The organism is Dyella sp. PARNA 12/25 (assembly GCF_055702865.1).
Window position 1 is genome coordinate 1 of record NZ_JBVQCI010000009.1, and the last position, 55,990, is coordinate 55,990.

The following is a 55,990-nucleotide window of genomic DNA, read 5'->3' on the forward strand; positions in this document are numbered from 1 at the left end:
TTTTGGTTACTTTTCTTTGGGCAAGCAAAGAAAAGTGACCCGGCCTCCGGCAGGAGGTCGGAAGCCCGCGGCAGGCGAGCCAGAGTGCGGAAACCTCGCGCCACAGCGAAAGAGCAAAGGCACTGTACCCCGGCCATGGCCGGGATGACGGTGAGGGGAACACGCGTTCCCGCGAGCACCCACCTCTCACCCCAACCCTCTCCCCAAAGGGGAGAGGGAGCAAAACCGCTTACTGCCTTACCGGCTTCACATACGTATTGAACAACTCATCAATACGACGGTACTCGTCATGCCACGAGTCCGGATGCGTGAACCCATGACGCTCCATCGGATACAACGAGATCCAGAAGTTGTTCTTATGCAACTCGATGAAGCGCTGATACATGCGCACCGTGTCGCTGGCCAACACGTTGTCGTCGATCAAACCGTGCTGCATCACCAGCGGATCCTGCAGCTTGTCGGCGTAGTTGATCGGCGAGCTGATCGCATACGACTCGGGATCGAGCTGAGGGTCGTTGAGAATGTTGGAGGTGTATTCGTGGTTGTAGGTGACCCAGTCCGTCACCGGACGCAGGGCGGAACCCGCGGCGAATTCACCCGGTGCGCGCAGCAGTGACATCAGCGTCATGAAGCCGCCATAGCTGCCGCCGTACATGCCGACACGCTTGGGATCCACGCCGCGGTTCTTCACCAGCCAGGCCTTGCCGTCGAGCAGGTCCTCCAGTTCCGGATGGCCCATCTGACGGTAGATCGCCGTGCGCCAGTCGCGGCCGTAACCTTCCGAGGCGCGGTAGTCCACATCGAGCACCACGTAACCCTGCTGCACGAGCAGGTTGTGGAACATCTGTTCGCGGAAGTAGTTGGAGTAGGACAGGGTGACGTTCTGCAGGTAGCCCGCACCGTGAACGAAGATCACCGCGGGGCGCGATGCTGCTTCCGTTGCGTCGGCCGGGCCGTAGTACTTGGCCCAGATGGTGCCCGCGCCATGCGAGGAGGGCATGCCGACGATCTGCGGCTGCAGCCACGCATGCGCGGTGAATGCCGGCTTCATGGTGTTGGTAAGTTCACGCGGCGAACCGCCGGCAGCATCCTGCACGGCAAGCTGCGGCAGCACGTAAGGCGACGAGTGCAGCACGGCAAGCTGGCGGCCATCCGGCGACAGCACGAAGTCGTTCATGCCCTGGTACTGGGTGAGGCGGCTCAGTTCGCCGCCGCCAGCAGGCACGCGATAGACGTCGTAGCTGTACGGCGCGACCTGGTTGGTGCGCAGGTAGAACCACTGGCCGTCATCGCTGAGCACCGGGTGGCTCACTTCGAATTTGCCGCTGGTGAGTGCCCTCGCCCTGCCGTTGAGGCTCTTGCTGAAGAGCTGCGAGTAGCCGGTTTCTTCGCTCAGGTACCACAGTGTGCTGTTGTCCTTGAGCCAGCCGAAATCGTTGAAGCCCCAGTTGATCCACGCCTTGTCGGTCAGACGATGCTGGTTGACCAGCGCGTGCTTGTCGAAATCGACGCTGGCGATCCAGCGATCCTTGTTGTCGATGGCGCGCAGCTGCACTGCCGCGTTCTGGCCGTCGTCGCTCCAAATGATGCCGCCGCCACCGCCATCATCGGCGATGGAAACGATGCGCACGGCGCGCACGTCCGGTGCCTTCAGGGCTTTGGCCTGATCGCTCTTGCCGTCCTTCTCGAGGGCGGCGATGGCCTTGGTGCGCAGATCCTTCAGCGGATCGTCCTTGATGCCCGGCAGGGCATCGGTCTTGAGCGGGTAGAACTTGGCGGCCTTCAGGTCCACCAGCACCAGCGACTGCGGTGCTGGGTCGTAGCGGCCGACATAGGTGCGCGTTTCCTGGCGTTCGGCGTAGCCGGAGTCGGTGACGAAGTGGGTGACTTCGGGCTTGCGACCTTCCTTGGCGTCCTTGGCCTTGGTCACCACCAGCATCCAGCGGCCGTCCGGCGACAATTCGGTATCCATCAGCTCGGCGCCTTCGCCGAGGTAAATGGGCTTGGGCGCGCGGCCGACATCGGCGGCGGCAAGCGCGTCGTCGTTGGCGCGCTGGGCGTCTTTGTCGGACTTGTTCTCGCGCAGCGAACGGAACAGTTCCAGCTGCTGCGCGCCGAGCGCATCGGGCTGCTTGGCCTGCGGGTCTTCGGCGAAACGCAGCACGGCGGCCGGTGCGCTGACACCGGCGACGATGTCGTAAACAAACCAGTTGTTGCCCTGACGGTATTGCAAGTTGCGACCGTCGGCGGAGAAGCGCGGCGCGGATTCTGGCTCAGTGCTGCGAGTGACCTGCACGCGGCGGCCGCTGCCGAGATCCACCATGAAGATGTCGCCATGACGCACGAAGGCGGCGCGCCGGTGCGCGCGGTCGTACACGGCCGGGCCTTCGGCCTGTGCCACGGCGGCCGGGTCGAGCTGGGTGCTCTGGCCGCTGGTCAGATCCACGCGATAGAGATCGCGCACCTTGCTGCCGTCGCGCTTGAGTTCGTAGTAGACGCTACGTCCGTCCACGCTCCAGTAGGGCGATTCCACCGCGGCGCCAATCCAGTCCGGATTGGCCATGATGGTTTCCAGATCCAGCTGCGCACCGTTGGCGGAAGGCGACAGGGCCGCAGCGGGTAACGCGGCGAGGGCGGCTAGGCCGGCGAACAGCATTCGGCGCATGGAGGGCTCCACAGTCAAAACCTTGGAGCATAGCCAAGGCATTCAGGCATTCAAGCGCCGTTGGTCCCGGTTCAATCTAGGAGCCTAGGCAGCTAGTCTTGGGTGTTACCCGGCCGTCTGTGTCGGCCTGCAGGCCGTTGGTGCGTTCGGTGAGATTCTGCGGCGTGCCTTTTGGGCATGCCTCCCGACATTCCCTGCCCCCTGCGAACGCCCATGCACTTGCCTACCGTTGAGACCGAAACCGCCACCCAACCCACCCACAGCGTGCTCTGGTTGCACGGGCTGGGGGCGGATGGCAACGACTTCGCCCCCATCGTGCCGGAGTTGGTGTCGCCGGAGTGGCCGGCGCTGCGCTTTGTGTTTCCCCATGCGCCGGTGCGCCCTGTAACGGTCAACGGCGGCATGCCGATGCGCGCGTGGTACGACATCGTGGGCGTGGATCTGGTGTCACGTCAGGACGAAAGCGGCATGCGCGCCTCGATCGCCAACGTGGAGGCCTTGATCGCCCGCGAGAACGAGCGCGGCGTGCCCACCGCCAACATCCTGCTGGCCGGTTTTTCACAGGGCGGCGCCATTGCGCTCTCGGCTGGCCTGCGCCATGCCGATAAGCTGGGCGGCATCATTGCGCTGTCCACCTATCTGCCGTTGCAGGAGGCTTTTGCCGCCGAACGCAGCGCCGCCAACGCCCAAACGCCGGTATTCTGGGGCCACGGCACCGGTGACCCGATCGTGCCACTGACGCGCGGCGTGGCTTCACGTGACCTGCTGCAGTCGCTGGGCTATCCGGTGTCCTGGCACACCTACCCGATGCCACATTCGGTGTGCGCCGAGGAAGTGGACGATCTGCGTTCGTGGATGACGGCGCGTTTGGCGGGCTGAGCACGCCGCACTTCATCGCCCCCTAGCCCGTCATTCCGGCGCAGGGGGCGGAATGACGAAAGGCTTCGCAGCCCCCATTCCACGCTTCCGGCATACTCCCCCGCATGAGGGGATCCACCACCGAACCGCCTGCGCCTCACCGCGCCGAACATCACGCGCTGCCTGATTTCTGCAGCGGCCCAGTGATTTTTGCGCTGCTGGTGATGGCCGGCATCATGGTCACGGTGATGTCGCTGGCGCCCAACAACAGTCACGGCTGGCGCGGCTACAGCGTGGGCATGCTGTTCGCGGTCTGGCTGGCGCTGGTGATCGGCCTGGCGCTGTGCAAGCTGCGCCCGTGGTTGCAGCGCCTGCCCGGCAACGCTTCGTACGCCAGCGTGTGGTTGGTGATGGTGCTGATCGTGGCCGGTGGCAGTGCCGTGGTGCACTGGGTGGATCAGGCCATTCAGATGGATTTGCTCTACGACACCACCGGCGATTTCGTGATCAACAACATCGCCATCGCTGCCCTGCTCGGCGCCGCCATGTTGCGGTATTTCTATCTGCTGGCGCAGTGGCAGACGCGACTGGCGGCCGTGAGCAAGGCCCAGGTAGCGGCGCTGCAGGCTCGTATTCGTCCGCATTTCCTGTTCAACAGCATGAACACGGTGGCGGCGCTGATTCGCGTCGATCCGGCCGCGGCGGAGCGTACGGTGGAAGATCTCTCCGAGCTTTTCCGCGCCGCGCTGGGTGAACACAGCACGCAGGACGGCACCCTGGGCGACGAGCTGACCCTGGTGGATCGCTATCTGGCCATCGAGCAGCTGCGGCTTGGCCCTCGCTTGCACGTGCAGCGCGAGTGGGATGAGCTGCCTCTCGCTTTCCCGTTGCCGCGACTGTTGCTGCAACCGCTGGTGGAGAACGCCGTGCGCCATGGCATCCAGCCGCTGCGTGAAGGCGGCGAGGTAATTCTGCGCGGCTGGCGGGAGCGCGACGGCATCATCATCGAAATCGACAACCCGCGCGGTGGCGTACCCTCGCAGGGCGGCCACGGCCATGGCCTGGAGAACGTGCGCCAGCGCGTGGCTTATCGTTATGGCCCGCGCGCCCAGGTGCTGGCGGGTCCGATGGGCGACCGCTTTGTGGTGCGCCTGCAACTTCCGGAACACTCAGGCTCTACCGATGCGCGTACTGATCGTTGACGACGAGCCACTGGCTCGCACCCGACTCACCGCCCTGCTCGGCGAAAGCAGCGATGTCGAGGTAGTCGGCAGCGTGGCGGATGGCGAAGCTGCGCTGGAAGCGATCGGCGAGCTTCAGCCCGATCTGCTGCTGCTGGACATCAACATGCCTGGCCTCAGCGGCACCGCGGTGGCGCAACGGCTGGCCGGACGCAAGCGGCCCCAGGTGGTGTTCTGCACGGCCTACGAAAGCCACGCCTTGCACGCATTCGAGCTCGGTGCGGTGGACTATCTGCTGAAACCGGTACGGCTGGAGCGGCTCAACGAGGCTCTGCAGCGTGCGCGCCAGCGTCTGCTGCAAACACCGCGCGAAACCACCAGCTATCTGCATGGCCGCTTGCGCGGCGAGCAGGTGCGCGTGGCGCTGAACGATGTGATCTGCCTGCAAGCCGAGGAGAAATACGTGGTGGTTCAGCACCGCGGCGGCCAACTGCTGCTGGAAGAATCGCTGCGGCAACTGGAAGAAACCTATCCTGAGGCGCTGATTCGCCTGCATCGCAATTGCCTGGTGCCGTCGCAACGGCTGGTCGGCCTGAAAACGCTCACCGACGGCCGCGTACTGGCGCGGCTCAGCGGCACTGAACTCACGCCGGAAGTCAGCCGGCGCAACCTGCCGACGCTGCGCAAGCTGCTGCGCATGGGTTAAGGCAACGCTGATGAAGTATCGCCGTCGTCACCAGCCCTGTCTGTTCGCAGGTCACAGGGCCATTGGCGCACGCGGAGAGCAGCCATGGATGGCTGCGGCCTTGAGGAGCGAGGAAAGCAGACTGGCCGTCTGTCGAGCCAAGGGACCGAAGGCCTGCGGACAGACAGGGCTGGCCCCAACGTATTGAATTTAGAGTGGCGGGGTGATGTCTGGAAGGCCCGCAGGCTGCGCCGCGCGGCTTGGCAAGACGGCCAGTCTTCCCGGCACCACGCGACACAGCCTGCCGGCCTTCCAGACATCATGACGGCGGCGATACTTCATCAGCGTTGCCTTAGCCGCCATGCGACGACGTGCAACGGGAAAAACCACTGCGCGGACGGTCTGGATTACGCGACAATGGCATTCCCCGACGACGCGACGCGCGACGCCTCCACCGAGATCACCATGACGCCATCCATCCTGCGTATTGCTACCCGCAAGAGCGCTCTCGCCCTGTGGCAGGCCGAACACGTTGCCGCCGAGCTGCGTGCCACGCATCCCGGTTTGGCGGTGGATTTGGTGCCGATGTCCACGCGGGGCGATGAGATTATCGACAAGCCGTTGGCCGACATTGGCGGCAAGGGCCTGTTTCTGAAAGAACTCGAAGTGGCCATGCTGGAAGGCCGCGCCGACCTCGCCGTGCATTCGCTGAAGGACGTGCCGGCGGAGCTGGAGCCGGGCTTCGCGCTGCCCGCCATCCTGCCGCGCGCCGATGCGGCAGACGCCTTCATCAGCAACGATTACGCCGACCTCGCGGCGCTGCCTCTCGGCGCGCGCGTGGGTACGTCGTCGCTGCGTCGCCAGGCGCAGCTCCGCGCGGTTCGGCCTGACCTCACCCTGCTGGATCTCCGCGGCAATGTCGGTACGCGACTGTCCAAGCTCGATGCCGGTCATTACGACGCCATCCTGCTGGCCTGTTCAGGGCTGGAACGGTTGGGGTTGTCCTCGCGGATTCGCGGTCGCCTTAGCGCACCGGACTGGCTGCCGGCGGCGGGGCAGGCGGCCATTGCCATTGAGGCGCGCGCTGACCAACCCGCCGTGCTGGATCTGCTGGCCGCACTGGACGATGCGCAAACCCGTCTCGCTGTCACCGCCGAGCGCGCGATGAACCACGCCTTGGGCGGCAGCTGCACGGTGCCGGTGGGTGCGTGGTGCACGGTGACCGAACACGGCCTGCACTTGCGCGGCATGGTGGGGGACGTGCGTAGCGGTCGCCTGATTCTGGCCGAAGCACAGGCGGACGGTGATCAGGCGGAGGCGCTGGGCAAGCGCGTGGCCGAGGCCTTGTTTGAACAAGGCGCCGGCCCATTGCTGCACCGCTAAGCATGTCCCTGTAGGAGCGCACTTGTGCGCGACCAACCTGCGATTCGGCATCGACGAAGCGCTGCCGTCGCGCACAAGTGCGCTCCTACAAGGGTGCTTTGAGGCGTCTTAGAAGTTGTAGACCAGGTTGGTGGTCACCAGCGTATCGGTGTTGTCCGTGCCCGGCTGCACGTCGCTGTTGTAGCGCACCTGATAACCGAGCTTGAGCGCCATTTTGCGGGTCATGCTGACCGACAGGCCGATGTCGTTCTGGTAGTACTTGTTCTTCGAGCCTGCTTCCACCAGCAGCGTGTCTTCCAGCGCGGTGTTGTCGGTGAGGCGCTGCTTGTAGTTCACCAGGCCACGGCCGACGGCTTCGCTCTGCGTGTCCTGTCGAACATTGCTGGTCACGCCGTTCACCTGCTCGGTGACATCCGCCGGGCGATAGCGCTTGTAACCGGGGCCGACTTCGAACGACAGCTCGGTGCTGTTGGTCTTCAGCGCGATGTAGCCATAGCCCACCGAGATAATGCCCTGCCACAGGTTGGCGCCGAAATCGTCGTGCTCATAACGGGCCGCGGTGACGATGTAGCTGCGCGGGTCAAGCTTGTAGCCCACGGAAGCGCCGGTGTCGTAGCGATTGGCGGTGGTTTCCAGGCGATCCACCTGGTTGCCGGACTGGTCAATCACCTTCACTTCGCCCTTGGAGCGCAGGCCGTTGAGGAAGAAGTTGTTCTTCCACATGTCGTTTTCCTGGGCCAGGCCGAGCTTGGCGTTGATGTTCTCCGAGCGGGAGTTGCCGTAGGAGGACGCGAAGCCGAACTCACCGGATCCGGACCAGCCACCGTTGTCGGAAGGGTTGGAAGCGGCTGTGGCGGCCGGTGCATCGTCGGCCTGCGCGCCAAAACTCACCAGCGCCGCGAGCAGAGCGCCCGCCATCAGGGTCTTCTTCATCGAGAATTGTTCCTTTTTCGTTAAACAAAAGCAGGCCGCCACCATAGCGAGGCGGATTGAACTCCCTCTGAACAGGGCGCTCTTCGTGGGGGAAAAATGGCGTCAGATGGCCATTCAGCGGCTATCGGGGAGTGCCGCCAGGGCTCCATCATACAAACTCAGCTCGGTGGCCATACCGACACTGCCACTGACGGCCGCCACGGCGGCGATGACCAGATGCCCGCCAATGAAGCTCACCAGCATCAGCGCGATGCAAGGCACCGCATAGGCGAGGAACGCTGCCAGATAACGGCGCGGCTGCAGTTCCAGCCGTGAGCGTGAGCCCATCACCCGCTGCAGCGCCGCTTGCCAGCGCAAGTTTTCTACCAGCCCACGCAGCAAGGCCAGCATCAACAGAGTGACGATCCATGCCAACGATTGTCCCGGGCGATCACTGCCTTCCTGCCCGGTCGCGCACATCCACAGCCACAGGCCGCCTCCGTACGTCGCCGAAACGACGCGGCTGAGCGGCAACTGCGTCGCCAGATGGATATCGATGCCCGGTGCCTGACGCCTCGCATCACCTTGGGCGGTCATGATCAAACTGCACAGACTGCACAGGGTCAGCGCCGAGCCGGCCAGGCGAGTTGCCCAGAAGGCGTTGTCGCCTCGGGCCAACCCAGCCACAGCCAAGGCAGGCAACACGGTGGCGAGCGTAATCAACGCCTGCCGCGTGGGTCGTGTGCCCTTGCCTATGTGCCACCCGTTCCAGACCGGCATCCAACGCGTATGCAAGCAAGCTGCAAGTAGCCCAAGCCCTACCAGCACGGCGCCCAGCGCCAGCGGCACCAGCGCGTCGCCACGACCATCCGGGTACACGCCCACCGCCAGCAATAGCCCGAGCAGCATCCAGATGCCCAAACCGCTGTAGGCGAATACGTGCAATAGCGTGGCACCCAGCGTCCGCGGCGGGGGAGGTGCAGTGGCCTGCTGGCTGTCGAGAGCCTTGCTCCAGTGGGCTTCTTGGCGCGACTTCATGAGCGTGGTGTCTTCTCTGCGTGAACGGTGGATCACATGCGTGGGACCGTTGCGTGGTCCAATGTGATTCCACCCCTTGATGGACTTGCAGCTGTAGCCAACCGTGCGCATGCTACGCGGAGGCTGCCGTCGAAAATCATTTCATGGATCGTTACGAGCGCATTCTGACCCTGCACCGATTGCTCAAGTCGGCGCATTACCCCGTGCCTCTGCCTCGCCTGATGGACGAGCTGGAGTGCTCGCGAGCCACGCTTTACCGCGACGTCGCGTTTCTTCGCGATGCGCTTGGCGCGCCTATCGAAAGTGCGGGCGGCGAACACGCCGCATTCCGCTACGCGGTAGGCGAGGGCGAGCGTTTCGAGTTGCCGGGATTGTGGCTGACCTCTGATGAACTCGCGGCGCTGCTTGCGCTCAACGAGCTGATCGGGCGCAGCGGACCGGGCGTACTTGCCGGAGCACTTGCTCCGTTCAAGGCACGCATCGAGCACTTGTTGTCCGATCAAGGCAGCGGCAAGGCGTTGCCGATTGAACGCATCCGCGTGATTGCATGGGGTGAGCGCAAGCTCGACCAGCAAGTGTTCCGCGTGGTGGCCGGCGCCGTGCTTGAACGCAAGCAGCTGCGCTTCCGCTATCGCGCACGCACCACCAATTCCGACAGTCATCGCAAGGTGTCGCCACAGCGGCTGACGCATTACCGCGACAACTGGTACCTGGATGTGTGGGATCACGACCGCGAGGCGCTGCGCAGCTTCGCCGTCGATCGCATTGCCGAACCGCAGGCGCTGGACGAACCTGCACGCGACGTCACCGAGCAGGAGCTCAACGACGCACTCGCCTCCAGCTACGGCATCTTCGCCGGCAAACCCAAGGCCTGGGCCACTCTGCGCTTCTCGCAGCACGCCGCGCGCTGGGTCGCCGATGAGCATTGGCATTCGCAGCAGAAGGGCGAGTGGCTGCCGGACGGCCGCTACGAGTTGCAGGTGCCCTATTCCAATTCCAAGGAACTGCTGATGGACGTGCTCAAGTACGGCCCGGATGCCGAAGTGGTTGCGCCGCTCTCGCTGCGCGAAGAGCTGAAGATCCAACTGCAGCTGGCGCTGGGTAGCTATAAGTGACAGAAGTGAGTAAACAGGAGTGAGAAGTGAGACGTAGGCGGAACGCCCTCTCTCACTCCTCACTTCTCTCCATTCACTTCTCATCTTGTCACGCATGAGCTCTACCGACATCGCCGATCCCTCTCCTTCGCCTTCCGCTGCGACCTCTACCCGCAAACCGACCGTTGCACTCGCACTTGGTTCCGGCGGCGCGAAAGGTTTGGCGCATATCGGTGCCATCGAGGAGATTCAGGCACAGGGCTACGAGATCGTCGCCATCGCCGGCACCTCGATGGGTGCGGTGATCGGCGGTATCTATGCTGCGGGCAAGCTGAGCGTGTATCGCGACTGGGTGTGCTCGCTGGCCAAGATGGATGTGCTGAAGCTGGTCGACTGGACACTGTCGGGTGGCGGGCTGATCAAGGGCGAACGCATCATCGGCACGTTGCGCGACTTGATCGGCGATGTCGTTATCGAAGAATTGCCGATCGCCTTCACTGCCGTGGCCACCGACCTCGATCGCGAACGTGAGGTGTGGCTGACGCGTGGCCCGCTGTTCGATGCGATACGTGCATCGATCGCCATACCTACGGTGTTCCGTCCGCAGACACTGTCGGATCGGCGGCTGGTCGACGGCGGGTTGCTCAATCCCGTGCCAGTCACGCCGCTGATCCGCGAATCGGCGGACTACCTCTTTGCAGTGAGCATGGATGGTCCGGTCGACAGCACGGTACCGGTCCAAATGCCGGCCGCTTCCATGGAACCATCCAGCAACCAGCGGACTCGCATCAGCGAGTTCATCGGCAAGCTGATGCCCAATGGCAACGACAAGCCGCGCGAACCCGGCGTGCTGGAGTTGCTTACGCAGTCGATGGATCTGATGCAGGCCAATCTTTCACGCCTGCGCCTGGCGGCCTATGAACCGGACTTGCTGATACGCATGCCGCGCAACGTGGCTACCGTGTACGAGTTCTATCGCGCTCGCGAACTAATTGAACTGGGTCGCGCGCAGGCGCGACGCATGCTGACCGGCTGGCAGCCGACGCACCGTGGGCATTACGCACCCATGCCTTGATGGAATCAGTGCGGCCCGTGTGCCTTGAGCCAGGCGTCGAGGTAGCACTTCAACGCGACCGCGTTGTTGTGTTCGTCATCGCGTGCGCCGTAGAGCAGGGTGATGCGTCGGCGCGAGGCTTTGGTAGCCAGTGGCTGCCAGTATTCGGAGGTGCCATCGAGTTCCGTCGCGTAGCGGTGGCGAAAAGCCTCCCAGCGTGCGGGATCATGGCCAAACCATTTGCGTAGCGCTGACGAGGGCGCCAGCTCCTTGGACCACGCATCGAGTGCGGCGTCTTCCTTCTTCAAGCCTCGCGGCCAGAGCCGATCGACCAGGACACGATAACCGTCGCTCGTGGCGGCAGGCTCATACACGCGCTTGATGACGATGGTCATGAACGGGCGGCCTCCCAAAAGGGGAATCATCAGCATACGCCGATGAACGACCTGTCACGAGCCGCCCGCGTCCTCGAGGGACTTAGATCTCTTCGACCTGGGTCACCTTGCCACGGCGCATCAGCCAGGCCACGCCACGCAGGTCGGCGATGCCCACCCACAGGCGATCGAGCATGCCGTACTTGGAGGTGCCGGCGGTGCGAGGACGGTGACCGACCGGCACGCTGGTGCTCTGGAAACCCGCGCGCTTCACCAGCGCCGGCAGGTAGCGGTGCATGTGGTCGAAGTAGGGCAAGCGCATGAACACGTCGCGATCGAACAGCTTGAGGCCACAGCCGGTATCCGGCGTGCTGTCTTTGAGCATGCGCGAACGCACGGCATTGGCGATCTTGGACGAGATGCGCTTGTTGAAGCTGTCACGGCGCGTGGTGCGCCAGCCGGCGAACAGGCGCACGTTGGGCTGTGCCTGGTCGCGTTCGGCGAGCAGCTTGGGGATGTCGGCCGGATCGTTCTGGCCGTCGCCGTCGAGCGTGGCGATCCACGGCGAGCGCGCGGCACGAACGCCATTCCACACGGCGGTGCTCTGACCGCTGCGGGTCAGGTGGCGCACGACGCGCAGCTCCGGGTATTTGGTTTTTTCTGCGGCAAGCACGGCCACGCTGTCGTCGCTGGAGTCGTCGTCCACGTACACAATCTCGAAGTCGGCCTTGCCACGCAGGGCGGCGGCGATTTCGGCGAGCAGCGGCGGGATGTTGTCGCGCTCGTTGAATACAGGCACGACGACGGACAATTGGGGCATGGGGTGAGCCTTATCTTGAAGCAGGGGGCGCTTGGCGCCAGGGCGCTATTCTAGTGGGTGGGAGGCGTGGCGTCAGGATCGGGGGTGTTCCATGCGCAGGATGGCGATGACATTCAGCGATTTTGACCGCGTTTTCGCGCATGAACGCCACTTCTCCCTCTCCCCTTTGGGGCACGCGGAGAGTGGCCATGGATGGCCGCGGCTTTGAGGAGCGAGGAGAGGGCTGGGGTGAGGGGCCACTCTTGCCCCACCTTTTCATAAGCACCGTCACCCCGGCGCAGGCCGGGGTCCAGTGACTTTGCACTTGGTTTTAGCGTCTCCGCCAGCTTGCCGCCTACGACGCAAAGCTAGTCCCCGTGGGACGCGGCGGGCGTTTCGATCGCCCGACACGCGATGCGGCTACACGCGCAACGCGCCATCGCGAAGAGGACTTAAAGCAGCGCGGCGCGGCCCTGAGCTTTTCCCTCTCAGCTCCCTCTCCCCTTGCGGCGACCCGAAGGTAGTCCCTGTGGTAGAGAGGGCCGGGGAGAGGGGTCAATCTTGCCCCAGTCACCCACACCATCAACTCAACGGATCTTGCCCAGAATCCCGTCCAGCTCATCATTGCTGTGATAGTGGATCACCAGCTTGCCGCGACCACCGCGGCCATGCGCCACTTCCACACGGGTGGCGAAGCGATCAGCCAGTTCGCGTTCCAGCGCATCGATATTCGGATCGCGTGCCGGTGCATGCTTGGCTTTGCCCTTCGGCGCGGTCTGCGCACGACGGGCGGCTTCTTCCAGCTCGCGCACGCTCCAGCCTTTGCGGGCGGCTTCCAGCGCCAGGCCTTCGGCCATGCTTTCCGGCAAGGTGATCAGGCAACGGGCATGGCCCATTTCCAGTTTGCTTTCATCGAGCAGGCGCTTGATCGATACCGGCAGCTCGGTGAGGCGCAGCAGATTCGAAACGGCGGCACGCGAGCGACCCACGGCATCGGCAGCCTGCTGGTGCGTCAGATCGAAATCATCGATGAGGCGCTTGAGGGCGTCGGCTTCTTCCAGCGGGGTGAGGTCCTGGCGCTGGATGTTTTCGATCAGCGCCATGGCCGGCACGGCCACTTCCGGCACGTCCTTCACCAGCACCGGCAGTTCGTGGAGCTGCGCGCGCTGGGCTGCGCGCCAGCGGCGTTCGCCGGCGATCAGCTCGTAGCTGTTTTTGCCGATGGCGCGAACCACCACCGGCTGAATCAGACCCTGGGCACGAATGGAGGCAGCCAGGTCTTCTAGCGCTTCTTCGTTCCAGTGGCGGCGCGGCTGGTATTTGCCGGGCTGGATCTGCTGAATCGGCAGCGTGCGCAGCTCGCCTTCCTGTTCCAGCACCGACGGCTTGCCGGGTTCGTCAACGCTACCCAGCAGGGCATCGAGCCCACGTCCCAGGCCCCGTTTTTTCGCAGCAGACATGCTTACTCCTGATGGATGTCGACGATGTCGTCGAGCGTCTCGTCTGAGTCTTCGTGCAGCATCGGCGTCACCACCTCGTGTGCCTGATCCTGCTGGGCATTGAGCCCTCGCTCGCGACGAATCATTTCGCCGGCCAGCCCGATATAGGCAATGGCGCCGCGCGAGCTGCGGTCGTACAGGTGGATCGGCTGACCGTGGCTGGGCGCTTCGGCCAGGCGGACGTTGCGCGGAATGATGGAGCGCAGCACCTTGTCGCCGAAGTGCGAGGTGAGTTGTGCGGACACTTCGTTGCCGAGGTTGTTGCGCACGTCGTACATGGTGCGCAGCAGGCCTTCGATTTCCAGCGTGGGATTGAGGCGCTGACGCACGGCCTTCACCGTGTCGAGCAGGCTGGAAAGACCTTCCAGCGCAAAGTATTCGCACTGCACCGGAACCAGCAAACCATGGGCTGCCGTCAACGCGTTGAGCGTGAGCAGGTGCAGCGTCGGCGGGCAGTCGATGAGGATGGTGTCATAGCGATCGGCCACCTTGGCCAGCTGTTCCTTGAGCCGGCTTTCGCGGGCAATCGCGTCCATCAGCTTCAATTCGGCGGCGGTGAGGTCGCCGTTGCCGGGCAACAGGTCGTAGTTCGCCTCGGTTCTGACGATGGCCTTCTCGATCGGCGCTTCGTCCAGCAGCACTTCGCAGCCGTTCGGCTTGGCCTCGTGCTTGTCCACGCCCGACGCCATGGTGGCGTTGCCCTGTGGATCGAGATCGATCAGCAGCACGCGGCGCTTGGCGGCAGCCAGCGCGGCGGCGAGATTGACGGCGGTGGTGGTTTTGCCCACACCACCTTTTTGGTTGGCGACAGCGATGATGCGAGCCATGGTGTCGTCGATACCGTGAACGAGTGAAAAGGGGGCTAGATTAGCAGCCTGTTTGATCGGCTGTACGGCCTAGCACCACGAGATGGCGCTCGCCGCCCACATCGGGGACTTTCAGGGTGTGAATCGCGCGCACCTCGAAACCGCCGGGCATATCGGCCAGCTCATCCTCGGGGTGCTTACCCTTCATCGCCAGCCAGGTGCCGTCCTTGGTCAAAAGGTGACCACCCCAGTCCAACATATCGCGCAGGCTGGCGAACGCGCGGGCAGTGATGCAATCGAACTGACCTTCCACCTCTTCGACCCGCGACTGCACGGCACGCACGTTCTCAAGCTTGAGTGAGCGAATGGCTTCGCGAAGGAAGCGAACCTTTTTGCCGTTGGAATCCACCAGCAAGACCTGACGCTCCGGCGTGGCGATGGCCAGGGGTATGCCCGGCAGGCCTGGCCCGGTGCCCAGATCCGCCAGCGAGTTGCCGTGCACGTACGGCAGGATGGCCAGCGAATCGACCAGATGACGGCTGATCATCTCGGCAGGGTCGCGGATGGCGGTGAGGTTGTAGGTGGCATTCCAGCGCGCCAGCAGTGCCTGGTAATCGAGCAGACGCTCCACGGCACCATCCGGCAACTGCACGCCCAGCGAGGCGATGCCGCGTTCGAGCCGGGTTTGCAGATCGTGGCGGGAGGTCATGAGGGGAACGCCTTGGTGAAACGGGGTCGCAAGTATCCGGGTAGGGCGCGCTGGATGCCAGTTTCGGGGGTGCTCACTGTAGGAGCGCACTTGTGCGCGACCGCACCACCCAACCTTGCCACCGGCTGTCAGGCTTGTCGCGCACAAGTGCGCTCCTACAACAGTCAAAGAAAAACCCGCCGAAGCGGGTTTAAACGGTCTCCCCTGTGGCGGGCGCTCTAAGGCCACCTTCGCCATGGGCCTGCCGGCTTTAGGGCCGATCAGGCAAATTCCAGCTCCACACGCGTCACCATCATGCCGCGCTCGCGCAGGGCGCCATTCATGCTCTGCTTGAGGCGGGAGCTCAGATCGCGGCGATCCGTGCCGTAGACCTCCGGCTCCTTGCGCAGCGCAGCCAGTGCGCCGCCACGAATCAGCTGGTCGGCCTGCTCGATCACAGCGTCGGCGCGCTCGGGCTCAAGCACCTGCCAATACACCGTGCCGCGCACGTCGTGGGCGTCAGGCAGCAACTCTTCAAAACGAAGGACCTGGCCGCTCAGATCGATGCGGTGCTCCACGCGGTCAATCAGCGGGAGGGTCATATGGGTACCCGGCTGCAACAGGCGATACGGGCGGCCCCTGCGATAGAGGCTATGCACCTGGTCGGCCGGCACACGCTTGATCGCGCTTGCAAACATCGCGATCAGAGCCAGGACAACGAGTGTAATCAGGGCATTCATGGCAATAAAAACAGCTAGTTATGTATGGAATCTTCGCAAGAGACTGTAGGTTGATAGTACAGCCGGTTGCGCCCCCTTGGATTAATCCTAATTTAACGGCGAACTAAGGACTTTTTACAATCCGTCATTCGGGTTAAGTCGTTGAATCTGTGAACCCTTTGGCAGGCACGGGTGACCATGCATCGACCGGGCCAGTTGTGGTGCTGGACGGTGGGTTTGTCCTAGTGCGGAGGGGGTACGGCGAGATGGGAGAGGGAACTGAGCGGCTGGCGGCGGAACTGGGACGAGAGTGCCCCCTCTCCCACACAGGGAGATTGAGCAAAGGCGAAGAGCTAAGAGCGATGCCGCATGCCTTAAGTCCTCTCCGCGACGGCGCGTTGCGGTGTAGCTCCGAGGCATGTCGTGCGATCGTGACGATCCGGGCTTCGCAGCGGCCAAGGCTCGTATTCAACACGACGCTACGACAACCCCGCTCTTGAGGCCGTTTTCTTTGGGTTACTTTTCTTTTGGGCCAGCAAAAGAAAAGTGACTCGAGCGCCGGCAGGCGATCGAAACGCCCGCCGCGTAGGCGGCACCCTGGCGGGATCGCCACAATCAAATACCGAGGCTCTGGACCCCGGCCTGCGCCGGGGTGACTGTGCTTATGAAAAGGTGGGGCAAGAGTGGCCCCTCACCCCAACCCTCTCCCCAACGGGGAGAGGGAGCAAAAAGCGCGCGCTCCGTTGCGGAGCGACAACACCACTTAAAACTTACCCGCCCGAAAGTCCGCAATAGCCTCGTGAATCTGCTCCGGCGTATTCATCACAAACGGTCCATAACGAGCAACGCTCTCGTTGAGCGGATGCCCCGCCACCAGCAACACACGCGCCGCCGAATCACGCCCAACAATGCGCAATGAACCACTGCGCCCCAACACCGCCAATTCACTGCGCGCCAGCGACTCTCCTGCCACCTCCGCATCCTTGCCATCAAACACGTAAGCGAAACCAACGTGGCCTTCCGGCAACGGAATGGTGACCGACGCACCCGGCTGCACTGAGATATCCAGATAGATCGGCTGCGTGACGATCTCCGCCACCGGCCCAATCACGCCGTCGAACTCACCGGCAATCACCTTTATTTCGACACCTTCGGAAGGACGCGCTACAGGAATGCGCTCAGGGCCGATGTCCTGATAGCGCGGCGCGATCATCTTGTCCTTCGCCGGCAGGTTCACCCACAGCTGGAAGCCCCACATCAGGCCATCTTCCTGCTCCGGCATTTCCGAATGCAGAATGCCGCGGCCAGCCGTCATCCACTGCACGCTGCCCGCCACCAGATCGCCACTGTTGCCGTGGTTGTCGTGGTGCTTCATATGGCCCGCAAGCATGTAGGTCACGGTTTCAAAACCGCGATGCGGATGCTCCGGGAATCCGGCGATGTAATCACCCGCCTGATCGGAACGGAATTCGTCCAGCAACAGGAACGGATCGAGCATATCCAGGCCCGGCTGGCCGATGACGCGCTTGAGCTTGACGCCAGCGCCATCGGACGTGTCGATTCCGCGAATGCGGCGAACAATGCTGCGCTCAGTCATGGCTGGTCTCCTAATGGACTGACCACATGATGATCCCGCGCGCGGTGTTGCCCAAGATGGCAAACAGGAACGGATTGTTCGCGGAAAGCGAGCAGTGAGTGAAGAGGAGTGAGAAGTGAGAGAAACCTCGCTCTTCCCTCACTTCTCACGCCTCTCCCCTCACTCCTGCTCTCAATGCACCCAATGCCCGCTGCGGTGACGCGGCGGCGAGACATCCTTTTCGTTGTCTTCGGTTGACTTCACGGCCGCTTCGATCTCCGCTTCGGAAACGGGGTGCTCGTGCCAGTACTGGTTCACGGCGCCGAGCACGGTGGGCACCTGGGCCAGGCACTCGTCGTATTCCTCTTCGCTGAGCTTTTCGAACTCGGCGTCGGCGTTGAGGATGCCTTCGTCCACGGCCAGCGCCATCACCGGACCCAGCAGCTCCATCAAGCCAGGATCGTCAGCGAGACGCTTTTCCCACAGTCCTGCGCGCAGGTCGATGCCACGGCTGAAACCCTCGCACCAGCCGGCGGCAGAAAGCACCGGGCCGGCCTCGGTGTCCACTTCGCCCAGAATCGGCTCGTAGGCGTCGACATCGAGTTCGGCGCTGATGGAGTCGTTGAGCTTGGCGAGCAAGGCCAGCACACGATTGCCTTCGGTTTCGTCGGTGAAGGGCTCGTGCAATACCTCCGGCAGCCATTCTTCCGGCAGCACCTGCGTCGGCCCTACCGTCAGTGCGGAGAGCAGACCGTGCACACCATCGAGCAGCAGGTCGCCCTCGCCCACATGGGCGCGCAGGTATTGGTCCAGTTCATCGAGTTCGTTGTCGCCAAGCGAGCTGGGCCATTCGGTCTTCGGTGTATTCATCTGCAGCCTGTTTGCGGTGTTGCTTACTTCTTAGATATCCAGATCCACGGTTACCGGCGTGTGATCGGAAGGGCGTTCCCAGGTCCTGGGCGTGCGGTCGATGGCCGCCGCCTTGGCAGCGGATTTCAACGCGTCGCCGATCAGGATCAGGTCGATACGCAAGCCCATGTTGCGCCGGAACGCACCCTGGCGATAGTCCCACCAGCTGTAGTGTTCACCCGCCGATTCGAACAGTCGGAAGCTGTCGTGCAGGCCCAGATCGGTGATGCGCTTGAGCGCTTCGCGCTCGGGTGGCGAGCAGAGAATGTCCTCGCCCCAGGTCGCCGGGTCGTACACGTCGCGCTCGTCGGGCGCGATGTTGAAATCGCCCAGTACGACCAGGTTGGGATGTCGCTCGATCTCGCGTGCAAGGAACTCGCGCATCTTGGCCAGCCAGTCCAGTTTGTAGGCGTATTTTTCATCGCCCACCGCCTTGCCGTTGACCACATACAGGTCCACCACGCGCACGCCGCCGACGGTGGCGGCAAGAATGCGTCGCTGCGGGTCATCGAGGTTGGGAATGTCGGTGACGACGTCCTCAAATTCCGGGTGCTTGTCGGCTCGCGCCAGCAGTGCGACGCCGTTATAGGTCTTCTGGCCGGAGAACACGGCGCGATACCCAGCGGCCGCCAGTTCATCAACCGGAAACTTGGCGTCCTCCAGCTTGGTTTCCTGCAACGCGACGATGTCGGGCTGCGCGTCGGCCAGCCACTGGGTGAGGTGCGGTATGCGCACCTTGAGCGAGTTCACGTTCCATGAGGCGATTTTCATGGGGACATTGTAAGCGAAGGTGGCGACCACACCGCCGCCCGTATCCGGGCGGCGGCGATGGTCAGGCGAGGCCGTGACTTCTGAGCAGGGCTTCGGGCTCGGGTGCGCGGCCACGGAACGCGATGAAGCTTTCGAGCGCCGGGCGGCTCGCGCCCACCGAGAGGATCTCCTTGCGGAAGCGATCGCCGGTGGGTCGATCGATCACGCCGTGCTCTTCGAACTCGCCGAAGGCATCGGCGCTGAGCAATTCGGCCCACAGATAGCTGTAGTAACCGGCGGCGTAGCCGCCCGCGAAGATGTGCGAGAACGCGTGCGGGAAACGCTGCCATGCCGGCGGATGCAGCACAGCCACGTCGTGGCGTACTTCTTCCAGCACTTCCATGGTACGTGCGCCATTGGCCGGGTCGTATTCCAGGTGGAGCAGGAAGTCGAACATAGCGAACTCCAGCTGACGCACAAGGAACAAGCCGGCATGGAAGTGACGCGCCGCCAGCATGCGCTGGAAGAGTTCATCCGGCAGACGCTCGCCGGTTTCGTAGTGGCGGGCGAACAGATCAAGCGCCTCGCGATTCCAGCCGAAGTTCTCCATGAACTGGCTGGGCAGTTCCACGGCATCCCACTCCACGCCGTCGATACCGCCAATGGAAGGCAATGCGATGTCAGTCAGCAGGTGATGCAATCCGTGGCCAAATTCGTGGAAGAGGGTGAGCACATCATCGTGCGTGAGCAACGCGGGGCGGCCCTCGGTGGGTGGTGCAAAATTGCAGGTGAGGAATGCCACCGGCAACTGCTCGTTGCCGACATCGTTGAAACGCGCACGGCACACATCCATCCATGCACCACCACGCTTGCCGGTGCGCGCATAGAGATCCACGTAGGCACCCGCGAACACGCGGCCATCGGCGTCGCGCACGTCGTAATAGCGGACATCGGGATGCCACGTATCGACACCTTCGCGCACGCTCAGCGCAATGCCATAAAGGCGCTGGGTAAGACCGAACAAGCCGTCGATCACCGCCGGTAGCGGGAAGTAAGGCTTGAGCTGTTCTTCGTCGAGGTCGTATTCGCGCTGGCGCAGTTTTTCCGACGCGTAGGCGACGTCCCAGGACTCCAGGTTGTCGAGCTTCAGCTCTTGCGTTGCGAATTCGCGCAGTCGGTTGAGTTCATCGCGAGCCACCGGCTTGGCGCGGGAGGCGAGGTCGTGCAGGAACTCCATCACCTGGGTGGGCGAGCCGGCCATCTTGGTGGCCAGTGATTCCTCGGCGGCGTTATTGAAGTCCAGCAGTTTGGCCGCTTCGTAACGCAAGGCCATGATGCGTTCGATGCGTTCGCTGTTGTCGAACTTGCCAGCCTGCGGGCCTTGGTCGGAGGCGCGCGTCTGGTAAGCCCAGTAGACGCGCTCTCGCAGGCCGCGGTTGTCCGCATAGGTCAGCACCGCCTGGACGCTAGGCTGCTTGAGCGTGACAAGGTAGCCGTCGAGGTTCTGCTCCTTGGCGTACTGGCGCAGTACGGCACGGCCGGATTCGGGCACGCCGGCGAGATCGCGTTCGTCGGTGATGTGTTCGTGCCATGCATCGGTGGCATCGAGGACCGCGTTGGAGAATTCTGTGGAGAGTCGGCTCAGTTCCACGCCGATTTCGCGATAACGCGACCGCGCCGGTTCCTCCAGCGCCACGCCGGAAAGGCGGAAGTCACGCAGCGCGTGTTCCACCAGCGCTCGCTCGGGACGCGGCAGGCCAGCAAAAGCAGGCGCGTCGGCCAGCGCCTGCACAGCTTGATAGAGCGCGCGATTCTGGCCAACTTCGATAGCGTGGTCGGTAAGCTTCTCTTCCGACGGGCCGTAAACCTTGCGCAACGCTTCGCTGTCGGCCACGGAATGGAGATGGCTTACCGGCGCCCAGGCGCGCGCGAGGCGCTGCTCCAGGCGTTCCTGCGTGAGCATCACGCTGGCGAAGTCGCGCGGCGCGCCGGGCGCCGTCAGCGCATCGATGCCGGCGCGGTAGTCGGCGAGGATGGTGTCGATGGCGGGCGTAACGTGCTCGGGGCGGATCTGCGAAAACGCCGGCAGAGCGTCGTCGGCCAGCAGCGGATTGTTGTGTTCCATGAAATCTCCTTGGATCACCCGCGTAGGCCGGGGCGGGCCGGCGGGTTGCCCGTCAGCGTGGCGACCCGCCCCGGTTAAATCAAGCCGGCGTATCGTGTGGATGTACGCCTGCGCTCACGATTTGTCATATCTGCCGCCGTACCATCTCGCGCCATGCCCAAGTCCGATTTTTCCGCCCTGCTGCGTCGAAGCGACGTGTTCGGGCATTTGGGGGACGAGGCGCTCGCCGCGCTGCTCCCCGAACTTCAATGGTTTTCCCTGCCTGGTGGACGCACGCTGTTCCACCAGGGCGACGTTGCCGATGCGCTTTACCTGGTGGTAAGCGGCAGCCTGGGCGTATTTGCCGGGCCAACCGAATGGGTGCGCCTGGTGGCCGCGGGCGACAGCGTTGGCGAGATCGGGCTGATCACCGGCGAAAGCCGCCAGCACACGGCGCGGGCGCTGCGTGACAGCGAGCTGCTGCGTCTGGACATTGCCGCGTACGAAGCGCTTACCCAACGTTATCCACAGGCGATGCTGGGGGTCGCCCGGGTCGCCATCGCCCGCCTGCAGGAGCGCATGCGCGGCGACGAAAGCCCCGGTATCGCCCGCACGTTCGCGCTGCTCCCTGCCACGCAGGAGGTGCCGGCGCGTTCGCTGGCCATGCAATTGGCCATCGAGCTGGAACACTGGGGCAGTTGCATCGTGATTGATGCCGAGCACGGCGCAGGCAAGGGCAGCGACTGGTTTGCCGAGCGCGAGGCGCAAGCGCGCTTTGTGATCTATCTGGATAGCACCGGTGACAGTCTTTGGCGACAGCGCTGCCTGCGGCAGGCGGATGTGCTCCTGTTGCCGACGCTGGCGGCGCAGAAGGAACGGCCGTGGCCAGAAACGACGCCAATGCATCCGTCGCGAGCAGGGCACCGGCCGCGTCATCTGATCTTGCTGCATCCGGGGCGCCAGCCTGCTCTCGGTGCGGCGCAGCGCTGGCGATCGCAGTTCAGCGGCGAACTGCAACATCACCACGTCGGGGGGCGGGCGGATATCGCGCGGCTGGCACGCGTGATCAGCGGTCATGCGCGGGGGCTGGTGCTGGCGGGCGGTGGCGCACGCGGCATCGCGCATCTGGGCGCCTTGCGCGCGCTGCGGGAAGCCGGGCACACCTTCGATGCCGTGGGTGGCACCAGCATCGGCGCAATCATTGGCGCGGCCGTGGCGGCGGGTTGGGAGCTGGACACGATGGTGCAGACCTTCCATCGCGCCTTCGTTGAAGGACGCCCGTTATCGGACTGGACACTACCCATTGTCGCGCTCACCCGTGGGCGACGCGCGGCGCTGATGCTGCGGCGCGCATTCGGGGCACTGGATATCGAGGATCTCTCCCTGCCGTTCTTTTGCGTGTCCACGTGTCTGTCCGGCGAAGGCATGGTGGTGCATCGGGAGGGCCCGCTTTGGCTGTGGCTGCGCGCGTCCAGCGCCATTCCCGGTGTGCTGCCACCGGTGCTGCACCACGGCCGTGTCTATGTCGACGGTGCGCTGGTCGACAACCTGCCCACCGACGTGATGGCAAATGACGGCTTGGCACACATCACCGCCATCGACATCCGCGCAGAGATTTCCCTGCTCACCACGGCTGAAGAATTCGCGACACCGCCGTGGTGGCAGCTGCTGCTCAGGCGCCAGAACATCCAGCGGCCGGGACTGGTGTCCACTCTGGTACGTGCGGCGATGGTCAACAGCGAAGGACCGAGCGAAAACCGCCGGGAACGCGCCGACCTGCTGCTGACGCCGCCGCTCGAACACATCGGCATGCTGGACTGGAAAGACTGGGCGCGCGCGATGGAGGCGGGGTATCTCTACACCAAAGAAGTGTTGGAGAAGCATGGCTCCTTGTAGGAACGCACTTGTGCGCGACCGCAGAGCTTCGTCGTTACCGCATGGCTGGGGTCTCGCGCATTCAATGACCTTTCAACCCTGCCGGCCCGGTCGCGCGCAAGCGCGCTCCTACAGAAGAGCGAGCACGGGGTACCATAGGCGGATGGATCCCATACGCAAATACAAAGGCATCTGGCCCACGCTGCATCAGCGCGTCTACGTCGACCCGGCGTCCACGGTCATTGGTGCCGTTGAGCTGTTCGACGATGTATCGATCTGGCCGGGCGCGGTGCTGCGCGGTGACGTGAACTTCATCCGCGTCGGCGCGCGCACCAATGTGCAGGACGGCGCGGTGATTCACGTGACCCATGACGGCCCGTATACACCCGGCGGCATGCCCACCATCATTGGAGAAGGCGTCACCATCGGCCATGGTGCTGTGATTCACGCCTGCACCATCGAGGATTACTGCCTGATCGGCATGCATGCCACGGTGCTCGACGGCGCGGTGGTGAAGAAATATGGCTTCGTGGGCGCGGGCAGCGTGATTCCCCCGGGCAAGGTGGTAGGTGAGCGCGAGCTGTGGCTCGGCAACCCCGCGAAAATGGTGCGTGTGCTCAGCGATCAGCAGATCGAGCAACTGCGCTACTCCGCGGACAACTACGTGCGCCTCAAAGACGACTATCTCGCCGCGCGATGACCGCACCGCGGCGTGTCTTGTTCCTGTGCAGTCGACATCGGCTGCGTAGCCCCACCGCATCCGCGGTGTTTGCAGCATGGTCCGATCTCGAGGTGGATTCTGCAGGCCTGGCTGATGATGCGGAGACGCCGCTATCCGCCGACCAAGTCGCGTGGGCTGACCTCATCGTGGTGATGGAGACATCCCATCGGCGACGCCTGAAGGCGCGTTACGGCACCTTGCTACGGGGCAAGCGCGTGGTCTGTCTGGATATTCCCGACCGCTACGACTTCATGCAGCCCGAGCTGGTCGAGCTGCTGCTTAGGAAGGCTGGACCGTTGCTGCGGTGAGTCGCATGGACCGCCAGCGTGCAGCGCTGACCGTCAATACATGCCGCCGCCCGCTGCCGCCTGCTGCGCCTGGATGACCGCTGCGCGCGCTTCGTCCTGATGAACCTGGATCTGGCGCTGGGCATCCAGCTTGCCGCCGAGCAGCGAGAGGATGTAGTTGGTTTTGTCGTACTCGCGCAGCAGTGACAGCTCGCGCTGAGCTTCGTCCAGATTGTTGTCGTTGATGGAGCGCTCAACGTCCGACGATGCAACAGGGAACGACTCGTGCAGCTGGTCCAGCGCGACCTTGTTCTCGGGGTCCAGCTGCAACACGCTGAGGTAGAACTCGTACGCATTGCTGCCTGCGGGCGCCACCAGGCGTTTTTCGGTCACCGCCGTCTTGGCGAGGTCGAGCAGGATGGTGACGCCACTGTCGTCCTTTCCGGCATCCGTGCCAGCGGCTGTCAAACCGCCCGCACCGGCGCCATGCAACCAATAGGCACCACCCGCGAGGGCGGCGACCAGGATGATGGAAACCGCAACGAGCACACCTCGGCGAGGCGCAAGGGAAGCGAAACGAGACATGGCACCGCTGCATTGGTGTGACCGCACGCAGGGCTGGCTGTCCTCAGCCGCCCCGACGGTTTTGTCACATTAGCGTTACATGATGTCAGCGATGTGACTTGCGGTGGACTTACCTGGTGAATAGACGTCCATTCCTTCGCAAGAAATCACCGTCACGGACGCCTCATGGCCGCAGTCGAGCCAGGCCTGTCAACCGAAGCGACCGCCGGTGATGTGCCCGTCTTTATCCAGCTCCGGGAAGTAGCGGCTGTTGTTCGTGCGAAATTCCATCGTGGTGATGGTGCCCGGCATGACCAGCTGCACATCGGGGTAGGTCGCCCGGAACTGATCGGGCGTGGGATGTGTGGCCATGAAGGCATCGAAGGTCTTCATGTCGGTAACGTAGCCGTGCACGGGCGTGGGCGCGGCAGCGCGGGTCAGGTCCTGGCAGCCGCCCAGCGCAATGACCATGGCCAGGACAACGAGAGCGAACAGGCGATACATGGCGTTCCTCCGTGATGAACGCCATGCATTATGCAGCGTGCCGCCTGATCAGAGGCGGAACTCGATGCGCTGACGCATCTGCTGCGCCACCGGCTTGCCGTCTTGCATGCCCGGCGCGAACTGCCAGCGCGCCACGGCGCTGAGCGCCGCACGGTCGAACACAAACTTCGGATCGGCGTCGGCGACATTGGGCGCACTGACCGTGCCATCCGGCAATACGGTGAAGGTCACGTCCACCCACCCTTGGCGCCGGGTGCGCTTGGCGTCCGGCGGATAAGACGGTTCCACACGGTGGATAAGCGTGGGCGTTGCCGCGCCACTGGCATCGGCGGTTGTGGGCGCGGGGGCGGGCGCACGCGGGCGCACCGCGGCCCTCGGCGCCGCCTCGATGGGTGTCGATTCAACAGGCAGCTGTGCGAGTGCCTGTTGGGCGGGCGTCAACGCGGCGGTGGGCTTGGCGGCGGACGGGGGCGGCGTCGACGGCGGCGTGGCCGCAGCCACCGGAGTCACTGGCACGGAAGCGGGCGCGGGAGCTGAGGTGGGTGTGGGCGCGGCGACCGCCACATGATTGCCGGATGATGCAGCCTGCTGCTCGCGTTTGGTCGTCTGCTGGGCGGCAGCACGCTGATCTTCCAGCTTGGCTTGCAGCATGATCAGCGTGTAGTTTTTGGGATCCGCGCGGGTCAGCAGCTCAATCTCGCGCTGCGCCTCATCGTCATCGCCAGCGTCGATGGACTGTTCGGCCGCGTGGGCAGCAAACGGGAAGATCTCGCGCAATGCATCCTGCGCCACCTGATTGCCTGGCTCGCGCTTGAGCACGGCGAGATAGAACTCGAAGGCATTGTTGCCTGCCGGCGCCAACAAGCGCTTGTCGGCCATCGCTTGACGGGCGTGTTGCAGCAGTTCGGCCGTGCCGACGCCTTCGCGCAACACGGTACCGGTGGCGGCAACGGTGCTGTTGGCGGGTGCAACGGCATCATCGCGACCGATCACCTTCCAGTAAATCACTGCAGCGCCCGCCACCATCAAGGTGGCGACGATCAGCAGACCATAACGGGCAACACCCTGGGAACGACGACGCGACGAAACGGGGGACATGGCGACACACACGGCGATGGGAACCGGCGCAACAGCGCGCGGCGGGGCGCGCAAGCTTAGAGGACCCATGTTGCGGAGATGTTGCCCAAGGTCACGCGCGGCGTGATGAAACGCCGCGCGCCAAGGCAATACCTGCCTTTAGTGCCCGGGCAACAGGCTGCTGTCCGGCGAGCCGTCGGGGTGGGCAAACCATGACACGCGGTTGTTGCCGCCCGGGCATCCCTTGCCGCTCGAATAGCTGGCGAGGGTGCCACCTTGCGTGGTCAGCGCGCTGCGGTAGCAACCGCCGAGCGTGTCGTGGAAGGCAAACTTCTGTGCGCTCTGCTGCCCACTGTGGCTGCTCAGGTTACCGCTGGCGTCAAACACCAGCGTATCGGCGCTGTCGACGCTGTTATCGACATCGGCACCATACAAAGTCATGCCGAACAGGCGGTTATCAGCATGCTGGCGATAACCCTGGTGCACCGTCGTGGCCACGCTGGTGCTGCCATCGCTCGCCAGTTGCTGGTTGTAGTCAAGCGTCAGCGGATAACTAAAGTGCTGGCGGCGCTCCACCGTAAGCAGGTTGCCCAGGCGACTTTCGCTCACACCTTCGGCCCAGGTGTGTTGCCAGGTTTGCTGGCGATAGGTGCTGGCGTTGATGGTGAATCCCTGCACGTCGTCGAAACCCACGGTTTGCCTGACGATGCTGGTCACACGGCCATGCGAGGTCATCGCATAGCCTTCGATGACGAAATGGCGTTCGAGCTTCGTGCTGACATCGCCGGACAGATCGCCGTTGCTCGCTGACACCAGGGTACTGGTTACGCTGGGTGTGGCCGGCTGGTTTGCCAGCGTATTGCGGGTGATCTGCCCGGTGACCTGCTTCGCATGCGCATCGCGGTACACCAGCAAGGCCGCTGTCGCAGCGAAGTATTGGTTCGCACCGGCTACCTGTACGGCCACTTCATGGGGATTGCCGTCACTAAGCTGGCCCGCGAAGGGTGTAAGGTCGACGCGGTACGGCATGAAGTTCAAGGTCTGCACACCGGGTGTGGGGCGCCACAAGTAAGGGTCGATGCCGCCCGTGTAGATCCATGGATACACCGGCGCTACGCCCGCCGGTTGACCATCGATGCTGATTTCCGCCTCGCGGAAGTTGCCGCCGCCGCACTCGTTGGTTTCGGTCGCATACGCATTGGGCACGCAGGTGTACCAGAACTCATCATTGCTCTGACTCTGCGTGAACACGTCAAGGTAGGCGCGCTCGACGTTCTGCGGCAACGTGAGTGTCCGTGCAAGCTTGTCGGTGGGCGTATTCAATGCCGTGGTGCTGCCCACCGGGTCGCTGCCCAGCGGATAGACCGCATCGGGAACGTCCGCCGCCCGAGCCTGCGCGGTAGCGGGATAGAAAAGCAGGCGGGCACTGCCATGAATGACGCCGGTGCAAGTGCTGTTCACCAGATTGCCGATGACCGCCTGCCCCTGTCCGGCCTCAAGGAACAACGCGGTGTAATCGGTCAGATCACGCTCGACATGCCATGCCGGCGATACGGTGTGGGATGGTTCCGCGGTGGTGCCGAAGTACAGATTGACCCCGCCAAGCCACAAGGTGGCGGTGCGATCGTACTGGCGACCCGCGGTGACCGAGAAGTCCGCCTCAAGCACCACCTTGGCCCACGCGCCCGTGCAAGCCGTCGGCGGTGCGTAGCTATAGGGCCGGGGGCTGAAGTCGTCGAAGGCCACGTCGGTGAACAAGGCCACCACGCAGGGCTGGCCTGGTGGGCGTGGCACGCCGGGGTCGGCCGTTACGACGTTGGGGGAGCCGATGGTCGGATCAGCATGGGCTTGCAGGCCAAACCCACCTGCCAGAGCAGCCAGCAACGCGCCCATCGCCAGGCGATGGCGGACGAAACCTTCAAGCACCATGACGCTTTCTCCCCGCAATGTGCCCCCTGCGGCGCAGCACGCTAGCACGGTAGTGCAACATCTGGACGTCTATACGTCTTTGCGATAGCGCAGTGCCGCTATTTGTGAAGTGCCACGTGAAGGTGACTTCACATGAGCAAGGATCACACCAGGAAGAGGCTGACCGCATGGCCTTAGGTGACCATCAAACGCAAGAACGTGGACCCTGCGGTGCGCGGGCCATGAACGCATCGTCAACCCTTGGTGGCGCCCTGCACACGCGTTCTTAAGGTCGCTGTGCACGATGGATTGACGGGCGCTATGCCTTAATCGACAGACGGAAGTCTGAGCCGCCTGCAAAAGGGTAGTCGGGTTGCGCAGCTGCCATGCTGCTTTTTCTGCGGGCCGAACGCTGGTGATGGCATCGGCGTTCCCAGGGAGTACGTGGGTGGTTTGAAACTCCTTGCCTGGGGGGCATAGCTATGTGCCCATGGTTGATGGTTGCAGGTACGACTTCGCTGGCCATTTTGGCGTGGTCAGGGTCAGTGCTTGCTGCCGAAGGCGCAGAGGGTCCTTCCTCGATGGGGCCACCGATATCACCGTATACTGGCGCTGCGCCACTTCAGTGGCACTCCAGTGCGGCCTTTGACGTCAATGCACGGGGACAAACCGCGCAGAACGCCGATACCGCGTCCACGGTCGCTGCCTTCAATACCACATCGATGTCCCCCCATCTCAGCAGCTTCCAGTCATGGGGGCCGGCACTGGGCGGGTGGAGCTTCGGTTCGCTGGTGACGACCCCGGAGGGTGCCCCATCCACGCCGGCGGATGTCGCGGCAACGTCGTGGACGGCTCATCAACAGGTGGGTGACGTCGGTGGCGGCGACGTCACCTTTGCCCCCATCGTCGCCAGCTATCGCCTCAGCCAGACCTCCCGCCTGGCCTTCTCCATGGGCGTTTCGGTGCCAACGGTAAGTCTGCGCAGCGGTCGCTATGTCTACAACGGCGCCAACGTCTGGGGCATTACGCCGAAGGTGGCCTATACCAAAGTGCTTTCTTCGCCCGACGTCGAGTCGTCGACCATCGTCGCCGTGGGTACGTTCTCACGCAAATCGGTTGAGAATTATCAGAACGGCGCCGTTGGGCGCATCGAAGCGGTCGTCATGGAGCGAAACCCAAATGGATGGGGTTTCGGCGGCGTAGCGGCGGCGATCCAACAGGTGTACACGAACCCCACTGCCATGCCAGGAAGGTCACCGACCTACAACAACATGGGTGGTCTGGCCTTGGGTGTGGGCCCGCAGGTGAGCTGGAGCACCAAATGGATGGGCAGCAGTGTCGACCTGCAATATCGGTGGATCTACGAGTTCAGTGCACCCAACGGGCACGCCGATCAACCGATGCTGTTGTCGGCGACGCTGCATCTTTGAGCGATCAGGCGGGCCACCGCAGGCGGTGATGGAGGCAGCGTTCACCACACGAGTGGTTGAGGGCTGCCTCGCTATATCACTCCATCAGCTGTAGTGCTTGCGCAACTCAATGTAGACCGGCTCGGTGTCGGGCCGCTTGCCGTGCCACAGCTCAAAGGCGTCCGCCGCCGTTTCCACCAGCATGCCGAGGCCGTCGAAGGCGTAGCGGGCACCCGCAGTGCGCGCCCAGGCCAGGAAGCTCATGGCGGCCTTGCCGTACGAAAGGTCGTAGCAGAGTGCACGGTTGCCGACGATTGCGAAGGGCAGATCCAGCGACTTACCGAGCACACCCGCCGAGGTGGCGTTGACGATAAGGTCGAACGCACCCAGATCGGCGAGGTCTTCCCAGTAACGCGTGTGTGCGCGTGCCGGGTCGCCAATGGCGTCAGCCAGCGCGTCCGCCGATTCCGGGGTACGGTTGACGATGGTCAGCGTTTCCACCCCGGCATCGAGCAGGGCCCAGGCAGCGCCATGCGCTGCGCCACCCGCACCGAGCAGCAGGGCGGTGTGGCCGCGCAGATCCACGCTGTGACGCTCGGTGATGTCCCGCACCATGCCGTCGCCGTCGGTGTTGTGCGCGGCGATGCGGCCACCCGGCAAGGCGGTAAGCACATTGGCACTGCCGGCCCGGCGCGCAGCTGGCGTGCTTTCATCGGCCAGTGCAAAAGCGCTGGCCTTGTGCGGCAGCGTCACGTTGGCGCCACGCCCGCCCGCCGCAAAGAACTCGCGCACGGCCGCTACGAACTCCGACGGCGCAGCGTCGATGGTGCTGTATTCCAGCTCCAGCCCGAATTGTCGGGCAAAGGCGTGGTGGATCTGCGGCGAGAGTGAATGGCTGATGGGGTGGCCAAACACCGCGAACGTTCCTGCACTCATGCGCACTCCTGTGGGTTTCTCAATCGCGAAAGACGGGTCTCGGGCCCGCCGCTCCGCCCATTTTAGCCTTCGCGGGCGAGGCGTGGCGCGCCATCGCAGGTTTTGAGATCGGCCCGCGGCAGGCTGTGCCCATCGAGATCAACGGACTTTCCCGATGCGCCAGAACACCCGTATCACCCATCACGAACGCCTGCTCGGCGCCGCCTTGCTGTGGCTACTTGCCGGCGCGGCGCTGCTCATGACCACGCTGGTACCCGCACACACGGATACGCTCGGCTGGACACCGGCCTTCTGGCTGCTGGGCGCGCCACTGGTGATGCTGCTGGCACTTGAACCGGCGCTGCCGCGCCAACTGCTTGGCCTGCTGGTACGCCCGCGTCGCCGCAGCGCTGCACGACTCATCTGGAACTGAAGAATTCACTTGGCAGTGGATGCCGCGGCAGGAACGCCGTGGCGTGGGGCTCTGAGCGATGGCCTGGGACGGCTGGGCACCTCGCTGGAGCGGCGCGATGGATCGCGCCCGCGTGACGGCAGTTCAGGGACGAGCTGCCGGAATCACCCCACTGTCCCGCTTGTTGGCCTGTTTAGCTCGTTTGTAGGAGCGCACTTGTGCGCGACATGTGCCTTTCAGGGTTATTGAAACAGCGGATTTTTGCGTTGCAAATTCGCATCGACCAGCGATGAGGTAGCGATGACACGCTGCGGTCGCGCACAAGTGCGCTCCTACAGAGGTAGCGATGTCAGTTGGTGGTGCCGAGGCGCTTGCGCTCCATGCGCCGCAGGAACTCTTGCATGATGCGGCGATAGAGCTCTTCGCCGAGATGTTCGTCTTCCACGCCGTGGTCGATGGAAGGGTTGTCGTTCACCTCGATCATCACCGGCCTGTCGCCGACGCGCTTGATGTCGACACCGTAAAGACCATCGCCCACAGCCTGCGTGGCCTTGAGCGCGAGCTTCACTACGTCAGCCGGTGCTTTCTCGATAGGCAGCGTTTCCGAATCACCGGTTTTCGATGCTCCTTTCGCGCCGTGGTTGTAGATCTGCCAGTGGCCACGCGACATGAAGTATTTGCAGGCATACAGGGGCTCGTTGTTGAGCACGCCAATGCGCCAGTCGAACTCGGTGAAGACGAATTCCTGCGCCAGCAACAGCGCGCTGTGCTGGAACAGTTCCGCCGTGGCCTTGGCCAGCGCCGCCTCATCCTCCACCTTCACCACGCCGCGCGAGAACGAGCCGTCGGGAATCTTCAGCACCAGCGGGTAACCGAGCTTCTCGGAAAGCTCCCTCAGTCCCTTCGCGTCGTCGCGATAGAGGATCTCGGTGCGCGGCACCGCCAGCTTGCGCGACACCATCAGGTCGTTGAGGAAGATCTTGTTGGTGCAACGCAGGATTGAGGTGGGGTCGTCCATCACCACCATGCCTTCCTTCTCGGCGCGATGGGCGAAACGATAGGTATGGTTGTCGCTGGCGGTGGTTTCGCGGATGAACAGGCCGTCGTACTCGGCCAGCCGCTGGTAATCATTCTTGCCGATGGAATCGACTTCGATGCCCAGTTCCTTGCCTGCCGCGATGAACAGCTTCTGCGCCTTCTTGTTCGACGGCGGCATCGCTTCGTTGGGATCGACCAACATGGCGATGTCATAACGGAACTGCTTGCGCGCCTTGGGCTTGCGCCACAGCTTTCTGCTGAAGCGGTCGAGCTCTTCGGCGAAGGCGTCTTCCTGCGCGTCGTCCAGCGTGTGCAGGCCGACCGGTTTGATGGCGCTGATCTGCCACACGCGGTCGCGCTCGAACTCGATGCGCAGCAGTGGGCAGGGAAACATTTCAAAGACCTGACGCGCCAGATCCTGCAGCGCCGGATGGGCGGTCTGCCCGAAGTAGACCAGGATGCCAAAGTCGGTGGTGTCGCGACCCCCAGCCGGCAGGAAGTGCGTGAGCTTGGCGCTGAGATCTTCGATCTCCAGGCCGTATAGCGAGCGGCGGCGTAGGTCGTTCACCGTGCGCACCGAGGGCATCACGCGATGGCCACGCGCTTCGCCCAGCAGGGACACGTAGTAGCCGGTACCCAGGTACTTGTAGCTGCGGCAGAGATTGATGACGTGGGTGCGCTCGTCGTCGACGCCGACCGGTTCGCGCAGGTAGTCCATCGCCGTAACCACGTCCGCGGACGGGTAGTAGACACTCCAGTCGGAGGCCTTCTCGACAACAAGGACGAGACGAGTCATGACACCTCTGTCAGATGAAACCGAGGAGTGTCGTCACGCGGGGAACGGGGCGGCACAGCGCAAAGCGCGCAGTGTGGCACAGGCGCGGCGCGGCACAAGCGGCTGCACTGAAGGTGGGCTAAACGCGACGAAAGTCATCGTTGTCCCCAGGGGGCATGACGACTAAAGTGCGCCGCTTGTTTCACTGCACGCCAGCGGGACCGCCCCTGATGACCCCCATGCCCGCGACCGCCGCCGTGCGCGTGCGCCGTGCCGAACTCTCGGACCTGGACGACCTGGTTGCTCTCGAAGAGAGCAGCTTCGCCACCGACCGCCTGAGCCGGGCGCAATACCGGCGCCATCTGGACAGCGAAACGGCGCAAGTGCTGGTGGCCAGCGCCAATCACCGACGCTTTCTGGGCACGGCCGTGCTGTTTTTTCGCAAAGGCACGCAGGTGTCGCGGCTGTATTCGATTGCCACCAAGGCCGAAGCGCGCGGCAAAGGCGTGGGCTCGGCCTTGCTGGAAGCGGCCGAACAGGCCAGCCGGCGTCGCCGTTGCAAGGCGCTGCGCCTGGAAGTGCGTGCCGACAATGACGAGGCCATCCGGCTATACGAACGGCTGGGCTATAAGCGCATCGGTGCGTACAAGCGTTACTACGGTGACGGTGCCGATGCGTGGCGCTATGAGAAGGCCCTGGCTTAAGCCGATCTCCTTCAGCGATGAAAGCCCCCGCGAGAACTAGGCCTTCATGGCGTCGATGAGTGCCCTGAGGCCCGCGGACTGGTGTTTTCGACTGGGAAAGTAGAGGAAGAGACTCTCGTCGGCGCCGCACCAGTCCTCCAGGCAGTAGCGCAGTCGCCCATCGGCCACATAAGGGGCCGCACGGTCCCGCCAGACGTAGGCAAGCCCGATTCCCCGCGCTGCTGCGTCCACCATCAACTCCTGGCTATCAAGGGTGAGCGGTCCATCCGCCTCTACCTGAATGGCTTCGCCTTGCCTGGAGAACTCCCAGTGGAGAAGCGCGCCACTCGGGAATGCGTAGCGAATGCAGTCGTGGGCATGCAGATCCTGCGGTGTGGTGGGGGCCGGTTTTCTTTCGAAGTAGTCAGGCGAGCCCACGACGGTGAAGCGGAACGTCGGCTTGATCCGCACAGCGATCATGTCCTGCGACAAGCGCTCGCCAAATCGGATGCCTGCATCGAACCCGCCTTCGACAATATCGACCAGAGAATCTGTAGCGACGACTTCCAGTTTCAAACCCGGGTTATGGGCGAGCAGGGCTGGCATCACGTCGCCGAGCACATAAAGGGCGAGTGAGCTGGGAACGTTCAATCGAATCGTTCCGAACGGCGTGGCGCGGTAGGCGTTTAATGCATCCACCGCCGCGCGCATGTCCGCGAAAGCGGGCTCGAGGCGGGCGAAAAGCAGTTCGCCCGCCTCGGTCAGCGCAACGCTGCGCGTGGTGCGATGAAAAAGGCGCACCCCGACCCGCGATTCAAAATGGCGGATGGCATGACTGATCGCCGATGCGGACGTGCCCCGCTCGGTGGCGGCCTGGCGGAAGCTGAGGTGCCTGGCAACGGCCGCGAACACAGCGAGCTCGTTCAACTCAGTGTTTTCCATTAGTGAATTCCAGTCACCACCGTATGCGAGATTGCTTACTTTATCGCATGAGTCGCGGTCACCAGAATGACGCCCAAGCTCAGGTGCCGGATCGAAGCCGGTACCTCCACTGGTCGTTAACCGATTGATTCTGGAGACAACTATGAACGCACATGACGTAAGCAAGACGCTTGCCGGGAAGGTCGCGATGGTCACCGGAGCCAGCTCCGGTATTGGCCGCGCCACCGCCCTCGAGCTGGCCCGCCGCGGCGCCAAGGTGATCGTGAGCGCCCGCCGCGCGACGGAGATCGAAGCCCTGGCCGACGAGATCAGGCGCGAGGGCAACGAAGCCACGGCGGTGGTGGCCGACATCAACGTTGAGCAAGACGTCATCGACCTGGTGGCCAACACCGTCCAGACCTATGGCCGCATCGACGTGGCCTTCAACAACGCCGGTACGGAAGGTGAGTTCACGCCCTTCGTCGAGCAGTCCAACGACGCTTACGATGTCACCTTCAATGCGAATGTCCGCGGCGTGTTCTGGTCGATGAAGCACGAGGCCAAGGCCATGCTGGCCCAGGGCAGTGGCGTCATCATCAACAACGCGTCGATGGGTGGTGTCATCGGCTTCGCCAACGCCGCCCTGTATATCGCCAGCAAGCATGCCGTGCTAGGCCTGACCAAGACGGCGTCGATCGAGCTGTTCAAGCAAGGCATACGCGTTAATGCCGTAAATCCCGGCATCATTGACACGCCCTTCCAGGATCGCGTTTGGCCGAGTGCGGAAGCGAAGAATGCCTTTGCCGCGTCGACCGTGCCCGGCCGCGCCGGCTCCGCAGAGGAAGTGGCCCAGGTCGTGGCGTTTCTTGCCTCGGATGACGCCTCGTTTGTCTCGGGCCACGGCCTGCTGGTCGACGGCGGTTACTCGATCGCCTGACGACCTGGCGAAGCCAAGAGCATCAGAACGGCTGCGCGATCTTTTGCTGGGTTGCTTCATCCGGCCGCGCCACCAATGCTCCGGTGCGCATCAGGCTCACCGTGTAATGCCCCTGGTCGACCAGGGGCAGGTACACGCCACTGCCAAACAGCACATCCACATCGGGCACCCAACGCGGAAACTGCTTGTGCAGATCGAGCAGATCAAACTGCCCGGCTTCGCGGAAATCGATCACCGTACGCATGGCGTGCTCTTCATCCGCCGGGTCGTCGTAACGGCCCGACAAGCGGTCGAGCCGATACAGCGGCGGCATCATCGGCAGTTTCCACTTCAACACCACCGCCTCGACGCGCCACGCGTCGCCAGCCAGCGACACCTGTCGCACGGTGCCATCCGGCCAATGCAGGATCAGGGCCCAGCGCTGCGGAGAAAGAATGCGCGCGTCGATCTCCACCACCGGCGTTTCTTCCGTGAGCATCCGGTAACCGCGCAGGGCAAGGCCACCACCGGCAAGCACCAGGGCGAGCGCGAAGGCCAACAGCACCAACGGCGCGCGCAACGCCGCCGCTAGCCGCTGCCCCTGGTGCAGGCGCTGGCGCAAGGCCACCAGCTGAACCAAGGTAACCAACATGGCGATCGCTGCCAGAATCAGCAGGATCGTCGAGGGCAGGCGCAACAGCGCGGTCCAATCCATTTTCGCTTGTTCTTACTTCCGTACCGCACAGCTGCGGCGACAACTGCATCATAACGGCTGATGGATAGAGCCTGTTACCGCTAACAGGCCCTGCGCACAAGCAGTTGGCTCGCCACGTTTTTGAGGCTTCCCTATACTGCGTCCGTTCCAGCCGGAAACCTCACATCATGCGTCGATCACTTCTGCTGCTTCCGCTGTGCTCTGTTCTCGCCTTGCTCGCCGGTTGCGGCAACAAGGGGCCGCTGTACATGGCGAAGGCCACGCCCGCACCCGCCGCCGCGCCAGTTCAGACGGCGCCCACCGTCTCGCCGACGGCAGTACGTGGCCATGTGACGGACATGAAGGCATTTGATGCTTTTATCGCCAACCACCCGACCCCGGACCAGTTCCGCGCCAACTATCCGGACGTACTGCTGGTGCTGCCGGGTACGGTGGCCACCCGCGAGTTCCGCAACGATAACAGCCGTTATTTCGCCGAACTGGATGCCAACGGCCGGATTACCGGCGGCAAGTTCATGTGATGAAGCTGGCCTTCACCAAGATGCACGGCATCGGCAACGACTTCGTGATGGTCGATTGCCGCCAGCGCGCGTTTCCGCTCAATGAAGCGCAGATTCGCGATATCGCTGATCGCCATACCGGCGTCGGCTTTGATCAGCTGATCAGCATCGAGCCGCCGCGCGATCCTTCGTGTGCGTTCTATTACGGCATCTGGAATGCCGACGGCTCGCCGTCTGGCCAATGCGGCAACGGCGTGCGATGCGTGGCCGCCTGGCTGCATCGCGCCGGCGAGCTGGCCATTGGCGACACAGTTCGGCTGGAAAGCCCCTCTGGCCCGGTGACCGTGCGCCTCTCGGCGCCGCTTGAGGTCACCGTGGATATGGGTGTCCCTGTGTTCGAACCCCAGCGCATTCCTTTGCGCTCCGACGTGGAGGCTGACCGCTACGCCATCGAGGTCGGCGGTGAGGTGCTGGAGATCGGCTCGGTGTCGATGGGCAATCCGCACGCGGTGGTGCTGGTGCCGGATGTGCAGTCACCGTCGCTGTACCGGCTCGGCCCTTTGCTGACCTCGCATGAGCGCTTTCCAGATAGCGCCAATACTGGCTTCGTGCAGAAGGTCGACCGTGGCCAGCTGCGCTTGCGCGTGCACGAGCGCGGCAGCGGCTGGACGCTGGCCTGCGGCACTGGCGCCTGCGCGGCGATGGCGGTCATGCACCGCTGGGGCGAGGTGGACGACCGCGTGCGGGTCACCCTGCCGGGCGGCACATTGACCATCGACTGGGCGGGGCCGGGCCACACCCTATGGATGACCGGGCCCACGGCTTTCGCATTTGAAGGTGAATGGTTGGGCTCAGCGCATTGAAACGCGGCACCCGGGCATCGCACACTCGTGCCCGCGACGCATTGACTCTGCCGAGGTAAGCCACGCATGTCCGACCCCGCACTCGCCGACACCCTCCATGCCAGCGACGTGGCAGCCTACCTGCGCCGTCACCCGGAGTTCCTCAGCGACTATCCCGACCTTGCCGCGCAGCTCACCCTGCCGCGTGAACAGGGCCCGGTCGCCTCGCTGGCCGTCTACCAACTGCAAAGCCTGCGCGAAAAAAACGCCGAGCTGGAGCGCCAGCTCGCGAGCCTGACGGCCATTGCCGCCGACAATGAGCGGCTGATGCAACGCGTGCACGAGCTCAACCTGGCCGTGCTGCGAGCCAGTACGCCTGCCGTGGCGGCACGTAGTGTGGTGGCTCGCCTCTCCGAAGATTTCCAGACCGATCAGGTGCGCCTGATGTTGTTCGGCCCTATGGGCCTGCCGCCCGCCGACTGGCTGGTGCATGTGCCGGGTGGCCGCACGGCGGTGCCCGAGTTCGCCGAATTTCTGGCCCACCACGAACCGGTGGCCGGCCGCTTGTCGGCGGAGCGGCTGTACCGGCTGTTCGGCGACCATGCGCCGGAAATCCGCTCCACGGCGATCATGCCGCTGGGCGAGTTCGGCATCCTCGCCATCGGCAGCGGCGATGCGGATCACTTCCAGCCTGGCATGGGCACGGTGTTCCTGAAGATGATCGCCGCCACCGTGACCGCCGCGCTGCGCCGCTCGCAGGAAGGGATGTAAAGCGCTCGCCATGTCGTCTCCGTTGCAAGCACAGGTGGACGCCTGGCTCACGCGCCTGACCAGTGAGCGCCAGGCATCGACGCACACGGTGGACGGCTACCGTCGCGACCTGGCCAAGCTGCTGCGCTGGATGGAGGCGCAAGGCATCAACAGCTTCGATGCCCTCGAACCCAATCGCATGCGCAGTTTCGTGGCCGCCGAGCATCGTGGCGGCCTGTCGCCCAAGAGCCTGCAGCGGCTGCTCTCGTCATGCCGCAGCCTGTTCCGCCAGCTGACTCGCGAAGGCTCGATCACCCACGATCCATTGGCCGGCGTGCGTGGCCCCAAAGTGCATCGCAAGCTGCCACAAGTGCTCGATGTGGACGAAGCCACCTCGCTGGTGGAAGCACAGGGCGAGGGAGCCTTGAATCTGCGCGATCGCGCGATGCTGGAACTGTTCTATTCCTCCGGCCTGCGCCTGTCGGAACTCTGCGGCCTGCGCTGGCTGGATCTGGATCTGCAGGCGGGTGAGGTGCGCGTGCTGGGCAAGGGCAGCAAGACACGCATCGTGCCGGTCGGCCGTCATGCCATCACGGCGTTGCGCGCACTGGGTGAAGCCGAAGGCATGACTCCTGAGCAGCCGGTGTTCAAGGGGCGCGGTGGCGCGCCGATCAACCCACGCACCGTGCAGCTGCGCATGAAGACGCTGGCGCTGCAACAAGGCCTGCCCAAGCGCGTGCATCCACATTTGCTGCGCCACACCTTTGCCAGCCACATGCTGGAATCATCCGGCGATCTGCGCGCAGTGCAGGAGTTGCTGGGCCACGCCGATATCGCCACCACGCAGATCTACACGCACCTGGATTTCCAACACCTGGCGCGCGTGTACGACGCCGCGCATCCGCGAGCGAAGCGCAAGCCCTGACGTTGGGCTCTGCCCAGGCGTGGTGTCTGGTCGCAGGATTTCTTGTGGTGGCATGGAACCGACGCAACCCTTCGTGCCACTCGTGGGAGCGCACCCTGTGCGCGACAGGCCCCCAGACGAAGCGCTATCAACATGACCCCGTCGCGCACAGGGTGCGCTCCCACAGGTGGTGACCTGATGGGCCTCACGGCTTGGATTCCGCCCACACGGCCCCACCTCTGGCGAATTCACTCTTTGCGGAGCCCCCCATGGAATCCTTTCACGCCACCACCATCGTCTCGGTGCGCCGTCATGGGCGCGTCGTGATCGGCGGCGACGGCCAGGTCACCCTCGGCAACACGGTGATGAAGGCCAACGCCCGCAAGATCCGTCGTTTGGGCAAGGGCGACGTGCTGGCGGGCTTCGCCGGCGCCACCGCCGACGCTTTCACCCTGTTCGAGCTGTTCGAGCAGAAGCTGGACAAGCATGGCGGCAACCTCACCCGCGCCGCCGTGGAGCTGGCCAAGGAATGGCGTACCGATCGCCGCCTGGGCCGCCTGGAAGCCATGCTCGCCGTGGCCGACAAGGAGGCTTCGTTGCTGATCTCCGGTAACGGCGACGTACTGGAGCCCGAGCATGGCCTGATCGCCATCGGTTCGGGCGGCCCGTATGCGCAGTCTGCTGCGTTGGCCTTGATGGAAAACACCGATCTGGATTCGCGCGCCATTGTCGAGCGAGCGCTGAAGATCGCCGGTGACATCTGCATCTATACCAACCACAACACCACCATCGAGGAGCTGTAAGCGCACAGCGCGACAGCTTCACGGCTGCATGCCGGCACACGCCGGACTAACGGCCAAAACCTATCTCTCCGGTGACCCCATGTCCGAACTGACCCCCCGCGAAATCGTCAACGAACTCGACCGCTTCATCATCGGCCAGCATGACGCCAAGCGTGCCGTGGCGATTGCGCTGCGCAACCGTTGGCGCCGCATGCAGCTGGAGCCGACGCTGCGCGATGAAGTGACACCCAAGAACATCCTGATGATCGGCCCTACCGGCGTGGGCAAGACCGAGATCGCCCGCCGCCTTGCCACCTTGGCCAACGCACCGTTCGTGAAGGTGGAAGCCACCAAGTTCACTGAGGTGGGCTATGTGGGCAAAGATGTCGAGTCCATCGTGCGCGACCTGGCCGACGTGGCTTACAAGCTTGTCCGCGACCAGGCCATGAAGCGCGTGCGCACCCAGGCAGAAGATCGCGCCGAGGACCGTATCCTCGATGCGTTGCTGCCGCGCCGCCAGACACCTACCGACTGGACCCACGACACGGCGTCCAACCCTGAGCAGAGCGATACCCGCCAGAAGCTGCGCAAGCAGCTGCGCGAAGGTGCGCTGGACGATCGCGAGATCGAGCTCGACTTCGCCATGAATGTCGGCGTGGAAATCATGTCGCCGCCGGGCATGGAGGAGATGGGCCAGCAGCTGCGCCAGATGTTCCAGAACATTGGTGGCGCCAAGACCCAGCAACGCAAGCTCGCCATCAAGGCGGCTCGCCCACTGCTGATCGACGAAGAAGCGGCCAAGCTGCTCAACGAAGAAGAAGTGCGCGCGCAGGCCATGCAGGCCGCCGAGCAGAACGGCATCGTCTTCATCGACGAGATCGATAAGATCGCCCAACGCTCGGAATGGGGTGGTGCGGGTGTGAGCCGCGAAGGTGTGCAGCGTGACCTGCTGCCGCTGGTGGAGGGCTCGACCGTGTCCACCAAGTACGGCCCCATGAAGACCGACCACATGCTGTTCATCGCGTCGGGTGCGTTCTCCCTGGCCAAGCCGTCGGACCTGATTCCGGAGCTGCAGGGCCGCCTGCCGATCCGCGTGGAGCTGTCGGCCCTGTCGGTCGACGACTTCAAGCGCATCCTGCGCGAGCCGCATAACGCCTTGACCAAACAGTACGTTGCGCTGCTCGGCACCGAGGGCGTCACGGTCAACTTCACCGAGGACGGCATTGACCGCCTGGCGGAGGTGGCTTTCCAGGTGAACGAACGGACCGAGAACATCGGCGCCCGCCGCCTGCACACGGTCATGGAGCGGCTGCTGGAGAAGATCTCCTACGAAGCTGCTGACAAGTCCGGCGAAAATTACATGATTAACGCCGATTATGTCGATAAAAACCTCGGAACCCTGGTCAAGGACGAGGATCTGAGCCGTTACATCCTGTAAACAAGGGGTCAGCCCCAGGCTGTTAAAATTCACCCATGGGAAATGTGATTGAACTGAAGACCACCGGCCAGCGGGCCCAGCTGCGTGAAGCGCAGCAGCAGCATCAGCTGATCCGGTTGTGGCGCGGCGAACTCGAACACGGCAGCTTCTGTGGCTACGTGGGCGGTGTGGGCCGAGAATTCTTTCTGCTGTGGGTCGTGGGTGACGGCATCACCTACGACGGCATGTATGTGATGCGCCACCGCGATGTCTCCGAACTGGAGGCACCGGACAAACACGCGCCCTTCATGGAGAAGGCGCTGGTGCTCAAGCACCTGATGCCGCGCCCCCCGCGGGGCTTTCCGCTGGATGACATTCGCAGCGTGATCCAGGCGGCTGCCGCACAGGCGCCGGTGATCGGCGTACACGTGGACAGTGAGGACGAGGCGGAGGTTTGTTACATCGGCCGTCTGATCAGTGTCGAAGAGGATGGCTTCAACATGCAGGAGATTTCGCCAGACGCGGAGTGGTTGCGTGAGGCGTCGTTCTTCTCGTGGGATGAGGTGTCTACCGTCAGCATCGAGGACGGCTATGCGACGTCTCTGCTGGCTGTGGCGGGTACGCCGCCTCCGCTTGAGCAGGGGGACTCGGGTGTGGGACACGCACACTGACGCTTTTGGATTGCTCCTAAAGAAAAGGCCGCCTCAAGGGCGGCCTTTTCTTTCGAGCTCATTGTAGGAGCGCACTTGTGCGCGACCGCGGAAACCCGCCGTTACCTCTCCGTTTGGCAGTCGCGCACAAGTGCGCTCCTACAAAGGGAGTTGCGTGCTCTACCGCGTCGTCGTGGCCGCCGCCGGCTGGGCCACCGGCGCTTTCGGCACGACCGGCGCCGCCGCTCCCTTCACCTGCTGCTGAAAGAAATTCTCGATCAGGTGATACACGTGGCTGCGCTGCCCCGGCAGGTTGAGGCCATGCTTGGCCCCCGGATACGCCATGAACTGGAACTGCGTGCCACGCTTCTGCAGCTCGGCCATCAGCTCGGTTGAGTTGAGGAACAACACGTTGTCGTCAGCCATGCCATGCACCAGGTAAAGCTTGCTGGTGAGGCCATCGAGCCACGCCATGGGTGAGCTGCGGGTGTAACCGGCGTCGTTGTCTTGCGGACGGCCGAGGTAACGCTCGGTGTAGAAGGTGTCGTAGAGGCGCCAGTTGGTGACCGGTGCCACCGCCACGCCGCCGGCCAGTTCATTCGATGCCTTGGCGAGCATCATGGTGGTCATGTAGCCGCCATAGCTCCAGCCGAATACGCCGATGTGTTTGCCATCGACCCATGGCTGCGACTTCAGCCAGCGGATGCCAACCAGCTGGTCGTCCACCTCGGCAGCGCCGAGCTGCTGGTAGATGGCGTTTTCAAACTGGCGTCCGCGCCGCGCCATGCCCCGGTTGTCCAGGGTGAACACGACGAAGCCTTGGTTGGCCATGTACTGGTTGAAGTAGTCGCCCCAGGCGTTGGTCACCAGCTGCGCGTGCGGGCCGCCGTAGTACATGACGAACACCGGGTACTTCTTGTTCGGATCGAAGCCGGCCGGCTTGTACAGACGGTAGTACAGCGCTTGCCCGTCGGCGGCCTTGAGCGTGCCGAATTCCGGTTTGATCAGGCTGTCGCGGTATGGCCAGTACGGATGCTTCTCGTCGAGTTTGTTGGGCTCGATCCAGGTGAGCAGACTGCCGTCGGGCTTGTGCACACTCACCTGCGGCGGTGTATCGACGCTGGAGAAGTTATCCAGATAGAAGCTGCCATCCGGTGCAAACGTAACTGTGTGCGTACCCGCACCTTCGCTGACGCGCACCGGCGTCTTGGCGTTGCTGCCGTCAAGCTTAAGCGCATAGACCTGACGCTCGGGCACCGAATCCTTGTTGGAGCTGACGTAGACCGTGCCGGTGTGCTCGTTCACCGCCAGCAGGCCGTCGATGGGCCAGTTGCCTTCGCTCACCGCGTGCTTGAGCTTGCCATCGAGCCCGTAGAGGTAAAGGTGGTGATGACCGCTGCGCTCGCTACCCCACAAGAAGCTCTTGCCGTCCTTGAGAAAGGTGAGGTCGTCGTTGAGGTTGATCCACGTGTCGCTGGTTTCGGTGAGCAGCGTGCGCTGGGCCAACGTCTTCGTATCCACCAGGCGCAATTCCAGCTGCTGCTGATTGCGCGGCATGCGCTGGTACGTGAGGTGCTTGCCGTCGGGCAGCCAGTTCACGCGCGTCAGGTAGATGTCCGGATCCTTGCCGAGATCGATCCAGCGCGGCTGGCCTCCTGTCGGCGACACCAGCCCCAGCTTCACCGCCACATTGGGCGTACCGGCGGCGGGGTAGCGCTGGTCGATCACGTCGGTGTGATCGGCATACAGCTCAGTGCGCTTGGTCACCGGCACCTTGGCTTCGTCATAGCGTTCGAAGGCAATGGCCGAATCGTCCGGCGCCCACCAGTAGCCGGTGCTGCGGTCCATTTCCTCCTGCGCAACAAACTCGGCTTCGCCGTTGTGCACGGTGCCGCCGCCATCATGCGTTAGCTGCCTGGCTTCGCCGCTGGTGAGGTCGATCACCCACAGGTTCTGGTCGCGCACATAAGAGACGTAGCGACCCTTGGGCGAGATCTTCGGATCGATCACGTTGTCGCCCACATCCAGCTGCTTGGGTGCGGCATTGGGCTTGGCCAGGGAATAGACGTAGAGCTTGCCGTTGATGGGAAACAACAGCTGCTTGCCATCCGGCGACCACTGGTAGCTGACGATGCCATGCAGGCCGGCGGTGCGTTCACGCTCGCGCCGTGCTTTTTCTGCATCAGAGAGCTGCTCGCCGTTGGGCTCGAGTTTTTTCGAGTCCACTAACAGGCGCGTCTTGTTGTCCTTGAGCTGGTACTCCCACAGATCCAGCTGGAACTGGTCGTCGGGCCGTGCCTTCAGGAAGGTGACGCGGCTGCCGTCCGGCGAAATCTGCAGGCCGCGCGGTGCGGGCCCGGCCAGACTGCCACCATCGAAGATGCGTTCAATCGTGAGTTTTTCGGCCATAGTCGGCAGGGCCACCATCATCAGGGCGGCAAAAAAAAGGGCGCGCATGGGTACTTCCTTGGGCGACGCGTCGTACTACGCAAGAACAAGCGGCGATTAAAACGCGTTGAGCCCGGGGAAACCAGCGGTTTTTCAGGAAATTCGTGAAGGCCCCAGAGACACGCTGCTTCACGGTCGGCAGCGTTGCCACTCGAGAGGTAGTGCTTCTCCTATCCGTCATCCCTGCGAAAGCAGGGATCCAGTGCCTTTGCTCGACGCCCTAAAGTCGCTGGATCCCTGCTTTCGCAGGGATGACGAGCAGAGCTCGCAGACGTCCTATCGCTCCTTGTTTCCCTGCCCAAAGAGCACCTTGCGGGCTTCTTCGTCCGTGGTGAGGTCAAATTTGCCCTTGATCTCATCACCCAGCGCATAGGCTCGCTTCGTTGCGGGGCGTTCGCGAATGGCCTCGAACCATCGCTTCAGATGTGGGAAATCCTCCAGCGTCATGCCCTGGTTTTCGTAAGGCACGATCCACGGATAGGCAGCCATGTCGGCGATTGTGTACTCCTTGCCGGCGATGAAGGCCCGACCCTCCAATCGCTTGTCCAGCACGCCGTAGAGGCGCCGCGTCTCGTTGACGTAGCGATCGATGGCGTAAGGGATTTTCTCGGGTGCGTAGCGGTTGAAGTGATGGTTCTGGCCCAACATCGGGCCCAGTCCGCCCACCTGCCAGTACACCCATTCCAGCACCTGGTACTTGGCACGCACATCGCCAGGCAGGAAGCGCCCGCTCTTCTCGGCGAGATACTGCAGGATCGCGCCGGACTCAAACACGCTGATGGGTTCACCACCATCGGCCGGCGTGGTGTCCACGATGGCCGGCATCCGATTGTTGGGAGAAATGGCCAGGAAACCGGGTTCGAACTGGTCGCCCCTGCCGATATTCACCGGCTTGATGGCGTAGGGCAGCCCGGTTTCCTCCAGAAACAAGGTGATCTTGTGGCCGTTGGGCGTGGGCCAGTAGTACAGCTCTATCATGGGCGTTCCTTGGAGGCGGCAATGACTCCATGTTCGGGCCGGCCGAAAAGGATTCAAGCGGACGCGACCGTCAACCTCGACCCCATCCTCGCGTTCCCTGCACAGGCAGACTCAACGGAGAAAAGGCTCATGACTCGCTCTTCACGTTTCGCCGTACTCGCGCTTGGCCTGATGCTCGCCGGCGGCGCGCTTGCCCAATCGCAGACCACTCCCGCCCCCACCACCGGCGCCCCGGGCCCCATGCTCCATCCCATGCATGCGCCTGATCCGCAGCAGCAACTGCAGCACATGACCAAGCAGCTGCAGTTGACCTCGGACCAGCAAGCGAAGATCGGCCCGATCCTCCAGCAGCGCGCGCAACAGATGCAGGCACTGCGCGCCGACAACAGCCTCCAGCCGGCTGATCGCAAAGCCAAAGCCATGTCGCTGATGCAGGACACCACCCAGCAGATCGACGCCGTGCTCACGCCCGCTCAGCGTGACCAGTGGAAGGCCATGCGTGAGAGGGCGATGGAGCGCGCGCAGGAGAATCGGGAGCAGAAAGTGCCTTCATCGTCGAGCAGTAGCAGCAAGTAAACCCCGCTTCAGTCTTCCATGCCGTCATCTTTGTGTTTGCAGAGATGACGGCATCGATGCGTGTCACTTCGACAGGCCATCCCGTATCCTGCGGCATTCCCCGCATGAAACACGGATGGAGCATCCATGACCCGCGTCGTCGTTGTCGGCAGCATCAATATGGACCTGGTGACGCTGGCACCGCGCTTCGCATCGCCGGGCGAAACCATTCTTGGCGATCGCTTCCTCACCGTGCACGGTGGCAAAGGAGCCAACCAGGCCGTGGCAGCGGCACGACTCGGCGCGGAGGTGGCGCTGATCGGCGCCGTAGGCGACGACGCCTTTGGCACACAGCTACACGATGGGCTTGCCCACGAAGGCGTCTCGCTCGAACACGTAGCGCGCATTGCCAACAGTGGCAGCGGCACCGCGTCGATCACGGTAGCGGAAGGCGAGAACCACATCATCGTCGTGCCCGGTGCCAACGCACTCGTGACGCCGGCGCAGATTGAACGCGCCCAGTCCATCGTCGCCAGCGCCGATGCCGTTCTTGTGCAAATGGAAATTCCACTTGAATCCGTCGAAGCCACGCTTCGACTCGGCCAGCGCCTGGGCAAGCCGGTGATCCTCAATCCAGCACCTGCGCAGCCGCTGCCGATGGAATGGTTGAAGCTGGCCCGCTACCTCACGCCCAACCAGCACGAACTGGCGATCCTCCTGGGTGCCGATGCCTCAGAGGATTTCCGCGCGCTGATGCAACGCGCCCCCGCGCCGGTCGTGCTGACGCGCGGTGGAGATGGTGCCTGGTATCGCGACGGCGGCGAACCCGCGCATCAGCCGGGTTTCAAGGTTGATGTGGTCGACACCACGGGTGCTGGCGATACGTTCAATGCAGCGCTTGCGGTGTTTCTGCATGAAGGCCTGCCCACGGCCGTGCGCAAAGCCTGCGCCGCCGCCGCGCTGTCAGTGACGCGACTGGGGGCGCAGGGTGGCATGCCGACTCGCACTGACCTTGACGCGTTCCTTTGACTACGGCTTATCACCTGTAGGAGCGCACTTGTGCGCGACAAGCCTACGGCGCAGCGACGATGGAACACGGAACTCAGCGACCGCCGACCGACGGCGCGATATGCGCGCTGCGGTCGCGCACAAGTGCGCTCCTACCGTCGGACAAGACGGTCAGTCAGATGGCCCCGGCGCAATCACTTCACGCTGCCCATTAATGCCCATGGGCGACACCAACCCCGCCGCTTCCATCGCTTCGACCAGTCGTGCGGCGCGGTTGTAGCCGATGCGGAACTGGCGCTGCACGAACGAGATGGATGCGCGGCGTGAACGCAGCACAAATGCTGCAGCTTCGTCGTAAAGCGGATCGAGTTCGGCGTCTGCACCTTCTTCCCCGAACAGTTCACCGGAACCTTCGCTCGGCGGACCGGCGAGAATTTCGTCCTTGTAATCGGGTTCACCGTACAACTTCAGATGCGCGACGATGCGGTGCACTTCCTCGTCGGCAACGAAGGCGCCGTGGATGCGTTGTGGATAACCCGTGCCTGGCGGCAGGAACAGCATGTCGCCCTGACCAAGCAGGCTTTCCGCGCCCATCTGGTCGAGAATGGTGCGCGAGTCGATCTTCGATGACACCTGGAACGCGACGCGCGTGGGGATGTTGGCCTTGATGAGGCCGGTGATCACGTCCACCGACGGGCGCTGCGTGGCGAGGATGAGATGGATGCCTGCTGCTCGGGCCTTCTGCGCGAGGCGTGCGATCAGCTCTTCGATCTTCTTGCCGGCGACCATCATCAAGTCGGCCAGCTCATCGATCACCACCACGATCATCGGCAAGGTGTCGAGCGTCTCGGGCACCTCCGGGTGCGCGGGAAACGGGTTCAGCAACGGACGGCCCGCTGCCCTCGCCTCGCGGACCTTCTGGTTGAAGCCAGCGAGGTTACGCACGCGCAGGTCCGACATAAGGCGATAGCGGTTCTCCATTTCGCCCACGCACCAGGCAAGCGCATTGGCAGCGAGTTTCATGTCGGTAACAACCGGCGCGAGCAGATGCGGAATGCCCTCGTAGACCGAGAGTTCCAGCATCTTCGGGTCGATCATGATCATGCGCACGTCGTCGGGCGTGGCCTTGTACAGCATCGACAGGATCATCGCGTTCACCGCGACGGACTTGCCCGAACCGGTGGTGCCGGCGACCAGCATGTGTGGCGCCTTGGCGAGATCGGTCACCAGCGGCTCACCGGTGATGCCTTTGCCCATCGCCAGGGTAAGCAGTGAATCGGAATGACGATAGGCCGGCGAATCCAGGATCTCCGACAGCGCAATCATCTGGCGCTGTTCGTTGGGCAACTCCAGACCCATGCAGGTTTTGCCGGGAATGGTCTCGACCACGCGAACGGAAGTTCTTCCCAGGCCGCGCGCCAGATCCTTCATCAACGCGACGATCTGGTTGCCGCGCACGCCCACCGCGGGTTCCACTTCAAAACGCGTAATGACCGGACCGGCCGATGCGCCAACGACGGTGACAGGTACCTTGAACTCGCGCAGGCGTTGTTCGATCAACTCGCTGGTTTCTGCGAGCTGGTTTTCGTCGACGGCGGTGAGTTCCACGCGTGGTGGCGCAAGCAGCGATAGCGGCGGCAACGCCACCGTTGAGCGGGCACGGGGTGCGGGCGCCGCGCGAGGTTCATGCTCGACGGCCGTTTCCGCAAGCGCGTCATCATTCGCTGCCAGGCGACGTGCAGGTGCCACCGAAGTCGGAGAGGGTGCAAACGCGGGCAGCTCGGGCTCAACATCCGTGGTTAGTTCTACCGCGTAATGGTCCTCGGTTGCGTCGGCATCCACAGGTGCCGGCGCCACCGGTGTCGTCAGCATCAGGTCCTCGATGACATCGGGATGCGGCGACACCGGCAACGGAGCGGCCGCCACCGACACGGCTTCCATCGTGGCCGCAACGACCGTCGCTGGTGCTGCCATCTTTGCGGGTGCACTCGCGGTTACCACGGGCGCAGCTCGCGGCGTTGAAACGTTGGCGGCTGGCATCGACTGGCGAGCGTGCCTTGGCAACAACCACGGCTCGCGAATCACCTTCTCATGCGTTGCCGCGTGTTTGACCCGCGACATCATCGGTGCCGATCGTGCAGGAGCAGGTGATTCCGCCGCCGAAGTTGGCGCCTCGGTTGGTGCCGGACGGACGGAAACAGGACGCTGCGTCGTTTGCGTGGTACGACGCGCTTTCGGTGCGGTGCGGTCGGTGCGGCGTACTGCACCCCGTGCGCGACGCGGGCGCTGCGGCTTGCCACGACGAGTCGCGATGGCTTCTACGATGTGCTGCAACAGCGCGGCAAGTCGATCCACCGCCGAAGAAACTGCCTTGAACAGCATCGGCCACCCGAGCCCCAGGTACCACGGCAGGGCGGCGGCAAACACCGCCAACATGACGAGCGTGCTGATCGGGCCACCAAAGAAGCCCGCGAACGCGCGCGAAAGAGCACGGCATACCACGCCTCCCACTTGCGCGTCGTCGGTGTAGTGGTCGATCACCAGGCCTTCCAGCGTGGCGCTGGCCACCAGCACCAATGCAGCACCCAACCAGAACCGTATGGTTCCGTGCCCGCCTGAGGTCAGGGCGCGACGCGTGAGCAGGCTCCTGCCAGCACGCCAGAGCAAGGGGATAAGCCAGAGGGTGGACAGCCCGAAGCCGCCAAAGAGGAAAGTGAGCATGCCTGAGTGTTCGATACTGCCGCGTGCAAACTCAGCATGTTAGCGCCAATGCATGATGAGCGTCAGCAGATAATGCCGTAACGGACTGTAATGTATGGCAACTGCGGCCTATTTGCCGATGCAGAACGAGCTGAAGATCGCCCCAAGCAAGTCATCGCTGGTGTAGGTGCCTGTGATTTCGCCAAGCGCTTGCTGTGCCTGGCGCAACTCCTCGGCGGCGAGCTCGCCGGCACGGGTGATGCGTAACACCTGGTCGGCACATGCCAGGTGCGTTTCGACCTGCTCAAGTGCGAGGACGTGGCGACGCCGCGCGCTGAACGCACCTTCGCCACTCCCGGCACCCGCCAGCTGCTTGAGGTGATCACGCAGAGCATCCAGACCTACACCGGTTTTTGCGGAGGCCCACACCCAGATCGCTTCGGTACGAACCTCGTAGCGGGGCGCATGGCTGTCCAGGTCGATCTTGTTGATAAGCACGATGCGTTCGACGCTTGGGGGCAGATCGGCAAGCAAGGCTAGATCGTGCGCGGCGTGTTCTGCATCGCTGACCAACAAGGCAACGTCCGCGCGCGCAAGCTCGCCGTGCGCGCGGCGCACACCTTCGCGCTCCACGGGATCATTGGTTTCGCGCAGACCCGCGGTATCGGCCAGTTCAAGCGCGATGCCATCGAGGTTCAGTGATTCACGCAACACGTCGCGCGTGGTGCCGGCGATGTCGGTAACGATGGCGCGATCGGCACCGGCCAGTGCATTCAGCAGACTGGATTTGCCCGCATTCGGGCGTCCAATGATCGCCACCCGCAAACCATCGTTGAGGCGCACGCCGCGCTGGGCTTCGCGCAGCAACGCGGCCACGTGTAAACGCAATGCATCGAGCTGCTGCATGATCGCCGGGTCGGCGAGAAAGTCGATTTCTTCCTCGGGAAAGTCGATGGCGGCTTCGATATGCACACGCAGGGCAATCAAGGCCTGCAGCACGTCATGCACTTTGTGCGAGAACACGCCTTCCATCGAGCGTAGCGCGGCGCGGGCGCCGGCCTGCGAACGCGCGGCGATCAGATCAGCGACGGCTTCGGCTTGCGCCAGATCCAGTTTGCCGTTGAGAAAGGCCCGTTCGGTGAATTCGCCAGGCCGTGCCAACCGTGCGCCCATCGCACATACGCGACGTAGCAAGGTATCGAGCAGCACAGGGCTGCCATGGCCTTGCAGTTCCAACACATGTTCGCCGGTGTACGAGGCGGGAGCAGGGAAGTAGAGCAGCAGACCACGATCGATCAGCTCACCATCGCGTTCGCGGAAGGCGGTGAAGTGGGCGCGGCGCGGGTCGGGGTCGCGACCGAGCAATTCGCAGGCAATGCCAGGTACGGCAGGGCCGGATACGCGCAACACTCCGACACCGGCGGCGCCGGGAGCGCTGGCAATTGCGGCGATGGTGTCGGTGTGGGTCATGGGCGAATTATGCGGGTTGGATGTCGAATCTAGGAAACGCTGGACAAGGCCTCTACGTCATCCCTACGAAAGCAGGGATCCAGTGCCTTTGCAGCGCGCAGCACGAAGGAAAGACGCTGGATCCCTGCTTTTGCAGGGATGACGGCATCGATGCTTAGATGAGGTACCCCTTAAAGAAAAAGGCCGCATCAGCGGCCTTTTTCTCGCATTGGCCTGATGGCTCAGGCCGCCTTGGCTTTCTCTTCCGCGCGATCGACGCTGCGCGTGATCAGCCACTGCTGGGTCAGGCTGGTGATGCCGTTCACCACCCAGTACAGCACCAGGCCGGCCGGGAAGAACAGGAACATGAAGCCGAAGATCACCGGCATCACCTTCATCATCTTCTGCTGTGCCGGGTCCATGCCAGCCGCCGTTGGCGTCAGCCACTGGGTGGCCATCATCACCAGGATGTAGATCACCGGCAGCACGAAGAACGGATCGGGCGCGGAAAGGTCATGAATCCAGCCGAAGAACGGCGCATGACGCAGCTCCACGCTCTCCATCAACACGCGGTACAGGCCAAAGAACACCGGCATGGTGATAAGGATAGGCAGGCAGCCCGACATCGGGTTGACCTTCTCCTTCTTGTACAGCTCCATCATGGCCTGCTGCATCTTCATCTTGTCGTCGCCGTAACGCTCCTTGAGAGCGGTCACGCGCGGCTGCAGCTTGCGCATCTTGGCGCCGGAACGGAATTGCGCGGCGGTGAGCTTCCACAGCACCGCCTTCAGGCCAAGCACCAGCAGGATGATGGCGATACCCCAGTTGCCACTGATGGCGTGCAACTGCGACAGCAACCAGTGCAGCGGCTGCGCCACGACGGTAAGCCAGCCGTAGTTGGTGGTGAGGTCGAGACCCGGCGCCACCTGGTCCAGCGTGCCCTGCAGCTTCGGCCCGATATAGAGGCGCGAAGCCGTGGTCAGGCTCTGGCCCGGAGCGACGTTGAGCGACGGACCCACCGCACGGATCAGGTACACCGGCTGCGCGGTGTCGGGGTTGATCACGCTGGTGCTGAAGGTGTTGGGTTCCTGCGCGTACGGAATCCACGCGACAAAGAAGTAATGCTGCAGCATCGACACCCAGCCACCGGTGATGGTGTGAGTGATCGGCTTCTTGGCGAAGTCCGCGAAGGACAGCGTGGACATCTTGTCTTCCGGGCTGAACCAGGCGGCACCATAGAAGCTATGCGAAGCCGGGTCGCTGAAGTTCTGCCACCAGCTACGCTGCTGAGCCGGAGCCACGCGCTGCAACTGCTGGTAGGCGTTGCCCTGCCATGCCGCGCTGCCGCCGTTCTCGATCTTTTGATTCACGGTCACCACGTAACCGCCGCGCTTGAGCGAGAAGGTCTTGGTGACCTTGAGGCCCGCGGCGTCCTGCCAGGTCAGGTCGACCTTCAGTTCGTCCTGGCCCTCAACGAGCGCGTAGCTGGTCTGCGCAGCCTGGAACACGGCGCGGTGGTCGGGCGCTTCGCCCTGATTGCTCACCAGGCCGCTTTGCGCAATGAAGAACTGTGCACTCTCGTCATCGAGCAGACGCACCGGCGGCGGCTCCGGATTGTTCCGGGTGCGCGGCACGGTCGGGAAGTGCAGCAGTTCCGAGCGCACCACGCTGCCACCGCACGTATCGATGGTGAGGCGCAGCGTGTCCGTGGTCAGCGTGATCAGCTGAGCGGATGCTTCTTTGACGGTGCCGGGCACCGCAGCCGGCGCGGCGGTGCCGCTGGCCCCCGGTACGCTACCGTCAGCGCTTGCAGGCGTGCCGGCAGTGGACGCAGCAGCCGTAGCGGCCGGCGGTTGCGGGCCGTAATCCTTCTCCCAGGCCATGAACAGCATGTAGGCCACAGCCAGTAGGGCGAAGATGAGGAACGTGCGCGTTTGATTCATCGCGGAGCAGATCCGGTGGATGCCGCGACACCGGGCCGCGGAAGAGGGTGGAAAAAGGTCAACGCACGATTGTGCCGGCCGGGTCGTCCGGCTTCAATGCGGCATCGACTTTCACAGAACGCAGTTTCTTCCACAGCAGCTGCAATTCGGCGAGCAGCTCGGGGCCGGGCAGGCCGCAAGCTTGCTCGCGCGCCATCACCATGAGGTCGACGGGCGGAAGCTCAAGTCGGGCACGCCGGAAAGATTCGCGCACCAGGCGCTTGATGCGGTTGCGATCGACCGCGCGCTTGGAAACGCGCTTGGAAATAGCCAACCCAAGGCGCGGGTGGCCGAGCTCGTTGACCCGATAGCGCACAGAAAAACAGCGGCCGCCGAAGCGGCCGCTGGCTTGTCGCAGAGCAGCAAAATCACCAGCGCGGCGGAGCCGCGCCTCGCGCGGCAGGCCGGCGGCACGCATCAAGGCGCGCCGCTTACGGGATCAGGCGCTTACGGCCCTTGGCGCGGCGGGCGTTGAGGATCTTGCGACCATCGGCCGTGGCCATACGAGCACGGAAGCCGTGGGTGCGGGCACGCTTGAGCTTGCTGGGCTGGAAGGTCCGCTTGGACATGGCTTCCTCCAAAGTAAGTTGATAAAAAGGTTGGAAATTATGCGGGGCAAAGAATGGCCCTGTCAAATCGGCGTATTTTCGGGGTTGACAAAGGCTGTTGACTACCTGTGGATATCCGTGTGGATATCTATGCCAAAAAGGGGGCGCCGTGCTGCTAGACTTTCCGGTCCACCCCGCGCGAAAGCGCTCCTTTCTGTGGTTGAAGAATTCCCATGAGTGACCTGTGGCGGCGCTGTCTCGAGCGTCTCGAGGGCGAATTGAACGCCGAAGACCTGCATACGTGGCTGATGCCGCTGCAGGCACGCGACGACACCCATGGCCTGCAGTTGTTTGCGCCTAATCCGTACACCCTGGATACCGTCCGCGAGCGCTATCTGGCGCGTATCGAGACGGTGATCAGCCAGTTGACCGGCCATGAGCTGACCGTGAAGCTCGAGGTCGGCTCCAGTTCGCCGCGGGCCACGCCCACCGGCAAGCCGGCTGCGCCCGCTCCAGCGGCCCCCGCCAAGGCGGTGCACGCAGTGGCCGAAGCCCCTGCGCCCAGCTTTACCCACAACCTGGACCCGCATTACACCTTCGAGACGTTTGTCGAGGGCAAGTCCAACCAGTTGGGCAAGGCGGCGGCTATGCAGGTGGCGATGAACCCCGGCCGCGCCTACAACCCGCTGTTGCTGTACGGCGGCACCGGTCTGGGCAAAACGCACTTGATGCATGCCACCGGCAACCTGATGCGTGAGCGCAATCCGGACTTCAAGGTGCTGTACCTGCGTTCCGAGCAGTTTGTCGGCTCGATGATCGAGGCCCTGCGCACCAAGAGCATGGACGAGTTCAAGCGTCGCTTCCGCTCGGTGGATGCGCTGCTGATCGACGACATCCAGTTCTTTGCCGGCAAGGACACCACGCAGGAAGAGTTTTTCCACACCTTCAACGCGCTGTTCGAATCGAAGCAACAGATCATCCTCACCTGCGATCGTTATCCGAAGGAAGTGGACAAGCTCGAGCCGCGCCTGAAGTCCCGACTGGGTTGGGGCCTGTCGGTAGCGATCGAGCCACCGGACTTCGAGACGCGCGCGGCGATCCTGCTTTCCAAGGCTCACGACAAGGGCGTGGCGGTAGGGGAGAACGTGGCGATGCTGCTGGCCAAGCGCATCCGCTCCAACGTGCGCGATCTGGAAGGTGCGCTCAATACGCTGGCTGCGCGCGCCAACTTCTACGGTAAGCCCATCACCATCGATTTTGCCGAGGAGACCCTGCGCGACCTGCTGGCCACGCACGCCCAGGCAGTGACGGTGCCCAACATCCAGAAGACGGTCGCCGACTACTACCAGGTGCGCCTGCAGGATCTGCTGTCCAAGCGTCGCGTGCGTTCGTTGGCACGCCCGCGCCAGTTCGCCATGGCGCTGTCCAAGGAGCTCACCGAACACAGCCTGCCGGAAATCGGCGAAGCGTTCGGCGGTCGCGACCATACAACGGTGCTGCACGCCTGCCGCACCATCAAGAAGCATTGCGAGACCGACACACGCATGCGTCAGGATTGGGAACAGCTCATCCGCATCCTGACCGGCTAAAAGCGGTGGGGCTGTGCACTGATTGCTTGAAAAGTACTGTGGCAACCTGTGGATAATAGGTGGACGATTTGGATGGCTAAGTTATCCACAATTGGCCCACAGTCATCCGGCCCTTTGGAACACAAGGTGAGAATCGCGTAATACATTGATTCTCATGGAAAATTTCGATTTTCTGAGTTATCCACGCCACCTACCACTACTACAGAACTTCTTTTAAAAACAGAAAAGCAGGATTGGGGAAGCGCATATATGCAATTCAGCATTCAACGAGAAGCTCTGCTCAAACCGCTCCAGCAGGTCGTGGGCGTGGTCGAACGACGCCAGACGCTACCGGTGCTAGCCAACCTGCTGGTGAAGGTCGCCGACGGCAAAGTGTCGATGACCGGCACCGATTTGGAAGTGGAAATGATTGCCACCACCCCAGCCGACAAGCTGGTGGACGGTGAAATCACCATTCCTGCGCGCAAATGGTTCGACATCGTGCGCGCACTACCAGATGGCGCCCAGATCGAGCTGAAGCTCAACGGCGATCGTATTGCGATGAATGCAGGGCGTAGCCGGTTCACGCTGGCCACACTGCCCGCTACCGAGTTCCCGACGATCGATGAAATAGAGCTGGTTGAGCGGGTAACGCTGCCGGAAGAAGTGCTGCGCGATCTCATGGAGCGCACGGCCTTCGCTATGGCCAATCAGGACGTGCGTTACTACTTGAACGGCATGCTGCTGGATCTCCAGGAGCACACGCTGCGCTGCGTAGCGACCGACGGCCATCGTCTGGCACTCAAGGAAACCAAGCTCGAGAGCAAAGTTTCCACGCGTCGCCAGATCATCATTCCGCGCAAGGGCGTGAACGAGCTGATCGGTTTGTTCGAGGCAGGTGATGGCGAGATCGAGCTGGAGTTCGGTCGTAACCATCTGCGCGTCCGTCGCGGCGATGTGGTGTTCACGTCGAAGCTGATCGACGGTCGTTTCCCGGATTACGAAGCGGTGATCCCGCTGGGTGCCGACAAGCACGCCACGCTCGATCGCGAAGTGCTGCGCGGTGCGCTGCAGCGTGCGGCGATTCTTTCCAAC

General features: G+C 63.4%; 51 protein-coding genes and 2 pseudogenes (1 of these 53 cut by a window edge). 24 read left to right on the forward strand and 29 right to left on the reverse strand.

Going from position 1 to position 55,990, the window contains the following annotated elements; translation table 11 throughout:
• Positions 1-229: 229 nt before the first annotated feature.
• Entirely contained in the window at positions 230-2,665 is a 2,436-nt protein-coding gene (locus tag AC0GUR_RS16230; protein ID WP_472878543.1) for a S9 family peptidase, read from the reverse strand.
• Between the two features lie 213 nt (positions 2,666-2,878).
• Here AC0GUR_RS16230 and AC0GUR_RS16235 point away from each other — a divergent pair, with 213 nt between their 5' ends.
• The 4 genes from AC0GUR_RS16235 to hemC all read left to right on the forward strand — a co-directional run bounded on the left by AC0GUR_RS16235 (position 2,879) and on the right by hemC (position 6,772).
• On the forward strand, positions 2,879-3,544 hold the full coding sequence (locus AC0GUR_RS16235) for an alpha/beta hydrolase (RefSeq protein WP_472878544.1): 666 nt from the start codon (positions 2,879-2,881) through the stop codon (positions 3,542-3,544).
• 104 nt (positions 3,545-3,648) lie between these two features.
• Positions 3,649-4,725 carry a sensor histidine kinase gene (locus tag AC0GUR_RS16240; protein WP_472878545.1) on the forward strand — a complete coding sequence of 359 codons (1,077 nt, stop codon included), beginning with the start codon at positions 3,649-3,651 and terminating at the stop codon, positions 4,723-4,725.
• Positions 4,706-5,410, forward strand: coding sequence for a LytR/AlgR family response regulator transcription factor (locus tag AC0GUR_RS16245; RefSeq protein WP_472878546.1), 705 nt, complete (start codon positions 4,706-4,708; stop codon positions 5,408-5,410). The genes AC0GUR_RS16240 and AC0GUR_RS16245 overlap by 20 nt, the downstream gene beginning before the upstream one ends.
• Before the next feature lie 444 nt (positions 5,411-5,854).
• Positions 5,855-6,772 carry a hydroxymethylbilane synthase gene (gene hemC / locus AC0GUR_RS16250; protein ID WP_472878706.1) on the forward strand — a complete coding sequence of 306 codons (918 nt, stop codon included), beginning with the start codon at positions 5,855-5,857 and terminating at the stop codon, positions 6,770-6,772.
• 108 nt (positions 6,773-6,880) lie between these two features.
• Here the strand turns inward: hemC and AC0GUR_RS16255 are convergent, their stop codons facing one another.
• Both AC0GUR_RS16255 and AC0GUR_RS16260 read right to left on the reverse strand, forming a co-directional pair.
• Positions 6,881-7,705: a DUF481 domain-containing protein gene (locus tag AC0GUR_RS16255; RefSeq protein WP_472878547.1), complete on the reverse strand. Its 825-nt coding sequence runs from the start codon at positions 7,703-7,705 to the stop codon at positions 6,881-6,883.
• 114 nt (positions 7,706-7,819) lie between these two features.
• On the reverse strand, positions 7,820-8,722 hold the full coding sequence (locus tag AC0GUR_RS16260) for a hypothetical protein (RefSeq protein WP_472878548.1): 903 nt from the start codon (positions 8,720-8,722) through the stop codon (positions 7,820-7,822).
• A gap of 143 nt (positions 8,723-8,865) precedes the next feature.
• Between AC0GUR_RS16260 and AC0GUR_RS16265 the strand changes: the two genes are divergently transcribed.
• Both AC0GUR_RS16265 and AC0GUR_RS16270 read left to right on the forward strand, forming a co-directional pair.
• A complete protein-coding gene (locus AC0GUR_RS16265) occupies positions 8,866-9,837 on the forward strand; it encodes a helix-turn-helix transcriptional regulator (RefSeq protein WP_472878549.1) in 972 nt (323 codons plus the stop codon).
• Positions 9,838-9,931: 94 nt separating this feature from the next.
• Positions 9,932-10,891: a patatin-like phospholipase family protein gene (locus AC0GUR_RS16270; RefSeq protein WP_472878550.1), complete on the forward strand. Its 960-nt coding sequence runs from the start codon at positions 9,932-9,934 to the stop codon at positions 10,889-10,891.
• Positions 10,892-10,896: 5 nt separating this feature from the next.
• Here AC0GUR_RS16270 and AC0GUR_RS16275 read toward each other — a convergent pair whose 3' ends face one another.
• The 10 genes from AC0GUR_RS16275 to AC0GUR_RS16320 form a co-directional block, all read right to left on the reverse strand.
• Positions 10,897-11,265, reverse strand: coding sequence for a DUF488 domain-containing protein (locus AC0GUR_RS16275; protein WP_472878551.1), 369 nt, complete (start codon positions 11,263-11,265; stop codon positions 10,897-10,899).
• Between the two features lie 82 nt (positions 11,266-11,347).
• The gene (locus AC0GUR_RS16280; protein WP_472878552.1) at positions 11,348-12,064 is read right to left on the reverse strand and encodes a glycosyltransferase; all 717 of its coding nucleotides are present in this window, start codon (positions 12,062-12,064) and stop codon (positions 11,348-11,350) included.
• A 566-nt stretch (positions 12,065-12,630) separates the two neighbouring features.
• Positions 12,631-13,503: a ParB/RepB/Spo0J family partition protein gene (locus AC0GUR_RS16285; RefSeq protein WP_472878553.1), complete on the reverse strand. Its 873-nt coding sequence runs from the start codon at positions 13,501-13,503 to the stop codon at positions 12,631-12,633.
• Positions 13,504-13,505: 2 nt separating this feature from the next.
• A complete protein-coding gene (locus tag AC0GUR_RS16290; RefSeq protein WP_472878554.1) occupies positions 13,506-14,369 on the reverse strand; it encodes a ParA family protein in 864 nt (287 codons plus the stop codon).
• A 40-nt stretch (positions 14,370-14,409) separates the two neighbouring features.
• Positions 14,410-15,057, reverse strand: a complete 648-nt coding sequence (gene rsmG / locus AC0GUR_RS16295) for a 16S rRNA (guanine(527)-N(7))-methyltransferase RsmG (protein WP_472878555.1) — start codon at positions 15,055-15,057, stop codon at positions 14,410-14,412.
• A 260-nt stretch (positions 15,058-15,317) separates the two neighbouring features.
• Entirely contained in the window at positions 15,318-15,776 is a 459-nt protein-coding gene (locus AC0GUR_RS16300; RefSeq protein ID WP_472878556.1) for an SPFH domain-containing protein, read from the reverse strand.
• A gap of 742 nt (positions 15,777-16,518) precedes the next feature.
• Positions 16,519-17,352, reverse strand: a complete 834-nt coding sequence (locus AC0GUR_RS16305; protein ID WP_472878557.1) for a pirin family protein — start codon at positions 17,350-17,352, stop codon at positions 16,519-16,521.
• A gap of 171 nt (positions 17,353-17,523) precedes the next feature.
• Complete coding sequence (locus AC0GUR_RS16310; RefSeq protein ID WP_472878558.1) at positions 17,524-18,201, reverse strand: YecA/YgfB family protein; 678 nt, start codon at positions 18,199-18,201, stop codon at positions 17,524-17,526.
• A gap of 30 nt (positions 18,202-18,231) precedes the next feature.
• Positions 18,232-19,011: an exodeoxyribonuclease III gene (gene xth / locus AC0GUR_RS16315; RefSeq protein ID WP_472878559.1), complete on the reverse strand. Its 780-nt coding sequence runs from the start codon at positions 19,009-19,011 to the stop codon at positions 18,232-18,234.
• Between the two features lie 61 nt (positions 19,012-19,072).
• Positions 19,073-21,115 (reverse strand): M3 family metallopeptidase, encoded by a 2,043-nt coding sequence (locus tag AC0GUR_RS16320; protein WP_472878560.1) that lies wholly within the window; start codon positions 21,113-21,115, stop codon positions 19,073-19,075.
• 153 nt (positions 21,116-21,268) lie between these two features.
• Here AC0GUR_RS16320 and AC0GUR_RS16325 point away from each other — a divergent pair, with 153 nt between their 5' ends.
• The 3 genes from AC0GUR_RS16325 to AC0GUR_RS16335 all read left to right on the forward strand — a co-directional run bounded on the left by AC0GUR_RS16325 (position 21,269) and on the right by AC0GUR_RS16335 (position 23,998).
• Positions 21,269-22,990 (forward strand): patatin-like phospholipase family protein, encoded by a 1,722-nt coding sequence (locus tag AC0GUR_RS16325; protein ID WP_472878561.1) that lies wholly within the window; start codon positions 21,269-21,271, stop codon positions 22,988-22,990.
• Positions 22,991-23,132: 142 nt separating this feature from the next.
• On the forward strand, positions 23,133-23,669 hold the full coding sequence (locus tag AC0GUR_RS16330; RefSeq protein WP_472878562.1) for a gamma carbonic anhydrase family protein: 537 nt from the start codon (positions 23,133-23,135) through the stop codon (positions 23,667-23,669).
• Entirely contained in the window at positions 23,666-23,998 is a 333-nt protein-coding gene (locus AC0GUR_RS16335) for a low molecular weight protein tyrosine phosphatase family protein (RefSeq protein ID WP_472878563.1), read from the forward strand. Before AC0GUR_RS16330 ends, AC0GUR_RS16335 begins: the two co-directional genes overlap by 4 nt.
• Positions 23,999-24,031: 33 nt before the next feature.
• Here AC0GUR_RS16335 and AC0GUR_RS16340 read toward each other — a convergent pair whose 3' ends face one another.
• The 4 genes from AC0GUR_RS16340 to AC0GUR_RS16355 form a co-directional block, all read right to left on the reverse strand.
• Complete coding sequence (locus AC0GUR_RS16340) at positions 24,032-24,562, reverse strand: hypothetical protein (protein ID WP_472878564.1); 531 nt, start codon at positions 24,560-24,562, stop codon at positions 24,032-24,034.
• Positions 24,563-24,751: 189 nt separating this feature from the next.
• On the reverse strand, positions 24,752-25,045 hold the full coding sequence (locus tag AC0GUR_RS16345; RefSeq protein WP_472878565.1) for a hypothetical protein: 294 nt from the start codon (positions 25,043-25,045) through the stop codon (positions 24,752-24,754).
• Positions 25,046-25,093: 48 nt separating this feature from the next.
• Positions 25,094-26,143: an energy transducer TonB gene (locus tag AC0GUR_RS16350; protein ID WP_472878566.1), complete on the reverse strand. Its 1,050-nt coding sequence runs from the start codon at positions 26,141-26,143 to the stop codon at positions 25,094-25,096.
• A gap of 138 nt (positions 26,144-26,281) precedes the next feature.
• On the reverse strand, positions 26,282-28,051 hold the full coding sequence (locus AC0GUR_RS16355) for a peptide-N4-asparagine amidase (RefSeq protein ID WP_472878567.1): 1,770 nt from the start codon (positions 28,049-28,051) through the stop codon (positions 26,282-26,284).
• Positions 28,052-28,611: 560 nt separating this feature from the next.
• Between AC0GUR_RS16355 and AC0GUR_RS16360 the strand changes: the two genes are divergently transcribed.
• Entirely contained in the window at positions 28,612-29,460 is an 849-nt protein-coding gene (locus tag AC0GUR_RS16360; protein ID WP_472878568.1) for a transporter, read from the forward strand.
• An 84-nt stretch (positions 29,461-29,544) separates the two neighbouring features.
• On the opposite strand, the gene aroE is transcribed toward AC0GUR_RS16360, so the two are convergent.
• Positions 29,545-30,375, reverse strand: a complete 831-nt coding sequence (gene aroE, locus AC0GUR_RS16365) for a shikimate dehydrogenase (RefSeq protein WP_472878569.1) — start codon at positions 30,373-30,375, stop codon at positions 29,545-29,547.
• Between the two features lie 154 nt (positions 30,376-30,529).
• On the opposite strand from aroE, the gene AC0GUR_RS16370 reads away from it, so the two are divergent.
• On the forward strand, positions 30,530-30,787 hold the full coding sequence (locus AC0GUR_RS16370; RefSeq protein WP_472878570.1) for a hypothetical protein: 258 nt from the start codon (positions 30,530-30,532) through the stop codon (positions 30,785-30,787).
• A gap of 328 nt (positions 30,788-31,115) precedes the next feature.
• Here the strand turns inward: AC0GUR_RS16370 and AC0GUR_RS16375 are convergent, their stop codons facing one another.
• A complete protein-coding gene (locus AC0GUR_RS16375) occupies positions 31,116-32,600 on the reverse strand; it encodes a RimK family protein (protein ID WP_472878571.1) in 1,485 nt (494 codons plus the stop codon).
• Between the two features lie 209 nt (positions 32,601-32,809).
• Between AC0GUR_RS16375 and AC0GUR_RS16380 the strand changes: the two genes are divergently transcribed.
• On the forward strand, positions 32,810-33,283 hold the full coding sequence (locus tag AC0GUR_RS16380) for a GNAT family N-acetyltransferase (protein ID WP_472878572.1): 474 nt from the start codon (positions 32,810-32,812) through the stop codon (positions 33,281-33,283).
• Between the two features lie 36 nt (positions 33,284-33,319).
• Here AC0GUR_RS16380 and AC0GUR_RS16385 read toward each other — a convergent pair whose 3' ends face one another.
• Positions 33,320-34,204 carry a LysR family transcriptional regulator gene (locus AC0GUR_RS16385; protein ID WP_472878573.1) on the reverse strand — a complete coding sequence of 295 codons (885 nt, stop codon included), beginning with the start codon at positions 34,202-34,204 and terminating at the stop codon, positions 33,320-33,322.
• A gap of 142 nt (positions 34,205-34,346) precedes the next feature.
• Here AC0GUR_RS16385 and AC0GUR_RS16390 point away from each other — a divergent pair, with 142 nt between their 5' ends.
• Entirely contained in the window at positions 34,347-35,120 is a 774-nt protein-coding gene (locus AC0GUR_RS16390; RefSeq protein WP_472878574.1) for an SDR family NAD(P)-dependent oxidoreductase, read from the forward strand.
• Positions 35,121-35,142: 22 nt separating this feature from the next.
• Here AC0GUR_RS16390 and AC0GUR_RS16395 read toward each other — a convergent pair whose 3' ends face one another.
• Positions 35,143-35,814 carry a hypothetical protein gene (locus AC0GUR_RS16395; protein ID WP_472878575.1) on the reverse strand — a complete coding sequence of 224 codons (672 nt, stop codon included), beginning with the start codon at positions 35,812-35,814 and terminating at the stop codon, positions 35,143-35,145.
• A 167-nt stretch (positions 35,815-35,981) separates the two neighbouring features.
• Here AC0GUR_RS16395 and lptM point away from each other — a divergent pair, with 167 nt between their 5' ends.
• The 7 genes from lptM to AC0GUR_RS16430 all read left to right on the forward strand — a co-directional run bounded on the left by lptM (position 35,982) and on the right by AC0GUR_RS16430 (position 41,680).
• Positions 35,982-36,335, forward strand: coding sequence for an LPS translocon maturation chaperone LptM (gene lptM, locus AC0GUR_RS16400; RefSeq protein WP_472878576.1), 354 nt, complete (start codon positions 35,982-35,984; stop codon positions 36,333-36,335).
• Positions 36,335-37,177, forward strand: a complete 843-nt coding sequence (gene dapF / locus AC0GUR_RS16405) for a diaminopimelate epimerase (protein ID WP_472878577.1) — start codon at positions 36,335-36,337, stop codon at positions 37,175-37,177. Before lptM ends, dapF begins: the two co-directional genes overlap by 1 nt.
• Before the next feature lie 66 nt (positions 37,178-37,243).
• Entirely contained in the window at positions 37,244-37,927 is a 684-nt protein-coding gene (locus AC0GUR_RS16410; protein ID WP_472878578.1) for a DUF484 family protein, read from the forward strand.
• A 10-nt stretch (positions 37,928-37,937) separates the two neighbouring features.
• Positions 37,938-38,831, forward strand: a complete 894-nt coding sequence (gene xerC, locus AC0GUR_RS16415) for a tyrosine recombinase XerC (protein WP_472878579.1) — start codon at positions 37,938-37,940, stop codon at positions 38,829-38,831.
• Positions 38,832-39,079: 248 nt separating this feature from the next.
• Positions 39,080-39,613 carry an ATP-dependent protease subunit HslV gene (gene hslV / locus AC0GUR_RS16420; protein ID WP_472878580.1) on the forward strand — a complete coding sequence of 178 codons (534 nt, stop codon included), beginning with the start codon at positions 39,080-39,082 and terminating at the stop codon, positions 39,611-39,613.
• A gap of 79 nt (positions 39,614-39,692) precedes the next feature.
• Complete coding sequence (gene hslU, locus AC0GUR_RS16425; RefSeq protein WP_472878581.1) at positions 39,693-41,030, forward strand: ATP-dependent protease ATPase subunit HslU; 1,338 nt, start codon at positions 39,693-39,695, stop codon at positions 41,028-41,030.
• Positions 41,031-41,065: 35 nt separating this feature from the next.
• Positions 41,066-41,680 (forward strand): hypothetical protein, encoded by a 615-nt coding sequence (locus AC0GUR_RS16430; RefSeq protein WP_472878582.1) that lies wholly within the window; start codon positions 41,066-41,068, stop codon positions 41,678-41,680.
• Between the two features lie 159 nt (positions 41,681-41,839).
• Here AC0GUR_RS16430 and AC0GUR_RS16435 read toward each other — a convergent pair whose 3' ends face one another.
• Both AC0GUR_RS16435 and AC0GUR_RS16440 read right to left on the reverse strand, forming a co-directional pair.
• Positions 41,840-44,116 (reverse strand): S9 family peptidase, encoded by a 2,277-nt coding sequence (locus AC0GUR_RS16435; RefSeq protein ID WP_472878583.1) that lies wholly within the window; start codon positions 44,114-44,116, stop codon positions 41,840-41,842.
• A gap of 267 nt (positions 44,117-44,383) precedes the next feature.
• A complete protein-coding gene (locus AC0GUR_RS16440) occupies positions 44,384-45,085 on the reverse strand; it encodes a glutathione binding-like protein (protein ID WP_472878584.1) in 702 nt (233 codons plus the stop codon).
• 129 nt (positions 45,086-45,214) lie between these two features.
• On the opposite strand from AC0GUR_RS16440, the gene AC0GUR_RS16445 reads away from it, so the two are divergent.
• Complete coding sequence (locus tag AC0GUR_RS16445; protein WP_472878585.1) at positions 45,215-45,661, forward strand: hypothetical protein; 447 nt, start codon at positions 45,215-45,217, stop codon at positions 45,659-45,661.
• A 126-nt stretch (positions 45,662-45,787) separates the two neighbouring features.
• A complete protein-coding gene (gene rbsK / locus AC0GUR_RS16450; RefSeq protein WP_472878586.1) occupies positions 45,788-46,669 on the forward strand; it encodes a ribokinase in 882 nt (293 codons plus the stop codon).
• Positions 46,670-46,819: 150 nt separating this feature from the next.
• Here rbsK and AC0GUR_RS16455 read toward each other — a convergent pair.
• From AC0GUR_RS16455 to rpmH, 6 genes and pseudogenes are all read right to left on the reverse strand, one after another.
• A pseudogene (locus tag AC0GUR_RS16455) lies at positions 46,820-48,289 on the reverse strand (DNA translocase FtsK); the annotation flags it as partial.
• Between the two features lie 741 nt (positions 48,290-49,030).
• Positions 49,031-49,369: pseudogene (locus AC0GUR_RS16460) on the reverse strand (DNA translocase FtsK 4TM domain-containing protein); the annotation flags it as partial.
• 108 nt (positions 49,370-49,477) lie between these two features.
• Positions 49,478-50,818: a tRNA uridine-5-carboxymethylaminomethyl(34) synthesis GTPase MnmE gene (gene mnmE, locus AC0GUR_RS16465; RefSeq protein ID WP_472878587.1), complete on the reverse strand. Its 1,341-nt coding sequence runs from the start codon at positions 50,816-50,818 to the stop codon at positions 49,478-49,480.
• A 221-nt stretch (positions 50,819-51,039) separates the two neighbouring features.
• Positions 51,040-52,740, reverse strand: coding sequence for a membrane protein insertase YidC (gene yidC / locus AC0GUR_RS16470; RefSeq protein ID WP_472878588.1), 1,701 nt, complete (start codon positions 52,738-52,740; stop codon positions 51,040-51,042).
• A gap of 58 nt (positions 52,741-52,798) precedes the next feature.
• A complete protein-coding gene (gene rnpA, locus AC0GUR_RS16475) occupies positions 52,799-53,197 on the reverse strand; it encodes a ribonuclease P protein component (protein ID WP_472878589.1) in 399 nt (132 codons plus the stop codon).
• 13 nt (positions 53,198-53,210) lie between these two features.
• Complete coding sequence (gene rpmH, locus AC0GUR_RS16480; RefSeq protein ID WP_019464789.1) at positions 53,211-53,348, reverse strand: 50S ribosomal protein L34; 138 nt, start codon at positions 53,346-53,348, stop codon at positions 53,211-53,213.
• Between the two features lie 212 nt (positions 53,349-53,560).
• Between rpmH and dnaA the strand changes: the two genes are divergently transcribed.
• Together dnaA and dnaN are read left to right on the forward strand one after the other, a co-directional pair.
• The gene (dnaA, locus tag AC0GUR_RS16485; protein WP_472878590.1) at positions 53,561-54,916 is read left to right on the forward strand and encodes a chromosomal replication initiator protein DnaA; all 1,356 of its coding nucleotides are present in this window, start codon (positions 53,561-53,563) and stop codon (positions 54,914-54,916) included.
• 249 nt (positions 54,917-55,165) lie between these two features.
• Positions 55,166-55,990: the 5' portion of a DNA polymerase III subunit beta gene (gene dnaN / locus AC0GUR_RS16490; protein WP_472878591.1), read on the forward strand. 276 nt of this gene lie beyond the right edge of the window; only the first 825 of its 1,101 coding nucleotides appear in the window; the start codon lies at positions 55,166-55,168; the stop codon falls past the right edge of the window.

What these genes read in the sequence shown, in the direction of transcription:
- AC0GUR_RS16355 (WP_472878567.1), bottom strand. Translation starts at nt 28,051, where the DNA reads ATGGTGCTTGAAGGTTTCGTCCGCCATCGCCTGGCGATGGGCGCGTTG.
- AC0GUR_RS16240 (WP_472878545.1), top strand. Translation starts at nt 3,649, where the DNA reads ATGAGGGGATCCACCACCGAACCGCCTGCGCCTCACCGCGCCGAACAT.
- AC0GUR_RS16270 (WP_472878550.1), top strand. Translation starts at nt 9,932, where the DNA reads ATGAGCTCTACCGACATCGCCGATCCCTCTCCTTCGCCTTCCGCTGCG.
- AC0GUR_RS16265 (WP_472878549.1), top strand. Translation starts at nt 8,866, where the DNA reads ATGGATCGTTACGAGCGCATTCTGACCCTGCACCGATTGCTCAAGTCG.
- hemC (WP_472878706.1), top strand. Translation starts at nt 5,855, where the DNA reads ATGACGCCATCCATCCTGCGTATTGCTACCCGCAAGAGCGCTCTCGCC.
- AC0GUR_RS16285 (WP_472878553.1), bottom strand. Translation starts at nt 13,503, where the DNA reads ATGTCTGCTGCGAAAAAACGGGGCCTGGGACGTGGGCTCGATGCCCTG.
- AC0GUR_RS16370 (WP_472878570.1), top strand. Translation starts at nt 30,530, where the DNA reads ATGCGCCAGAACACCCGTATCACCCATCACGAACGCCTGCTCGGCGCC.
- AC0GUR_RS16280 (WP_472878552.1), bottom strand. Translation starts at nt 12,064, where the DNA reads ATGCCCCAATTGTCCGTCGTCGTGCCTGTATTCAACGAGCGCGACAAC.
- AC0GUR_RS16245 (WP_472878546.1), top strand. Translation starts at nt 4,706, where the DNA reads ATGCGCGTACTGATCGTTGACGACGAGCCACTGGCTCGCACCCGACTC.
- AC0GUR_RS16340 (WP_472878564.1), bottom strand. Translation starts at nt 24,562, where the DNA reads ATGTCTCGTTTCGCTTCCCTTGCGCCTCGCCGAGGTGTGCTCGTTGCG.
- AC0GUR_RS16445 (WP_472878585.1), top strand. Translation starts at nt 45,215, where the DNA reads ATGACTCGCTCTTCACGTTTCGCCGTACTCGCGCTTGGCCTGATGCTC.
- AC0GUR_RS16325 (WP_472878561.1), top strand. Translation starts at nt 21,269, where the DNA reads ATGCCCAAGTCCGATTTTTCCGCCCTGCTGCGTCGAAGCGACGTGTTC.
- AC0GUR_RS16435 (WP_472878583.1), bottom strand. Translation starts at nt 44,116, where the DNA reads ATGCGCGCCCTTTTTTTTGCCGCCCTGATGATGGTGGCCCTGCCGACT.
- hslU (WP_472878581.1), top strand. Translation starts at nt 39,693, where the DNA reads ATGTCCGAACTGACCCCCCGCGAAATCGTCAACGAACTCGACCGCTTC.
- rsmG (WP_472878555.1), bottom strand. Translation starts at nt 15,057, where the DNA reads ATGACCTCCCGCCACGATCTGCAAACCCGGCTCGAACGCGGCATCGCC.
- hslV (WP_472878580.1), top strand. Translation starts at nt 39,080, where the DNA reads ATGGAATCCTTTCACGCCACCACCATCGTCTCGGTGCGCCGTCATGGG.
- AC0GUR_RS16275 (WP_472878551.1), bottom strand. Translation starts at nt 11,265, where the DNA reads ATGACCATCGTCATCAAGCGCGTGTATGAGCCTGCCGCCACGAGCGAC.
- AC0GUR_RS16230 (WP_472878543.1), bottom strand. Translation starts at nt 2,665, where the DNA reads ATGCGCCGAATGCTGTTCGCCGGCCTAGCCGCCCTCGCCGCGTTACCC.
- dnaA (WP_472878590.1), top strand. Translation starts at nt 53,561, where the DNA reads ATGAGTGACCTGTGGCGGCGCTGTCTCGAGCGTCTCGAGGGCGAATTG.
- AC0GUR_RS16430 (WP_472878582.1), top strand. Translation starts at nt 41,066, where the DNA reads ATGGGAAATGTGATTGAACTGAAGACCACCGGCCAGCGGGCCCAGCTG.
- AC0GUR_RS16335 (WP_472878563.1), top strand. Translation starts at nt 23,666, where the DNA reads ATGACCGCACCGCGGCGTGTCTTGTTCCTGTGCAGTCGACATCGGCTG.
- AC0GUR_RS16360 (WP_472878568.1), top strand. Translation starts at nt 28,612, where the DNA reads ATGGGGCCACCGATATCACCGTATACTGGCGCTGCGCCACTTCAGTGG.
- AC0GUR_RS16375 (WP_472878571.1), bottom strand. Translation starts at nt 32,600, where the DNA reads ATGACTCGTCTCGTCCTTGTTGTCGAGAAGGCCTCCGACTGGAGTGTC.
- AC0GUR_RS16330 (WP_472878562.1), top strand. Translation starts at nt 23,133, where the DNA reads ATGGATCCCATACGCAAATACAAAGGCATCTGGCCCACGCTGCATCAG.
- AC0GUR_RS16310 (WP_472878558.1), bottom strand. Translation starts at nt 18,201, where the DNA reads ATGAATACACCGAAGACCGAATGGCCCAGCTCGCTTGGCGACAACGAA.
- AC0GUR_RS16395 (WP_472878575.1), bottom strand. Translation starts at nt 35,814, where the DNA reads ATGGATTGGACCGCGCTGTTGCGCCTGCCCTCGACGATCCTGCTGATT.
- AC0GUR_RS16350 (WP_472878566.1), bottom strand. Translation starts at nt 26,143, where the DNA reads ATGTCCCCCGTTTCGTCGCGTCGTCGTTCCCAGGGTGTTGCCCGTTAT.
- mnmE (WP_472878587.1), bottom strand. Translation starts at nt 50,818, where the DNA reads ATGACCCACACCGACACCATCGCCGCAATTGCCAGCGCTCCCGGCGCC.
- AC0GUR_RS16385 (WP_472878573.1), bottom strand. Translation starts at nt 34,204, where the DNA reads ATGGAAAACACTGAGTTGAACGAGCTCGCTGTGTTCGCGGCCGTTGCC.
- aroE (WP_472878569.1), bottom strand. Translation starts at nt 30,375, where the DNA reads ATGAGTGCAGGAACGTTCGCGGTGTTTGGCCACCCCATCAGCCATTCA.
- AC0GUR_RS16260 (WP_472878548.1), bottom strand. Translation starts at nt 8,722, where the DNA reads ATGAAGTCGCGCCAAGAAGCCCACTGGAGCAAGGCTCTCGACAGCCAG.
- AC0GUR_RS16380 (WP_472878572.1), top strand. Translation starts at nt 32,810, where the DNA reads ATGACCCCCATGCCCGCGACCGCCGCCGTGCGCGTGCGCCGTGCCGAA.
- AC0GUR_RS16300 (WP_472878556.1), bottom strand. Translation starts at nt 15,776, where the DNA reads ATGAATGCCCTGATTACACTCGTTGTCCTGGCTCTGATCGCGATGTTT.
- AC0GUR_RS16410 (WP_472878578.1), top strand. Translation starts at nt 37,244, where the DNA reads ATGTCCGACCCCGCACTCGCCGACACCCTCCATGCCAGCGACGTGGCA.
- yidC (WP_472878588.1), bottom strand. Translation starts at nt 52,740, where the DNA reads ATGAATCAAACGCGCACGTTCCTCATCTTCGCCCTACTGGCTGTGGCC.
- AC0GUR_RS16255 (WP_472878547.1), bottom strand. Translation starts at nt 7,705, where the DNA reads ATGAAGAAGACCCTGATGGCGGGCGCTCTGCTCGCGGCGCTGGTGAGT.
- AC0GUR_RS16290 (WP_472878554.1), bottom strand. Translation starts at nt 14,369, where the DNA reads ATGGCTCGCATCATCGCTGTCGCCAACCAAAAAGGTGGTGTGGGCAAA.
- AC0GUR_RS16320 (WP_472878560.1), bottom strand. Translation starts at nt 21,115, where the DNA reads ATGGAACACAACAATCCGCTGCTGGCCGACGACGCTCTGCCGGCGTTT.
- rbsK (WP_472878586.1), top strand. Translation starts at nt 45,788, where the DNA reads ATGACCCGCGTCGTCGTTGTCGGCAGCATCAATATGGACCTGGTGACG.
- AC0GUR_RS16345 (WP_472878565.1), bottom strand. Translation starts at nt 25,045, where the DNA reads ATGTATCGCCTGTTCGCTCTCGTTGTCCTGGCCATGGTCATTGCGCTG.
- AC0GUR_RS16305 (WP_472878557.1), bottom strand. Translation starts at nt 17,352, where the DNA reads ATGACTGAGCGCAGCATTGTTCGCCGCATTCGCGGAATCGACACGTCC.
- xerC (WP_472878579.1), top strand. Translation starts at nt 37,938, where the DNA reads ATGTCGTCTCCGTTGCAAGCACAGGTGGACGCCTGGCTCACGCGCCTG.
- dapF (WP_472878577.1), top strand. Translation starts at nt 36,335, where the DNA reads ATGAAGCTGGCCTTCACCAAGATGCACGGCATCGGCAACGACTTCGTG.
- xth (WP_472878559.1), bottom strand. Translation starts at nt 19,011, where the DNA reads ATGAAAATCGCCTCATGGAACGTGAACTCGCTCAAGGTGCGCATACCG.
- AC0GUR_RS16390 (WP_472878574.1), top strand. Translation starts at nt 34,347, where the DNA reads ATGAACGCACATGACGTAAGCAAGACGCTTGCCGGGAAGGTCGCGATG.
- rpmH (WP_019464789.1), bottom strand. Translation starts at nt 53,348, where the DNA reads ATGTCCAAGCGGACCTTCCAGCCCAGCAAGCTCAAGCGTGCCCGCACC.
- rnpA (WP_472878589.1), bottom strand. Translation starts at nt 53,197, where the DNA reads ATGCGTGCCGCCGGCCTGCCGCGCGAGGCGCGGCTCCGCCGCGCTGGT.
- AC0GUR_RS16440 (WP_472878584.1), bottom strand. Translation starts at nt 45,085, where the DNA reads ATGATAGAGCTGTACTACTGGCCCACGCCCAACGGCCACAAGATCACC.
- AC0GUR_RS16235 (WP_472878544.1), top strand. Translation starts at nt 2,879, where the DNA reads ATGCACTTGCCTACCGTTGAGACCGAAACCGCCACCCAACCCACCCAC.
- lptM (WP_472878576.1), top strand. Translation starts at nt 35,982, where the DNA reads ATGCGTCGATCACTTCTGCTGCTTCCGCTGTGCTCTGTTCTCGCCTTG.